Annotated in this window: 52 protein-coding genes, 1 pseudogene and 1 other annotated feature (1 of these 54 running past the window's edge); of the genes and pseudogenes, 27 read left to right on the plus strand and 26 right to left on the minus strand. The window is 39.7% G+C overall.

Translation table 11 applies throughout. The annotated features are described in order from the left end of the window. Positions 1 to 163: 163 nt before the first annotated feature. From rsxD to nadS, 8 genes are all read left to right on the plus strand, one after another. Positions 164 to 1249, plus strand: a complete 1086-nt coding sequence (rsxD, locus tag PR683_RS04450; RefSeq protein WP_004910990.1) for an electron transport complex subunit RsxD — start codon at positions 164 to 166, stop codon at positions 1247 to 1249. Between the two features lie 10 nt (positions 1250 to 1259). After that, entirely contained in the window at positions 1260 to 1889 is a 630-nt protein-coding gene (rsxG, locus tag PR683_RS04455) for an electron transport complex subunit RsxG (RefSeq protein ID WP_109912261.1), read from the plus strand. Continuing rightward, a complete protein-coding gene (locus tag PR683_RS04460; protein WP_004910994.1) occupies positions 1889 to 2605 on the plus strand; it encodes an electron transport complex subunit E in 717 nt (238 codons plus the stop codon). Before rsxG ends, PR683_RS04460 begins: the two co-directional genes overlap by 1 nt. Positions 2606 to 2624: 19 nt before the next feature. Further along, positions 2625 to 3266 (plus strand): endonuclease III, encoded by a 642-nt coding sequence (nth, locus tag PR683_RS04465; protein WP_102138606.1) that lies wholly within the window; start codon positions 2625 to 2627, stop codon positions 3264 to 3266. A gap of 138 nt (positions 3267 to 3404) precedes the next feature. After that, positions 3405 to 5348 carry an exoribonuclease II gene (locus PR683_RS04470; RefSeq protein ID WP_123381923.1) on the plus strand — a complete coding sequence of 648 codons (1944 nt, stop codon included), beginning with the start codon at positions 3405 to 3407 and terminating at the stop codon, positions 5346 to 5348. A 201-nt stretch (positions 5349 to 5549) separates the two neighbouring features. Continuing rightward, positions 5550 to 5768 (plus strand): osmotically-inducible lipoprotein OsmB, encoded by a 219-nt coding sequence (osmB, locus tag PR683_RS04475; RefSeq protein ID WP_004911006.1) that lies wholly within the window; start codon positions 5550 to 5552, stop codon positions 5766 to 5768. A gap of 151 nt (positions 5769 to 5919) precedes the next feature. After that, positions 5920 to 6252 carry a type II toxin-antitoxin system RelE/ParE family toxin gene (locus PR683_RS04480; RefSeq protein ID WP_109912263.1) on the plus strand — a complete coding sequence of 111 codons (333 nt, stop codon included), beginning with the start codon at positions 5920 to 5922 and terminating at the stop codon, positions 6250 to 6252. Between the two features lies 1 nt (position 6253). Continuing rightward, the gene (nadS, locus tag PR683_RS04485) at positions 6254 to 6538 is read left to right on the plus strand and encodes a NadS family protein (protein ID WP_004911011.1); all 285 of its coding nucleotides are present in this window, start codon (positions 6254 to 6256) and stop codon (positions 6536 to 6538) included. A 72-nt stretch (positions 6539 to 6610) separates the two neighbouring features. Here nadS and yciH read toward each other — a convergent pair whose 3' ends face one another. The 5 genes from yciH to PR683_RS04510 form a co-directional block, all read right to left on the minus strand. Further along, the gene (yciH, locus tag PR683_RS04490; protein ID WP_109912264.1) at positions 6611 to 6937 is read right to left on the minus strand and encodes a stress response translation initiation inhibitor YciH; all 327 of its coding nucleotides are present in this window, start codon (positions 6935 to 6937) and stop codon (positions 6611 to 6613) included. After that, the gene (gene pyrF / locus PR683_RS04495; RefSeq protein WP_109912265.1) at positions 6934 to 7659 is read right to left on the minus strand and encodes an orotidine-5'-phosphate decarboxylase; all 726 of its coding nucleotides are present in this window, start codon (positions 7657 to 7659) and stop codon (positions 6934 to 6936) included. The genes yciH and pyrF overlap by 4 nt, the downstream gene beginning before the upstream one ends. A gap of 44 nt (positions 7660 to 7703) precedes the next feature. After that, positions 7704 to 8876, minus strand: a complete 1173-nt coding sequence (lapB, locus tag PR683_RS04500; RefSeq protein ID WP_109912266.1) for a lipopolysaccharide assembly protein LapB — start codon at positions 8874 to 8876, stop codon at positions 7704 to 7706. A gap of 6 nt (positions 8877 to 8882) precedes the next feature. Then, the gene (locus tag PR683_RS04505) at positions 8883 to 9200 is read right to left on the minus strand and encodes a LapA family protein (protein ID WP_004911022.1); all 318 of its coding nucleotides are present in this window, start codon (positions 9198 to 9200) and stop codon (positions 8883 to 8885) included. Positions 9201 to 9345: 145 nt separating this feature from the next. Next, complete coding sequence (locus tag PR683_RS04510) at positions 9346 to 10068, minus strand: phosphatase PAP2 family protein (protein WP_272571849.1); 723 nt, start codon at positions 10066 to 10068, stop codon at positions 9346 to 9348. Between the two features lie 213 nt (positions 10069 to 10281). Here PR683_RS04510 and ribA point away from each other — a divergent pair, with 213 nt between their 5' ends. Both ribA and hemB read left to right on the plus strand, forming a co-directional pair. Next, the gene (ribA, locus tag PR683_RS04515; RefSeq protein WP_004911029.1) at positions 10282 to 10878 is read left to right on the plus strand and encodes a GTP cyclohydrolase II; all 597 of its coding nucleotides are present in this window, start codon (positions 10282 to 10284) and stop codon (positions 10876 to 10878) included. Positions 10879 to 11068: 190 nt separating this feature from the next. Next, complete coding sequence (gene hemB / locus PR683_RS04520; protein ID WP_110731948.1) at positions 11069 to 12046, plus strand: porphobilinogen synthase; 978 nt, start codon at positions 11069 to 11071, stop codon at positions 12044 to 12046. Between the two features lie 110 nt (positions 12047 to 12156). On the opposite strand, the gene PR683_RS04525 is transcribed toward hemB, so the two are convergent. The 3 genes from PR683_RS04525 to cysB form a co-directional block, all read right to left on the minus strand. Further along, entirely contained in the window at positions 12157 to 12600 is a 444-nt protein-coding gene (locus PR683_RS04525) for a hypothetical protein (protein WP_004911037.1), read from the minus strand. 297 nt (positions 12601 to 12897) lie between these two features. Beyond that, positions 12898 to 15570: an aconitate hydratase AcnA gene (acnA, locus tag PR683_RS04530; protein WP_196719489.1), complete on the minus strand. Its 2673-nt coding sequence runs from the start codon at positions 15568 to 15570 to the stop codon at positions 12898 to 12900. Between the two features lie 269 nt (positions 15571 to 15839). After that, a complete protein-coding gene (gene cysB / locus PR683_RS04535) occupies positions 15840 to 16814 on the minus strand; it encodes an HTH-type transcriptional regulator CysB (protein ID WP_004911040.1) in 975 nt (324 codons plus the stop codon). Positions 16815 to 17127: 313 nt separating this feature from the next. On the opposite strand from cysB, the gene PR683_RS04540 reads away from it, so the two are divergent. Beyond that, a complete protein-coding gene (locus PR683_RS04540; RefSeq protein WP_004911041.1) occupies positions 17128 to 19161 on the plus strand; it encodes a M13 family metallopeptidase in 2034 nt (677 codons plus the stop codon). 607 nt (positions 19162 to 19768) lie between these two features. On the opposite strand, the gene sodC is transcribed toward PR683_RS04540, so the two are convergent. Then, positions 19769 to 20293, minus strand: coding sequence for a superoxide dismutase family protein (sodC, locus tag PR683_RS04545; protein ID WP_042851597.1), 525 nt, complete (start codon positions 20291 to 20293; stop codon positions 19769 to 19771). 318 nt (positions 20294 to 20611) lie between these two features. Continuing rightward, a complete protein-coding gene (topA, locus tag PR683_RS04550; RefSeq protein WP_004911045.1) occupies positions 20612 to 23218 on the minus strand; it encodes a type I DNA topoisomerase in 2607 nt (868 codons plus the stop codon). Positions 23219 to 23508: 290 nt separating this feature from the next. Here topA and PR683_RS04555 point away from each other — a divergent pair, with 290 nt between their 5' ends. Next, complete coding sequence (locus tag PR683_RS04555) at positions 23509 to 23766, plus strand: DUF2498 family protein (protein ID WP_094960535.1); 258 nt, start codon at positions 23509 to 23511, stop codon at positions 23764 to 23766. A gap of 96 nt (positions 23767 to 23862) precedes the next feature. Here PR683_RS04555 and sohB read toward each other — a convergent pair whose 3' ends face one another. Beyond that, on the minus strand, positions 23863 to 24909 hold the full coding sequence (sohB, locus tag PR683_RS04560; RefSeq protein WP_272571551.1) for a protease SohB: 1047 nt from the start codon (positions 24907 to 24909) through the stop codon (positions 23863 to 23865). 178 nt (positions 24910 to 25087) lie between these two features. Between sohB and PR683_RS04565 the strand changes: the two genes are divergently transcribed. From PR683_RS04565 to PR683_RS04575, 3 genes are all read left to right on the plus strand, one after another. Continuing rightward, positions 25088 to 25852 (plus strand): YciK family oxidoreductase, encoded by a 765-nt coding sequence (locus PR683_RS04565; RefSeq protein ID WP_109912273.1) that lies wholly within the window; start codon positions 25088 to 25090, stop codon positions 25850 to 25852. Positions 25853 to 25857: 5 nt separating this feature from the next. Continuing rightward, positions 25858 to 26448 (plus strand): cob(I)yrinic acid a,c-diamide adenosyltransferase, encoded by a 591-nt coding sequence (gene cobO, locus PR683_RS04570; protein ID WP_004911054.1) that lies wholly within the window; start codon positions 25858 to 25860, stop codon positions 26446 to 26448. Between the two features lie 81 nt (positions 26449 to 26529). Continuing rightward, on the plus strand, positions 26530 to 26709 hold the full coding sequence (locus PR683_RS04575) for a hypothetical protein (protein WP_196718365.1): 180 nt from the start codon (positions 26530 to 26532) through the stop codon (positions 26707 to 26709). A gap of 217 nt (positions 26710 to 26926) precedes the next feature. On the opposite strand, the gene aphA is transcribed toward PR683_RS04575, so the two are convergent. The 4 genes from aphA to rnm all read right to left on the minus strand — a co-directional run bounded on the left by aphA (position 26927) and on the right by rnm (position 30727). Continuing rightward, a complete protein-coding gene (gene aphA, locus PR683_RS04580; RefSeq protein ID WP_004911059.1) occupies positions 26927 to 27640 on the minus strand; it encodes an acid phosphatase AphA in 714 nt (237 codons plus the stop codon). A 299-nt stretch (positions 27641 to 27939) separates the two neighbouring features. Beyond that, positions 27940 to 28857, minus strand: a complete 918-nt coding sequence (rluB, locus tag PR683_RS04585) for a 23S rRNA pseudouridine(2605) synthase RluB (RefSeq protein WP_004911066.1) — start codon at positions 28855 to 28857, stop codon at positions 27940 to 27942. A 202-nt stretch (positions 28858 to 29059) separates the two neighbouring features. Beyond that, positions 29060 to 29680: an L-threonylcarbamoyladenylate synthase gene (locus PR683_RS04590; RefSeq protein WP_004911068.1), complete on the minus strand. Its 621-nt coding sequence runs from the start codon at positions 29678 to 29680 to the stop codon at positions 29060 to 29062. A 150-nt stretch (positions 29681 to 29830) separates the two neighbouring features. Beyond that, positions 29831 to 30727, minus strand: coding sequence for an RNase RNM (gene rnm / locus PR683_RS04595; RefSeq protein WP_004911072.1), 897 nt, complete (start codon positions 30725 to 30727; stop codon positions 29831 to 29833). Positions 30728 to 30866: 139 nt separating this feature from the next. Further along, positions 30867 to 30968: a sequence feature (Trp leader region), on the plus strand. A 26-nt stretch (positions 30969 to 30994) separates the two neighbouring features. Here rnm and PR683_RS04600 point away from each other — a divergent pair. The 7 genes and pseudogenes from PR683_RS04600 (at position 30995) to PR683_RS04635 (ending at position 42489) form a co-directional block, all read left to right on the plus strand. Beyond that, complete coding sequence (locus tag PR683_RS04600) at positions 30995 to 32569, plus strand: anthranilate synthase component 1 (protein WP_196718364.1); 1575 nt, start codon at positions 30995 to 30997, stop codon at positions 32567 to 32569. Next, a pseudogene (gene trpD, locus PR683_RS20385) lies at positions 32569 to 34203 on the plus strand (bifunctional anthranilate synthase glutamate amidotransferase component TrpG/anthranilate phosphoribosyltransferase TrpD). The gene PR683_RS04600 and the pseudogene trpD overlap by 1 nt, the downstream one beginning before the upstream one ends. Before the next feature lies 1 nt (position 34204). Further along, positions 34205 to 35581: a bifunctional indole-3-glycerol-phosphate synthase TrpC/phosphoribosylanthranilate isomerase TrpF gene (gene trpCF, locus PR683_RS04615; RefSeq protein ID WP_272571552.1), complete on the plus strand. Its 1377-nt coding sequence runs from the start codon at positions 34205 to 34207 to the stop codon at positions 35579 to 35581. Between the two features lie 63 nt (positions 35582 to 35644). Continuing rightward, on the plus strand, positions 35645 to 36835 hold the full coding sequence (gene trpB / locus PR683_RS04620; protein WP_109912279.1) for a tryptophan synthase subunit beta: 1191 nt from the start codon (positions 35645 to 35647) through the stop codon (positions 36833 to 36835). Further along, positions 36835 to 37641, plus strand: coding sequence for a tryptophan synthase subunit alpha (trpA, locus tag PR683_RS04625; protein ID WP_004911094.1), 807 nt, complete (start codon positions 36835 to 36837; stop codon positions 37639 to 37641). Before trpB ends, trpA begins: the two co-directional genes overlap by 1 nt. 489 nt (positions 37642 to 38130) lie before the next feature. Further along, positions 38131 to 40284 (plus strand): two-partner secretion domain-containing protein, encoded by a 2154-nt coding sequence (locus PR683_RS04630; RefSeq protein WP_272571553.1) that lies wholly within the window; start codon positions 38131 to 38133, stop codon positions 40282 to 40284. Positions 40285 to 40812: 528 nt separating this feature from the next. Continuing rightward, positions 40813 to 42489, plus strand: a complete 1677-nt coding sequence (locus tag PR683_RS04635) for a ShlB/FhaC/HecB family hemolysin secretion/activation protein (protein ID WP_164528811.1) — start codon at positions 40813 to 40815, stop codon at positions 42487 to 42489. Between the two features lie 343 nt (positions 42490 to 42832). On the opposite strand, the gene ompW is transcribed toward PR683_RS04635, so the two are convergent. Continuing rightward, positions 42833 to 43468, minus strand: a complete 636-nt coding sequence (gene ompW / locus PR683_RS04640; protein ID WP_004911104.1) for an outer membrane protein OmpW — start codon at positions 43466 to 43468, stop codon at positions 42833 to 42835. 404 nt (positions 43469 to 43872) lie between these two features. Between ompW and PR683_RS04645 the strand changes: the two genes are divergently transcribed. Next, entirely contained in the window at positions 43873 to 44625 is a 753-nt protein-coding gene (locus PR683_RS04645; protein WP_004911108.1) for a YciC family protein, read from the plus strand. 104 nt (positions 44626 to 44729) lie between these two features. Here PR683_RS04645 and PR683_RS04650 read toward each other — a convergent pair whose 3' ends face one another. Continuing rightward, positions 44730 to 46532, minus strand: a complete 1803-nt coding sequence (locus PR683_RS04650) for a SulP family inorganic anion transporter (protein ID WP_004911111.1) — start codon at positions 46530 to 46532, stop codon at positions 44730 to 44732. A gap of 225 nt (positions 46533 to 46757) precedes the next feature. Here PR683_RS04650 and PR683_RS04655 point away from each other — a divergent pair, with 225 nt between their 5' ends. Continuing rightward, positions 46758 to 47315 (plus strand): septation protein A, encoded by a 558-nt coding sequence (locus PR683_RS04655; RefSeq protein ID WP_109913220.1) that lies wholly within the window; start codon positions 46758 to 46760, stop codon positions 47313 to 47315. 59 nt (positions 47316 to 47374) lie between these two features. Here PR683_RS04655 and PR683_RS04660 read toward each other — a convergent pair whose 3' ends face one another. Continuing rightward, positions 47375 to 47572 (minus strand): YqaE/Pmp3 family membrane protein, encoded by a 198-nt coding sequence (locus PR683_RS04660; protein ID WP_004911118.1) that lies wholly within the window; start codon positions 47570 to 47572, stop codon positions 47375 to 47377. Between the two features lie 289 nt (positions 47573 to 47861). Here PR683_RS04660 and yciA point away from each other — a divergent pair, with 289 nt between their 5' ends. Continuing rightward, positions 47862 to 48290, plus strand: coding sequence for an acyl-CoA thioester hydrolase YciA (gene yciA, locus PR683_RS04665; RefSeq protein ID WP_004911119.1), 429 nt, complete (start codon positions 47862 to 47864; stop codon positions 48288 to 48290). A gap of 86 nt (positions 48291 to 48376) precedes the next feature. On the opposite strand, the gene PR683_RS04670 is transcribed toward yciA, so the two are convergent. Next, positions 48377 to 49096 (minus strand): TonB family protein, encoded by a 720-nt coding sequence (locus PR683_RS04670; protein WP_198634851.1) that lies wholly within the window; start codon positions 49094 to 49096, stop codon positions 48377 to 48379. A 126-nt stretch (positions 49097 to 49222) separates the two neighbouring features. Beyond that, entirely contained in the window at positions 49223 to 49396 is a 174-nt protein-coding gene (locus PR683_RS04675; protein WP_004254127.1) for a YciY family protein, read from the minus strand. Between the two features lie 289 nt (positions 49397 to 49685). Here PR683_RS04675 and cls point away from each other — a divergent pair, with 289 nt between their 5' ends. Both cls and PR683_RS04685 read left to right on the plus strand, forming a co-directional pair. Further along, positions 49686 to 51146: a cardiolipin synthase gene (gene cls, locus PR683_RS04680; RefSeq protein WP_272581695.1), complete on the plus strand. Its 1461-nt coding sequence runs from the start codon at positions 49686 to 49688 to the stop codon at positions 51144 to 51146. Positions 51147 to 51168: 22 nt separating this feature from the next. Continuing rightward, positions 51169 to 51501 carry an HI1450 family dsDNA-mimic protein gene (locus PR683_RS04685; RefSeq protein WP_004911124.1) on the plus strand — a complete coding sequence of 111 codons (333 nt, stop codon included), beginning with the start codon at positions 51169 to 51171 and terminating at the stop codon, positions 51499 to 51501. 79 nt (positions 51502 to 51580) lie between these two features. Here the strand turns inward: PR683_RS04685 and oppF are convergent, their stop codons facing one another. The 6 genes from oppF to PR683_RS04715 all read right to left on the minus strand — a co-directional run. Continuing rightward, complete coding sequence (gene oppF, locus PR683_RS04690; RefSeq protein WP_110731958.1) at positions 51581 to 52582, minus strand: murein tripeptide/oligopeptide ABC transporter ATP binding protein OppF; 1002 nt, start codon at positions 52580 to 52582, stop codon at positions 51581 to 51583. Beyond that, positions 52579 to 53568 (minus strand): ABC transporter ATP-binding protein, encoded by a 990-nt coding sequence (locus PR683_RS04695; RefSeq protein ID WP_004911130.1) that lies wholly within the window; start codon positions 53566 to 53568, stop codon positions 52579 to 52581. Before PR683_RS04695 ends, oppF begins: the two co-directional genes overlap by 4 nt. Positions 53569 to 53578: 10 nt before the next feature. After that, positions 53579 to 54487 (minus strand): oligopeptide ABC transporter permease OppC, encoded by a 909-nt coding sequence (gene oppC, locus PR683_RS04700; protein ID WP_004911132.1) that lies wholly within the window; start codon positions 54485 to 54487, stop codon positions 53579 to 53581. 14 nt (positions 54488 to 54501) lie between these two features. Then, positions 54502 to 55422: an oligopeptide ABC transporter permease OppB gene (gene oppB / locus PR683_RS04705; protein ID WP_004254116.1), complete on the minus strand. Its 921-nt coding sequence runs from the start codon at positions 55420 to 55422 to the stop codon at positions 54502 to 54504. A gap of 71 nt (positions 55423 to 55493) precedes the next feature. Beyond that, positions 55494 to 57134: an oligopeptide ABC transporter substrate-binding protein OppA gene (gene oppA, locus PR683_RS04710; protein ID WP_210782523.1), complete on the minus strand. Its 1641-nt coding sequence runs from the start codon at positions 57132 to 57134 to the stop codon at positions 55494 to 55496. A gap of 92 nt (positions 57135 to 57226) precedes the next feature. Further along, positions 57227 to 57671, minus strand: the end of a protein-coding gene (locus PR683_RS04715) for an ABC transporter substrate-binding protein (protein WP_051128890.1). Its footprint extends 1169 nt past the window's final position; the window shows 445 of its 1614 coding nt (coding positions 1170-1614); its start codon lies off the right edge, out of view; the stop codon is at positions 57227 to 57229.

Raw genomic sequence — 57671 nt, forward strand, 5'->3', positions numbered from 1 at the left:
CAGAACAACTCGCACAAGAAGAGCTTACTCCCGCTGCCGAACAACCCATTGAAGAGGAAACCGACCCTCGAAAAATTGCCGTTGCCGCTGCAATCGCGCGAGTAAAAGCGAAGCAAGCACAAAAACAACATGAACAAACGACTACAGAGTAAGTGATAACGAGATGAAATTTAGGCCAATTGATGCGAAAAATCGCCGTTTAAAAATTGCTAGCGCGCCATTTACTCATAATAAACAAAGCACCAGCTTAGTCATGCTTTGGGTACTTTTAGCTGCAATACCCGGTATTGCGGCTCAAGTTTATTTTTTTGGCGTTGGCACCTTATATCAAATTATTTTAGCGATGCTAACAGCCGTTATCACAGAAGCGGTTTCTATTCGTTTACGCAAACAACCTGTAGTTCCTGTACTAAAAGATAATTCAGCCATTGTAACTGCTTTATTATTAGCCATCAGCCTACCACCGCTCTCACCTTGGTGGTTAATCGTATTAGGGACATTTTTTGCTATTACGATTGCTAAACAATGTTATGGTGGATTGGGACAAAACCCTTTTAACCCCGCGATGGTGGGTTATGTTGTTTTATTGATATCATTCCCTGTTCATATGACAAACTGGCTACCCCCGCATGAATTACAGAATATGTCGGTTTCAGCCCTTGATAGCCTATCAATTATTCTCAGTGGCCATACACCAACAGGTATTACTCTCGAGCAACTACGAACGGGAATTGATGGTATGAGCCAAGCAACCCCGCTTGATAGCTTTAAAACGGGCCTACTGACTCATTCTATTTCTGAAGTATTACAACAACCTATTTTGCAAGGTTCCTTAGCCGGTATTGGTTGGCAATGGGTAAATATTGGCTATTTAGTTGGCGGTTTGTTCTTATTACAGCGCCGTATTATTAGCTGGCATATCCCAGTGTCGTTCTTAGGTACGTTGGCAATCTTAGCTATTGTTAGCCACTTAATTGATGATAGCCAGCATGCATCACCATGGGTTCATCTATTGTCTGGCGCCACTATGCTAGGGGCATTTTTTATTGCCACTGACCCTGTTACCGCATCGACAACACCTAAGGGACGAATTATTTTTGGTGTGATCATTGGTTTCCTTGTTTGGGTGATCCGTGTTTACGGTGGTTACCCTGACGCTGTCGCATTTGCCGTGTTACTCGCCAATATTACCGTTCCATTAATTGATTACTATACGCAACCTCGTGCGTACGGCCATGGGCATAAGTAAGGATAACCGTATGTTAAACACGATGAAACGCCATGGTGTAACGTTAGCAATCTTTGCGGCAGGCACGACCGCGCTTAGTGCTGCAGTGTACACGTTAACTAAAGAGACTATTGCTGAACAAGCCGCTATTGTTCAGAAAAAATTACTCGACCAAGTTATACCAAGTGATTTATATGACAATGACCTCGCAAAAGAGTGTTATTTAGTCACTAATGAGGCCATACTTGGTAACAAACAACCTAGGCGTTTGTATCTAGCCCGTAAAAATGGCGAACCCGTTGCTGCGGCATTAGAAACAACGGCATTAGACGGCTACTCTGGCGCGATACATTTATTAGTTGGAACCGATTTTAACGGCACAGTATTGGGAACTCGTGTAACAGAACATCATGAAACACCAGGGCTTGGTGACAAGATTGAGACACGAATATCTGATTGGATTACTTATTTTAGCGGTAAGAAAATAGCCTCTGACAATGACCCTAAATGGGCGGTTAAAAAAGACGGTGGTGAATTTGATCAGTTTACTGGAGCAACAATTACGCCCAGAGCAGTCGTCAATGCGACTAAACGTACTGCTGTATTTATGCAACAAATTCCACAACAATTATCGAATTATCCACGCTGTGGGGACGAATAATGAGCGATACATCTAAAGACTTATTAATGCAAGGTTTGTGGAAAAACAACTCTGCATTGGTTCAACTATTAGGACTTTGTCCGCTTCTTGCTGTTTCATCAACAGCAACAAACGCATTAGGGCTAGGCTTAGCGACAACATTAGTCTTAGTTTGTACTAATGTTGCAGTTTCTGCTTTACGTCGTTGGGTACCATCAGAAATTCGCATCCCTATCTACGTGATGATTATTGCCTCTGTTGTTAGTGCCGTACAAATGCTAATCAACGCATATGCTTTTGGTTTATATGAATCTCTCGGGATCTTTATTCCGTTAATCGTCACCAACTGTATTGTTATTGGGCGAGCAGAAGCCTATGCATCTCGTAATCCTGTTGGGTTATCTGCTCTAGATGGGTTTGCCATGGGCTTAGGCGCAACGGCGACCTTGCTTGTTCTAGGGTCAATTCGTGAAATTTTAGGGAATGGTACCTTGTTTGATGGTGCTGACTTGTTACTTGGTTCTTGGGCCACCTCCCTTCGTATTGAAGTATTACATCTTGATTCTCCATTTTTACTCGCTATGCTACCGCCTGGTGCCTTCATTGGGCTAGCGTTACTATTAGCAGCGAAGTACTTAATTGATGAAAAAATGAAAAAAAGAGCCGCACGACAATCCAGTATTCAACCCGAGCGTGAATATGAAAAACAGCAAGGTTGCGGTAGCCATATTTCTTAACAACGATATTTTGTGAGCAATGAATAAATCAAAACGCATTGAAATTCTAACTCGTCTACGGGATAACAACCCACACCCGACAACGGAGCTAGAATTTAATTCTCCTTTTGAGCTATTAATCGCCGTTTTATTGTCAGCTCAAGCGACTGATGTGAGTGTTAATAAAGCGACAGCGAAGCTATACCCTGTTGCTAATACACCTGAAACTATTATGGCGCTAGGTGTGGATGGGATAAAAGAATACATTAAAACCATTGGCTTATTTAATACTAAAGCTGAAAGTGTCTATAAAACCTGTCAAATTTTAATCGAAAAACACAACAGTCAGGTTCCTGAAAACCGAGAGGCTTTGGAAGCCTTACCGGGTGTTGGCCGTAAAACTGCAAATGTGGTTCTTAATACCGCATTTGGCTGGCCGACTATCGCTGTTGACACACATATTTTTCGTGTCTGCAATCGTACTAACTTTGCTCCGGGTAAGAATGTTGTTGAAGTGGAAGAAAAACTCCTTAAAGTTGTACCCGCAGAGTTTAAAGTAGATTGCCACCATTGGTTTATTTTGCATGGACGTTATACTTGTATTGCCCGCAAACCCCGCTGTGGCTCATGTATTATTGAAGATTTATGTGAATTTAAAGAAAAAATATACCCAGAAGATTAGTCAAAATGCTATTTTTATACATTACCAATAAACGGTATTTTTAATGATGAATCTAGTCAGTAACGCATTTTTTCCTTGCTCTAAGACTTTGTCTTACGTAACAATAGAGCCAAACCCAATATCAATAAAACGGTAAGTATGTTCCAAGACAACCCACTGCTCGCACAACTTAAACAAAAACTACATGCCCAGACTCCACGCGTTGAAGGGCTGGTAAAAAGCACAGAAAAAGGCTTTGGCTTTCTCGAAGTTGATGGCCAAAAAAGTTATTTCATTCCACCGCCTCAAATGAAAAAAGTCATGCATGGCGATCGCGTTATTGCTGCAGTTCGTACAGATAAAGACCGCGAATTTGCAGAACCAGAAGAGCTGGTAGAACCTTTTTTAGATAGGTTTGTTGGGAAAATACAAAAAAAAGACAATGATAACCGCTTATTTGTCATTCCCGATCACCCATTACTGAAAGATATGATTTCTTGCCGTCCTGTTAATGGCATCAATCACGAATTCAAACAAGATGATTGGGTTGTTGCACAAATGCGTCGCCACCCATTAAAGGGTGATAAAACTTTCTACGCTGAAATAACTGAATTTATCACCGATGGTGATGACCATTTTGCCCCTTGGTGGGTAACGTTACGCCGTCACCAATTAGACCGTGATGAACCTAAAATGGTTGATAGTGAACGTGACGATCAAGGAATTGAACGTGTTGATTTAACTCACTTGCATTTTACGACGATAGACAATGCTAGTACTGAAGACATTGATGACGCGCTCTATGTTGAAAGAACCGATAATGGCGATTTAAAGCTGTATATCGCTATCGCTGACCCGACAAGTTATATACCAGAAGGCAGCGAACTAGATAAACTGGCATTAGCCCGCGGCTATACCAACTATTTGCCTGGTTTCAATATTCCAATGTTACCGCGCAGATTATCTGACGACCTATGCTCTTTACGCCCAAATGAACGCCGCCCTACTTTAGTCTGTATTGCGCTAATTAAAGAAGATGGACGCATTGACGATCACATTGAGTTTTTCAGTGCTTGGGTTGAATCGAAATCTAAATTAGTTTATGACGAAGTCTCTGATTGGCTTGAGAATACAGGCAGTTGGCAGCCAGCAAATGATACCGATAAACAGCAAATTTTACTCCTTAAAGAAATGTCAGATAGACGTTTACAATGGCGTGAAAATAATGCCCTCGTCTTCAAAGACCGCCCCGATTACCGCTTTGTATTAGATGATAAAGGCAATGTGGTTGACATCGTGACTGAACGTCGCCGTAGCTCTAATCGCATTGTTGAAGAAGCTATGATCGCGTCTAACCTCTGCGCTGCTGCGGTACTAAAAGAAAAATTAGGGTTTGGGGTGTTTAATGTGCATATGGGGTTTGAACCTCTGCAAATTGACCAAGTCGTGCAAACACTAAAAGATAACGGTATTGAAACAACGGCTGAATCGTTGTTATCACTAGAAGGTTTCCGTCAACTACGCCGTCAATTAGATGCACAGCCGACTCAATTCCTTGATAGCCGAATTCGTCGTTACCAAACTTTTGCGGAAGTCAAAGCTGAGCCCGGTCCACATTTTGGTTTAGGGTTTGATGCTTATGCGACTTGGACTTCACCAATTCGTAAGTATACCGATATCGTCAATCATCGTTTAATAAAGTCTATTATTGCCGGTAAACCTTCTACGGATAAACCCTCCGAAGAATTATCAATCAAATTAGCTGAACGTCGTCGTGCAAATCGTATGGCTGAACGTGATGTTGGTGACTGGCTCTATTCGCGTTACTTAAAGCCTTTTGAGGGTACAGATACTAAATTCCCAGCTGAAATTATCGATATTACACGTGGTGGAGTGCGAGTTCGCTTAGTCGACAATGGTGCCGTTGCATTTGTCCCTGCCCCCTTTATTCATAGCGTTCGTGATGAGATTCAATGTAGCCAAGAAACAGGCAATGTGCTTGTTAAAGGTGAAATAGCTTACCAACTTAACGATATTATTAATGTCACCATTAATGAAGTTCGTATGGAAACACGTAATATCGTTGCTAGACCAGCCGAATAACAACTTTTCTGCTATTCTTAAAAGACCATAGTTTGATATCTATGGTCTTTTATTTTTCTATAAATTGTTTTTTAACATCATATTCGCATTAAACGTTAAACAGCGAGCACTTTTCCAGATCTTTTCCTGATTATTCTTATTCGTATAATAACCTATCATGATATTTTGTTAACTGTTAAATCTGTACTAAGGATCACTAAAATGAACACAGTAAGCAAACGTATTTTATCATTCATGGTGATAGCCACAGTCGCTATCAGTGTCAGTGCCTGTTCAAATATGTCTAAACGCGATAAAAACACAGCGATTGGTGCTGGTGTAGGTGCTGTTGGTGGTGCCGTACTGACAGGCGGAAGCTCCGTAGGAACCGTTGGCGGTGCTGCAATTGGTGGAATTATCGGTCACCAAGTCGGTAAATAAATCTCATTACATCCTTTATTTTCTCTCCTTAATCTACAATAGCGTTCATCATGAACGCTATTTTATTTTTCATATCCGATAATCTATTAAACTATTGACGGAAAAAAGTGTACAAAGTACACTTGCAATTAATGCAAAGGGAGGGAACCCTGTGAGTCACGCAATTGAATTTATTGAAACGAGCTTTTTTACTAAACAAATCCAATCGATAGCAACACAAGAAGAACTTAGGACACTACAAAATGAACTTATCGCATGGCCAGATAAAGGCGATATTATCCAAGGAACAGGTGGTCTTCGCAAAATTAGGATGGCAACAGGTAATAAAGGAAAAAGTGCAAGTGTACGGGTTATTTATTTCCTAGCTACAGCAGAAATCATTTATTTTATAATGGCTTACCCAAAGAATGTCAAAGATACGCTAAATGACTTAGAAAAAGCAGAATTAAAGAAACTAACGAAATTACTAAAAAATGAGGTATAAAATGAGTATATTCAACGAATTAAAAGCCTCTTTAGAAGAAGCTGTTGACATTAAACACGGTCACCAAAAAGCTGCTAATGTCACTCGTTACGAAATTACTGACGTCAAAGCAATTCGAGAACAACTTAATGTTTCACAAAGCGAATTAGCTCATGCGCTAGGGACGAGTATCGACACCATTAAAAGTTGGGAGCTTAAACGACGTAACCCAACAGGGCTAGCGGCTAAAATACTCATCGCCATTAAGCGTAATCCTGCTTTATTTGCCGAGTTAGCAGCAATTTAACCACTTTTTCATTATAAAATGAGTGGCTCTCTAGGTCGCCACTCATGAAAAACAGCAAAATTGTCGAGTCAATCAGCCACCAGCTAACTTGACTTGAAAACCTTTCGCCTCAAGGTACTGTTTGATAACATCACGTTTGTCGCCTTGAATTTCAACGTTACCGTCTTTGACAGCCCCGCCACAGCCACATTTCTTTTTAAGGTCAGCCGCTAGTTTTGCTAATTCGCTATCTTCAAGGTCAAGACCTGTAACAACACAAACACCTTTCCCTTTGCGTCCTGATGTCTCACGGCGAATTCGCACAATACCATCGCCTTTAGGCCTTTCAACTTTGGGTTTTTCGTCAGCAATACGTCCTGTCTCAGTGCTGTAAACAAGACGACTATTTGTATCACTCATAGCAAACCTTCAATAGATTGATTGATTTGTTGTAATGTGACTGTTGGGTTTTCACTACGTGTAATCGGACGCCCAATCACCATATAATCGACACCTGCTTTCACTGCATCTTGTGGTGTCATAATGCGACGTTGGTCCCCGACATCACTACCTGTAGGGCGAATACCTGGGGTAACTAATTTGAAATCAGCACCACATAACTGTTTTAAACGTTGAGCTTCATGTGCAGAGCAAACAACACCGTCCAACCCACATTGCTTCGTTAATAAGGCCAAACGCTCTGCATGAACTGCCGGTGAAACGTTAATTCCAACACCTGAGAGGTCAGATTCATCCATACTCGTTAATACTGTTACTGCAGTAAGTAATGGCGCTTCTTTACCATAAGGCTCAAGAGATTGGCGCGCCGCTTCCATCATACGAGCCCCACCACCAGCATGGACATTAACCATCCATACCCCCATCTCAGCTGCAGCCGCAACCGCACGAGCAACAGTATTTGGAATATCATGAAATTTCAAATCTAAGAAAATATCAAAACCACGTTCATGGAGTGACTTAACAAATTGAGGACCATTAAAAGTAAACATTTCTTTGCCAACTTTTAAGCGACAATCACGTGGGTCAATACGATCCACAAAAGCCAAAGCTTCATTAGCATCTTCATAATCAAGTGCCACAATAATTGGTGAATGTGTGTGGTTCTCAGTTGAGGAAATCATTTCTTAGCCTTTAAAGAGTCGTTATTATTTAAAAAGTGACGCTGTCACTGACCATCTAGCCCGCGAATAGGTTTAATTGTGTCCCAAGAACGACAAGATGGACAATGCCAATATAATGCACGCGATGTAAACCCGCATTTATGACAGCGGTAATCGGGTTTTGTACGAATTTGTTCTCCTACCATTTTACGCAGCAAAATCAAACTTTCTTTTGCCCTTCCATCTTCAGCTTCTTCAAGATGGTAATCCATTAAACGATAGAATAAACGCATCGTAGGATGGCGTTGAATTTGGTCGTTAATGTAATTCGCAGCCGCTTCATGATTTTGTTTTTCAACAATAATATCGGCTAAGTAAAGTTCTGCGATAGCCCCTGAATTACCTGCAACACACTGACGAAGGTAATCTTCCCACTCATCTGCTTGGCCAGTATGTTGGTAGCAATCAAACAGCAAAGGTAATGTTTCAGCGACGAGTTCTCTATCTTGTTCATAGACTTGTTTTAAGACATGAACCGCTTTGTCGTAATTACCTTGCTCGATAAACAACCGACCTTTCATAATCGAAACTCGAGCGCAGTGGTTATCGGCTTGCTCTGCCTTATTTAACAATGTCAGTGCATCTTCAAGATCATCGCTAGCGAGTTGTTGGGTCGCTAATTCACAATAAAAATGCGCAATTTGCTCACGTAACTCGGGGTGCCCTAATTTAACCAGTTTTCCTGCTATTTCAATGGCTTTTGTCCAGTCACTGGTAAGCTGATAAATATTTAAGAGGGATTGTAAGGCACTTTGTTTGAAATCGACTTCGTCTGTCAATTGCTGAAACATATTTTCTGCACGGTCATAAACCCCTGCAGCCATGTAATCTCGGCCAAGCTGTTGGGTTGCTAATAAGCGTTGTTCAAATGACAAAGCGGCGCTTTCTACCAGCGACTGGTGAATACGAATGGCACGTTCAACTTCACCACGAGAACGGAATAAATTTCCCAGCGTGAGATGAGCCTCAAAAGCGGAACTGTCTTCATTTTTCAGCATATCGAGGAATAAATCGACAGCTTTGTCTTGTTGATTAGATAATAGGAAGTTAACGCCTGTAACATAATCACGTGACAAGCGATTCGCATGTTGTTGCTTATCTTGTTGAGCACTTCTGCGCCCCATGTACCAACCGTAAGCAGCAGCAACCGGTAGCAGCAGAAACAGCAACTCGAACATACAGGATTATTCCTTGTTCTGAGTCGTCACTAATGAGGTTGAGTCGGAAATATTACTTTCTCCAGCACCTAATTGTGATTCTAAACGTCGAATTTTACGACGTGCGTTTTTCAGGCTAACGATGACTCGTAAATAAAACACGGCACAGACTAGCCAACCTAGCACAAAACCGACACCAAAAAGTGATGCAAGAAGGGTCGATAATGAAAAATCCCCTTTTGCAATCAGGTAGTTAAATGTAATAACCTGATCATTGCTTGAACCTAGCGTAATCGAAACAATAAAAAAAGCGACCGCTAGTAATAAAATCAGAAAATATTTCACATTTATTCCCGTTATCAGTTCTATTCATCCAATAATATCTACCTGTTAAGGTAGCATTTCCAGCGCATTCAGACAAAGCAATTTATTTTATACAATGAGATATTTAAGTTAGATCTCCCCTAATAATGGCCAACTTGATGAAAGATTAATCGGCTTTACTAAATAGTCCCCATGCCCGTAAAATATAATAACCAAATATGGTAAAACAAGCACTGATGATCACTGAAGTTATTATATCTATAGGCCAATGCATTCCCAACAACATCCGACTAAACGCAATACCCTCTGCCCAAATAGCAAGCCCTATCGATAAAGCATATAAACGCTGTTGCCAAAAAAGCACAATTAAAAACAATGCCCAGCCTGCTGCAAATAACATATGACCCGAAGGAAAAGAATACCCCGTTTCTGCTTGCCAATGTTTACGCTGCCATTTAGCTATATTTTCATCTTGTTTAACCGTATTTTTAATTAATTTCGCTCGTTCACTGCGTTTTAACTCATAAAACTCTGATGACGGAATTTGATATTGAGTTGCCAACCATTCCACATAAGGACGCGGTTCTTTAAATGTGCTTTTTAATGCGCTCTTCAAACCTTGTTGCAGTAATACCACGCTGACCAGAACAAGCAAAATTTTCAATCGCTGTTTCTTTTCTGAACGGAAAACGAATATAACGACTCCAAGAAATAAAAAAGACGTTAAAATACTATAAGGCGCTCCCGCAGTGTCTGTCAGCCAAAGAAGCCATTTCATTGAGTTAAACTGGGTTTCTGGTGACCAATGCCACCCTGTAACTATCATCACCATGGGAGGCATGATTAATAACAATGCAAAAGCACAAACAACCAAAACCGTTTTTTTCATTCAATGTATTCCAAATAAAGTTCTATTAAATATACAAATATTCCATTCACCTATTATTAACTCTGTTATAGTAATACAGCGTTGGTCGTGTGCAAAGAATACCAACCTCTATATGCTAAACGTCATATAGCGTCGATGTATTATAGTTAAGCTACTTTATATCGATAAACGTTATTAATTAAGCAAGAGTTACTTTAACTAATGAAAGAAAATATGCAGCTAAAACGCGTTGCCGAAGCAAAACTCCCAACACCTTTCGGTGAGTTTTTAATGGTGGGTTTTGAAGAAATCGCAACCGGTCGTGATCATGTAGCGTTAATTTTTGGCGATATCTCAGGAGATACACCGGTACTTAGCCGGATCCACTCCGAATGTTTAACAGGAGATGCGTTATTTAGTCTACGTTGCGATTGTGGTTTTCAATTAGAAGCCGCGCTCTCTCAGATTAGTAAAGAAGGCCGAGGGGTATTACTTTATCATCGTCAAGAAGGCCGAAACATAGGCTTGCTAAATAAAATCCGTGCTTATGCATTGCAAGATCAAGGCCTTGATACGGTTGAAGCTAACATCAAACTCGGATTCAAAGCCGATGAACGTGATTTTACCTTATGCTCTGATATGTATAAATTATTGGGAATTAATGAAGTCCGTTTATTGACAAATAACCCGAAAAAAATAGACATCATGCGTGAAGCTGGAATTAACGTGGTAGAGCGTGTTCCACTGATTGTCGGTCGTAACCCAAGTAACGAACATTACCTTGACGTTAAAGCAGAAAAAATGGGACACATGCTATTTAAGCATCAGTGATCTCACCAAAGGAAGAGTGTTCTGCTCTTCCCTTTCTTCTCCTCATTCTGATTATCATCATTCAAAGTGTGCCATTTACCCGCTGCTATATTCACTTTCTTTCTATAAGGTTTATACTGTTAGCCATCTGATTACCCTGACGAATAAACTGAGCTCTTGAGGTTTATTCCGCATACTACCAGGAGATACTGTGAACAACCTGCATTCCATTCAACGCATGAGAAGATTGCGTAAGACCGAAAAACTCCGCACTTTATTCCAAGAAACCCACCTTTCCGTTAATGACCTTTGCTTGCCAATTTTTGTTGAAGAAGAACTCGACGACTATATGCCAATCAATAGCATGCCGGGTGTTATGCGTATTCCTGAGAAACGCCTTGCCTATGAAATTGAGCGTATCGCAAATGCAGGAATAAAATCAGTGATGACCTTTGGGGTTTCCCATCATCTTGATGATAATGGTAGTGATGCATGGCAAGAGAATGGTTTAGTGGCACGCATGTCACGTATCTGCAAAGAAACCGTTCCTGAAATGATAGTGATGTCTGACACCTGTTTCTGTGAATACACCTCTCATGGTCACTGTGGCGTTATGCACGGTCATGTCGTTGACAACGATGCAACTATCCATAACCTAGGTTTACAAGCGGTTGCCGCCGCACGTGCAGGCGCTGATTTCATTGCCCCTTCTGCCGCAATGGATGGCCAGGTTGCTGCAATCCGTCATGCTCTTGATGAAGCTGGCTTTACAGATACTGCAATTATGTCTTACTCCACAAAATTTGCATCCGCACTGTATGGCCCATTCCGAGATGCGGCAGGTTCATGCCTTAAAGGCGATAGAAAAACCTATCAGATGAACCCAATGAACCGCCGTGAAGCGCTCCATGAGTCACTAATTGATGAGCGCGAAGGTGCTGACGCGCTAATGATAAAGCCTGCCGGAGCGTATTTGGATATTATTCGTGATTTACGCGAACACACTCAATTACCCATCGGGGCTTATCAAGTCAGTGGAGAATACGCACAAATTAAATTTGCCGCTCAAGCGGGTGCAATTGATGAAACGCGTGTGGCTCTTGAAACACTAGGGTCAATTAAACGCGCAGGCGCTGATCTTATTTTCACTTATTTCGCTTTACAGTTAGCTGAAGCCAACGCGTTATAATCTCATTCAGTTAAAAAAAACCGCATTACTGTACATAAACACAGTAGCGCGGTTTTTTGTCATTTCTGTTGAATAATAGTACTTAAAACGCCTAATTTATAGCCAGTTGGCTATTTTGCTCTTTGCAATTCAAGTTGTTGGGTTAATGTTTGCACATAATGCTGTGCTTGCTCTGGCGTTGCTAAACCGGCAATTAATAAATCTTGTTTACCCGCAGATGTTGTTGCAACCACTCCCCAGTAATCGACTTCAACCGTAATACTCTCAGGGTTTTGATCGGGCATAGGCAAAATATCAAAGTAGTCTTGTAATGGTGCAATGGTAATAGTGGTGTAATCTGCATTTAAGCCGAGTGGAAATTCTTTGTCTGCATATAAACGCAAATCATGGACTTCCGTTTCAGGTGTTCTCATCACAATAGAATATAAGTTAGGTATGTGCTCCAAAATGTCACGAACCTCTTCGTTCGCACCATCAAAATGGGATGTGGTTAATAAGATATCTGCTGCCCACAATGCCCCTTTATAGAAATCGGTTTCATTGATATCTGCCATACTCATTTCCTTTATAGTGTTTTCGATAAGCTCAGTTACATGGTGACCCGTGCTAAAGCTATTACATTCAATTAATTTGCACAAAGAAACTTATTTATGGCGAACTTCACCCTATTTTCATTTAGCCTAGTAGCGACTATTTTCTCCTTTAATCTACCGTCTATTTAACACCATAACGTAGATTGCTATCAAAAATATTGAGAAAAAACAAAATTGATAAATAAGATTAAATATTAAAAAATAAAAACGCCCGTAGGATAACAATCTTACAGGCGTTTCAGTAACACAATTGAATGATTAATGCAGCATCTGTCTTATAACATAATGTAAAATACCACCATGACGGTAATAATCCATCTCCGTTGCAGTATCAATACGACAGCGGGTTATAACTTCCTTTATATCACCATTGCCATACGTGATTTTCACTGTGATATCTTGTCCAGGAGTAATTGACTGTAACCCCGTGACATCAATGCGTTCATCACCTTTTAAATTGAGTGTCTTACGGGATACCCCATCTTTAAACTCTAAAGGTATAACCCCCATACCAATCAAATTGGAACGGTGGATACGCTCATATGACTCAGTAATGACGACTCTCACACCTAATAAATTTGTACCTTTCGCAGCCCAATCTCGGCTAGAACCTGAACCATATTCTTTACCCGCAATGATAGCCAATGGGCGATTTTCTTGTTGATACAGCATCGCTGCATCATAAATCGCCATTTGTTTGCCTGTCGGTATATGTAAGGTATAACCGCCCTCCACACCTGGTACCATTTCATTACGAATACGAATATTTGCAAATGTCCCTCGCATCATCACTTCATGGTTACCACGACGCGAACCATAAGAGTTGAAATCTGCGACAGCAACACCGTGTTCTTGCAGATAGCGTCCTGCTGGACTCTCTTTTTTGATATTCCCCGCGGGAGAAATATGGTCAGTGGTGACCGAGTCACCGAGGATCGCTAAAATATTTGCGCCATGAATATCTTTAACAGGTACTGGCTGAGATTGCATTCCTTCAAAGAAAGGTGGATGGCGGATATAGGTCGAGTCTGCTTGCCAGTGATAAGTTGAAGAGCTTTCAACTTTTAATGCTCTCCAAGCATCATCACCTTCAAAGACCGCGTTATATTCCTTACGGAACATATCTGTTTTAACTTGCTGTACAGCTTGCGCAATTTCAGCACTTGATGGCCAAATATCTTTCAAATAAACATCATTACCCGATTTATCAACCCCGATAGGGTCAGTTTTCAAGTTGATATTCATATTACCCGCCAGTGCATAGGCAACAACAAGCGGCGGAGAGGCTAACCAGTTAGTTTTCACCAGTGGGTGAATTCGCCCTTCAAAGTTACGGTTTCCTGACAGTACGGCACCAACAGTAAGATCCGTTTGTTTAATCGCTTCTTCTATTGGTTCTGGTAATGGCCCTGAGTTACCAATACAGGTTGTGCATCCATACCCGACAAGGTTAAACCCAAGCTTATCTAAATACGGTGTTAAACCTGCAACGGCAAGATAATCAGTAACCACTTTAGAACCCGGTGCTAATGATGATTTAACCCACGGTTGGCGAACTAACCCTTTTTCAACGGCTTTTTTCGCTAATAGCCCCGCCGCCATTAATACACTTGGGTTCGACGTGTTTGTACAAGAGGTAATTGCTGCAATAACGACCGCGCCATCGGTTAATTCAAAGGTTTTATTTTGATATTTAACCGAAGGATAGCTCGATTGGATTTTCTTATTGACTTCTAATTCGACTGCGCCACGAAATGCTTTTGGTACTTGGCTAAGTTCGACTCTGTCTTGTGGACGTTTAGGCCCGGCTAAACTGGATTCGACTGTCGACATGTCTAACTCAAGTGTACTGGTAAAAATCGGTTCATCGCCCGCATAACGCCATAAACCCTGCTCTTTACTATAAGCTTCCACCAGCGCAATTTCATCATCACTGCGCCCAGTTAAACGCATATAAGACAGTGTTACTTCATCAACCGGGAAAAAGCCACACGTTGCACCATATTCAGGGGACATATTCGCAATAGTTGCGCGGTCTGCTAATGGTAAATCGGCCAAGCCGTCACCATAGAATTCAACAAACTTACCCACGACACCATGTTGACGTAGCATTTGTGTCACTGTCAACACAAGGTCAGTTGCTGTGATCCCTTCGGATAATTTACCCGTTAATTTAAAACCAACAACGTCAGGGATTAGCATCGAGACAGGTTGGCCTAACATAGCGGCTTCAGCTTCAATACCACCGACACCCCAACCTAATACACCTAACCCATTGATCATCGTCGTATGGGAGTCCGTGCCCACTAAAGTATCTGGATAAGCATATAATTTACCGTCAATTTCTTCATACCATACCGCCTTACCAAGGTATTCTAAATTAACTTGGTGACAAATACCTGTACCAGGTGGTACCACTTGAAAACGATTAAATGCTTTTTGCCCCCAACGTAGAAATAAATAACGCTCATGGTTACGCGCCATTTCAATTTCAACGTTATCGCCAAAGGCGGATTGGGTGGCAAACTCATCCACCATTACCGAGTGGTCAATGACCAAATCTACGGGGGATAACGGATTCACTTGATCAACATTGCCACCTAATGATTTAACCGCTTCACGCATCGCGGCCAGGTCAACAACAGCAGGAACTCCGGTAAAATCTTGCATAAGCACACGCGCGGGACGATACGCAATTTCCCTATCTGCATGTGCATTTTTTTGCCAGTCAATAATGGCTTGTAAATCTTGTTCAACAACTGAGTTACCATCAATATGACGTAATAGGTTTTCAAGTAAGACTTTTAATGATTTAGGTAACTTCGTCCCATCACCGAGCTTTTTTTCAGCTAGCGCTAAACTGAAGTAATTATACTGCTTGTTTCCAACATTGAGTGTCGATGCACTCGTTGTTTTTAGACTCAACGACATAACTCCTCCTTGGTTTTTATGGCTATGGCAATATGTGTATTTACCGCCATTATTTTTTGTTAACCAATTGTAATCATAGTTGCTCTAGAAATTCGATTTATAGATTTTGTGCCAAATATTGAATGTTTCTCTATTAATAATAGGAAATTTAAGATAAGAAGGGAAATAAGTCAGAAAATAGCTTGGTACACCAACAAAGTATTGACAATAAAAACCCTAGAAATACAGTCACTAGGGTTATTATTGGGTAGTACAGAAATATAAAGAAATTAGATGATAGGCAATTTCATATCTTTAAAAAATTCTTCAATCTCTTCATTATTACGAATAGCAACCGCTTTATCGACCACATCACGAGTTAGATGCGGTGCGAAGCGCCACATAAAATCGTACATATAGCTACGTAAGAAACTGGTGCGTTTAAAACCAATCTTCGTTGTGCTATAGCTGAACTTATCACGCATATCAATTACAACTAAATCACTATCACTCACCGGGTCAACTGCCATACTCGCAATGATACCAATCCCTAGCCCTAACCTGACGTAGGTTTTGATCACGTCGGCATCCGTTGCGGTAAAAATAATTTTGGGCTCAAGACCAATTTTCTGAAATGCCACATCTAATTCTGAACGTCCAGTAAACCCATGGGTATACGTTACAATTTGATATTCCGCGATATCTTCAATAGTGACATTTTTTTTCGTCGCTAGCGGATGGTCTTTTTGCACAACGACACAGCGGTTCCAATGGTAGCATGGCAACATAATCAAATCGTTATACAGGTGCAGTGCTTCTGTTGCTATCGCAAAATCGCTATTTCCTTTGCAAACTTCTTCAGCTATTTGCGTTGGAGACCCTTGCTGCATGTGCAATGAAACATGAGGGTAACGCTCAATAAAGCCTTTGATTGTTGGAGGTAAAGCATAACGAGCTTGTGTATGTGTCGTCGCAATACTCAAACTCCCCCGATCGGGATAAGTGTGCTCCCCAGCAACCGAACGGATCGCTTCTATTTTTGATAGTACTTCTCGGGAGATCCGCACGACCTCTTCCCCTGCTGGGGTGACATGCGTTAAATGTTTACCACTACGTGCAAAAATTTGGATCCCAAGCTCATCTTCAAGCATCCGCACTTGTTTGCTGATACCGGGCTGTGACGTAAAAAGCCCCTCAGCGGTTGAGGAGACATTCAAGTCATGGTTAACCACTTCAACAATATAACGTAATTGCTGCAATTTCATATTTCAGTCTACCTCATACATGAATAATGTGCTTTTGCATCTATAGCTAAAGAATATTAAATATAACTAAAAGTTATAATTAAATAATTTGATATAACCAATATAACATCATTCACAGAAGAATAAACAGTATGATGATAAAATTTCATCTAAATGCCACTACACTGATGAAAGGCCGTAAGATAGTGCAAAGACGGATTAACTTTATTTCATTATGTGGTTCAATAAGTAAAATGAATTTTGCAGGATCCTCACTGTAAAATTTAACGTATTAAAGTGGATATCATAATTCTCAACGAAGAGAGGTGGTTACATGCGTTTAAATGTTTTGGCTTTAATTATTGGTATGTCGACGATTTCTTTTGCCCCTGCGCTCTTGGCGAAAGAAGTGGCTTATGGACAACAAAAAATTGTTTTGTCTGATACGATTGAACCCGGAAATGATTTTTACCGTTATGTTAATGAAGATTGGATAAATAAAGCGCAAATCCCCACCGGTATGCCACGTATTAACTCTTTCGTGGAATTATACTTAAACACAGAAAAACACATTCAATCGATTATTGATCAATTACAACAGATCCCTGAAAACAAGCTCACGCATAACCAACGAAATATTCGAAATTTATATCTCAGCTACCTGAATGAAGCGGCTATCGAGCAAGCTGGTATTAGCCCAATAAAATCAGATTTAGATGCCATTGCAAAAGCTAAAAATCATCATGATATTAGCCAGCTAATGACACAGCCTGACTATAAATCGCTGATTTCTTATTGGGTAGATTTAGATGCCAAAGCACCTGATACCTATGTGCTTTATATCGGTCAAGGCGGTTTAGGGCTACCGAACCGTACTTATTACCTCGATGACACCCCACAAATGCAAGATATTCGAAAAAGTTATATCGCTTATATCGCTACCATGCTAGAACTGGCGGGTGAAAAAGATGTACAACCTAAAGCGCAGAAAATTTTTGATTTGGAAAAAGCAATTGCAACAGTGCATTGGAGCCCAGAAGCACGCCGTGACACTATCAAAAATTACCATGCAATGTCTCTAGCTGAAATGAAAAATTATACTCAAGGTTTTGATTGGACTAGTTTTATTACCAATCGTAAACTAACAGATAAACAACTTGAGAAAATCATCGTTGAAACAGATAGCGCGGTGGAACAAACCGCAAAAATTTTTGCTGATACCCCTGTTTCGACACTAAAAGATTACCTAACCTTCCAATATATTAGTGAACACGCACGTTATTTAAACCAAGCTATCGCGGATGCCCAGTTTGATTTTTATTCGAAAAAACTCAATGGAATTGAAAAACAACGCACTCGCCAAGAACGTGCATTGCAGACTGTTAATTCGCTCCAAGGTGAGCCATTAGGGCAAATTTATGTCGAACAATACTTCGACCCGCAAGCTAAAGAAAAAATTAAAGACTTGGTTAGCTATGTGAGGGGCACATTTAATTCACGCCTAAAAGTCAATGACTGGATGGATGAGCCAACTCGCCAAGAAGCCCTTAAAAAATTAGAGCAATTCACTGTTAAAGTGGGATATCCAGATCAATGGAATGACTTCAGCACAATTAACCTCAAGCCTGACTCATTATTAGAGAATTATAAACAAGTTTTAGCCTGGTCATATGATGATATGATTGGCAAAATTGGCCAACCTGTCCGTCAATGGGAATGGGGCATGACGCCACAAACAGTCAATGCTTATTTCAACCCTGTTCAAAACGAAATTGTGTTCCCAGCGGCAATTTTACAAGCACCTTTCTTTGATCCTAATGTTGACCCAGCCTATAACTATGGTGCAATTGGCGCTGTAATTGGTCACGAGATGGGCCATGGTTTTGATGACCAAGGCAGTTTATACGATGGTACGGGGCAATTACGTAACTGGTGGAGTGAGAGTGCCAAAACTCACTTTAAAGAGAAAACAGCCAAGCTTGTTGAGCAGTATAACGCATTTGCTGTTGATGGTTTAAATGTGAATGGTGAGCTTACATTAGGTGAAAACATTGGCGATCTCGGTGGATTAAATATCGCCTTGAGTGCTTATAAACAATTTGCCAAAGAAAATTACCCAAATGGTGAGCCCCCAATTATTGACGGAACAACTGGGTTACAACGTTTCTTCATTGCTTGGGCTCGTACTTGGCAAGAACTGTCAAATAAAGAATCTGAGCGTAATAAGATTATGACAGACCCTCATAGCCCTAACCAATTCCGTGCTAATGGCGTAGTACGCAATATTGATGACTGGTATCAAACATTTGGTGTTGATAAAAATAACACACTATATTTGGCACCAGAGCAACGTATTCGTATTTGGTAATTTATCAATGAAAAAAGAAGGCTCGAGATTTAACTTTAGCCTTCTTTTTATGACTAGAAAAATTAAATTGTTTTCAAATCAATCCAATACGCTAAATAGTTCACGTTATGGTTAGGCCTCAAGCGGCGCTAAGCCCTAGGAGCATACATCAGTATACGATTAAAATTAGTAAACCCAGCTAACAACACTGCTGTTTAAATCACTTTCTAATCAATACAATACGCTAAATAGCTCAAGTTGTGGCTAGGCAGCAAGAGACGCTAAGCCCTAGGAGCATACATCAGTATATGATTAAAATTAGTAAACCCAGCTAACAACACTGCTGTTTAAATCACTTTCTAATCAATACAATACGCTAAATAGTTCAGGTTGTGGCTAGGCAGCAAGCGGCGCTAAGCCCTAGGAGCATACATCAGTATATGATTAAAATTAGTAAACCCAGCTAACAACACTGCTGTTTAAATCACTTTCTAATCAATCCAATACGCTAAATAGTTCAAGTTGTGGCTAGGCAGCAAGAGACGCTAAGCCCTAGGAGCATACATAAGTATGTGACTAGGGTTAGCGAGCGCAGCTAACAACGCCACAGCTTGAAATATGACGCGTATTATTTGATGACGCCGCAGGCCATTCTAGCCCCACCACCGCCTAACGCTTCTGGATTATCAGAATAGTTATCACCACCCACATGCACCATCAATGCACGGTCTTGAACATCTTTGAGTGATTTTAAACGTGGTGCTAGTACCGCGTAATCAGCATTACCTTGGCTATCGGCAACTAGACCGGGTAAATCACCTAAATGCCCTGTGTTATCATAAGGGCCTTTGTGGACACCTGTTTTAGCGGGGTCTAAATGACCGCCTGCTTTTAATGCAGGTACCGATTTGCCATCTTTCTCTGCGGGTTCGCAACTTGGGTTCTCATGAATATGAAACCCATGAATGCCTGCTTGTAGGCCCGTTAATTTTGGTGTAAATAGTAATCCATATTCTGTTTCTGAGATAACAACTTCACCAATTGCTTTACCATCACCTGTTGGGGTCGCTTCTTTTAATACAACAGTAGATTGAGCAGCGTATGCTGTCCCCGCTGTCAATAATGCAGCCAGTAAACACATTTTTAACTTCATTTTGCCTCCGGTGGATAACTTTTATCTATCATTCCATCGACTTACCTAAAGACCTTAACAAGGTAAGAACTATTACTATCTATTGATAATTACAATGACTCTATCTTAAGTTAACACAAATTAGTTATCACTTTGGTGCTACATTTGAGTTTAGTTAAAAATTGGCGGTTATATCACAGTGAGCGATAAGAAATAAAGGAAATGACAGTATAACAATGGGTTATTCACCGATAGGCATTGATATGAAATTGACAAGTTAATAAAAAAGCCAATCAAATTAAATGATTGGCTTTTTTGTTTGAATGCAAAAGGGAATTATTATTTCTCTTTCACTTCCCATTTACCATCAACGTAGAATGCACTCCAACCCGTCGCTTTACCATTTTTTTCTGAAGAAACATATTGCTGTTTCGTTTTACGACTAAAACGGACGACAGTTGGGTTACCTTCGCCATCTTCAGCTGGTGCTTCAGCCAAATAAGCCAGTTTTTCAGGTAAACGGTCTTTAAAGCGCTGTAATTCTGCAACTAATGGTGCACGCGTTTCTCGTGATTTTGGGAATGTGTTTGCCGCAAGGAAAACCCCAGCAGCACCATCACGTAACACAAAATACGCATCGGATTTTTCACATGGAAGTTCCGGTAATGGAACCGGGTCTTCTTTCGGTGGTGCGACTTCGCCACTTCGTAAGATTTTACGCGTATTTTTACACTCTTCGTTAGTACAACCCATGTACTTACCAAAACGCCCCATTTTCAGGTGCATTTCTGATCCACACTTGTCACATTCAATGACTGGGCCGTCATAACCCTTAATACGAAATTCGCCTTCTTCGATTTCATAACCTTCACATGCAGGGTTATTACCACATACATGTAATTTACGGCCATTATCAATCAAATAGCTGTCCATCGCGGTGCCACACTTTGGACAGCGACGTTTTGCTCTTAACGCATTAGTTTCCGCATCATCCCCTTCAAGCACATTCAAGACTTCGTCTTCAGGGATAAGGTTTATTGTTTTCTTACAACGTTCTTTTGGTGGTAGCGCGTAACCAGAACAACCTAAAAATACCCCGGTTGATGCAGTACGGATACCCATATGACGTTCACAATCAGGGCAAATGATTGAGGTGATCACCATTGGGTTAGTACGCATTCCCCCTTCCTCTGGTTCTTTTTCAGCAACATCTAGCTGCTTACTAAAGTCAGAGAAGAATTCATCTAATACGGCTTTCCACTCAGCATCATGGTTTGCAACATGGTCCAGTTGGTCTTCCATACGCGCAGTAAAATCGTAGTTCATCAGGTCGTTAAAGTTTTCCTCTAAACGATCCGTTACAATCTCACCCATTTTCTCTGCATAAAAACGACGATTTTCAACTTTGACATAACCTCTGTCTTGGATCGTCGAAATAATCGCTGCATACGTCGAAGGACGACCAATACCACGTTTTTCGAGCTCTTTAACTAAAGATGCTTCACTAAAGCGAGCTGGTGGCTTAGTAAAGTGCTGGCTAGGTAATAGCTCAATTAAAGATAACTCCGCACCAACTTGTATTGGTGGCAATGTTTTATCTTCATCATTTTTACGCAGTGCAGGCATGACTTTCGTCCAACCATCGAAACGTAAAGTACGCCCTTTGGCTTTTAGTTCAAAATCACCTGCTTTGACTGTCAAGGTTGTTGAATCATATTTTGCTGGCGTCATTTGACAGGCCACAAACTGATTCCAAATTAATTGATACAACCTTTTCGCATCGTTCTCCATGTCTTTTAGTGACTCAGGTAAAACATCGACACTAGAAGGACGAATGGCTTCGTGCGCCTCTTGCGAATTATCTTTACTGCTATAAACATTCGCATCTTTTGGCAGATATTTAGCGCCAAAATTATCATTAATATAGCCACGAACCATATCCAATGCATCTTGGCTCAAGTTTGTTGAGTCAGTACGCATATAAGTGATATACCCTGCTTCATAAAGACGCTGAGCCATCATCATGGTTTTTTTCACGCCAAAACCTAAACGAGTACTGGCGGCTTGTTGCAACGTTGACGTGATATACGGTGCGCTCGGCTTACTTGATGTCGGCCTATCTTCACGGTCAACAACCGCAAAACGGGCTTTTTCAAGTAGCTTAACTGCTGCCTCTGTTTGCGCTTTATTGACTGGTTTAAATGCCTTACCACCTTGTGAAGTGACTTCCATACGCAAGTTAGCGATATCTTTATCAGCTAAATCGGCATGCAGTTCCCAATATTCTTCAGGGACGAAAGCTTTAATTTCCCGTTCACGTTCAACAATGAGTTTCACTGCAACTGACTGAACACGGCCAGCCGATAAGCCACGAGCGACTTTTTTCCACAGCAACGGAGAAACCATATAACCCACAACTCGGTCCATAAAACGACGCGCTTGTTGTGCGTTAACTCTATCTATGTTTAATTCCCCAGGGCTATCAAATGCCTGAGTGATCGCATTTTTGGTGATCTCATTAAATACAACACGACTAAAACGAGAATCGTCTCCACCTATCACTTCGCGTAAATGCCACGCAATAGCTTCCCCTTCGCGGTCCAAGTCCGTTGCGAGGTAGATGTGTTCGGCATCCTCCGCCAATGATTTAAGTTCAGAAACCACTTTTTCTTTACCCGGTAGAATTTGATAATTCGCTTTCCAACCATGGTAAGGGTCGATCCCCATGCGCTTAACTAACGCATCACGCGGATCTTTTTTTACTTTCTTTGTTTTGTCGGTAGATGAGCCTGTACTCTTTTGTGAGCCGGTTTGTGAACCAGAGCCGCTTTTCGGCAGATCACGAATGTGGCCAACGCTGCTTTTTACAACGTAGCCACTGCCAAGATACTTATTAATCGTTTTGGCCTTTGCCGGGGACTCCACTATAACAAGAGCTTTACCCATATTTACCTTTACCTAAATATCAACAATGGCGCATTTCTACATTAAAATGCGCAAAATGAGAATCTCTTTTTTATATTGCGACACAATCACAATATATCAATATATTTTTAAACAATTATTTGTGTTGAAACAAAACTTATAAACTCAATCACGTTATTCTAAAAAGCACAAAGTGTCTTCTAGTTGACTGATTTTAACCACATAAAGATGTTTAGTCACAATTGAAAACCACACACTCTACCTGATAAAATGCTAGAAGCAACCAATTATTTTTTCAAGGAAGCCAAGTTATGCAAGATAATTTACCGTTCATCACAAAAAAAGAGTTACTTGAAAAAGCTAATGATATCATAAAGAAACATGATGATTATATTCATGGTATGTTTGTTGACACCGTTGAGCAGCATCGGGGTACATTGGTATTTAAAGGAGAATTCTTCTTAGATGAGAACAATATTCCTACTTTAAAAAGTACAGCTGCTTTTAATATGTACAAACATCTCGCTCATGTACTGTCAGAACAATACCAATTAAGTGATAATAACTAATTAACACGTTTGCTTTTTGTATAAAATTTACCGGCTTTAACGCCGGTAAATTAATAGTAGATTTAAAAACGCTTATTCGCTAGGCGAAATTTAAAATTACAAGAGTGGTTTTTGCCCGCGTTGCCACCAGCGCAATAATAAGTTATCCACGCTCTTTGCCGCGCTTCCCATAAACTTATCCATCATTTTTTTACTTAACACATAACGAATACTAACTATTTCCTTAGTATCAATTGCATTAATAATAAAATCATCACTTACGCCAATTTTATCCACAAGCCCTTTATCAAGAGCCTGTGAGCCATACCAATACTCCCCTGTCGCAACTGCGTCAATATCTAAAGATGGGCGATTTTGATGAACAAATTGTTTAAACAATTCATGTGTTGAATTTAAATCTTCAACAAATTTTTTACGGCCTTGTTCCGTGTTTTCACCTAACATGGTCAATGTACGCTTGTATTCACCTGCGGTATGAAGTTCAACGTCAACATCATGTTTTTTTAATAACCGATGAATATTCGGAATTTGAGCAACCACACCAATCGAACCAATAATGGCAAATGGTGCAGCAATAATTTTATCTGCAATGCATGCCATCATGTATCCGCCACTCGCCGCAACTTTATCAACCGCAATGGTAAGTGGGATATTTTTTTCTTTGATTCTTAATAATTGAGAAGCTGCTAAACCGTAACCATGAACCATTCCACCAGGGCTTTCAAGTCTTAACAAAACTTCATCTTGTTGATCGGCAACAGCAATAATTGCACTGATCTCTTCACGTAAAGAGGCAACTTCACGGGCATCCATGCTACCTTTAAAGTCTAAGACATATAAACAAGGTTTTTTAACCCCTGTTTGGCCTAATTTCGCCCCTGTTTTCTCACTTTTTGATTTCGCTTTTTGCTGCTTTTTAAATGCTTTCAACCACGCTTTATGTTCTGGTTCATTCATTTTAATTTGTTGCATTTGGCGTTGGCGCTCACGATAACTTTCACCTAAATCTGTGATTTTTAAAGCACCTTTAGCCCCTTGTCGGCGCATACCTACGCCAAACACAAAGACAGCTAGCAAAACCACCGCCACCAAAATAGTGACGACTTTTGCTAAAAATAGCCCATACAATGAGAAATACTCCACAATCTGATCCTTTTGATGTTTATCTTCAATTACAAAAATAATCTCACGATTACGTGCAAACAACCAGAAAAAAACAGAGTTAGCACACAAACTTCGTTAATAACTATGTTAGATTAGCCAATTATCACAATCAGTGCGATGATAACCGTACATGCTAATCACAATAGTAGGAAAGAATATGCTCCAATATCAACCTAGACAAGACCTATTGAAAGGTAAAACGATTCTTGTAACCGGTGCCGGTGATGGCATTGGCCGTGAAGCCGCTCTCACTTATGCGCGCTATGGCGCATCCCTTATCCTTGTTGGTAGAACACAGCATAAATTACAATCCGTTAGTGATGAAATAGCCGCTTTAGGTGGAAGTAAGCCACCTTGCTTTATATTAGACTTATTAACTGCAACAATTGATGACTGCTATACTCTAGCCTCGCAAGTTGCCGCAATAACACCTTATTTAGATGGCGTATTACACAATGCCGGAATACTTGGTGTGGTTGCCCCCATCACTGAGCAACCCAGCGACCTATGGCATGATGTTATGCAAATAAATGTTAATGCCACATTTATGCTAACTCAAGCATTGCTCCCTTTGTTACTCAAAGCACCTAATGCCTCATTAGTTTTCACCAGTTCGAGTGTAGGTAAGCAAGGTCGCGCCGGTTGGGGCGCCTATGCTGTATCAAAATTTGCCACCGAAGGTTTAATGCAAGTGCTAGCCGAAGAATATAAGCAGACTAATCTTCGTGTAAATTGTATTAACCCAGGCGGCACTCGAACCTCAATGCGAGCAAGTGCATTTCCTGATGAAAATCCGCTTAAATTAAAAACCCCTGCTGATATCATGCCTATTTATATCTATTTGATGGGCGATGATAGCCTGCGTAAAACGGGAAGTAGTTATGATGCTCAACCCGGACGTAAACCTGGTGCTGCGGAGTAAACACGATGTCTCAAAATCGACACGAAGAACGCCAACAACGTTTAAAAGAAAAAGTAGATGCACGTATTGAAGCCGCACAAATTGAACGAGGGATCGTTATTGTCTTTACTGGAAATGGGAAAGGCAAAACCACAGCCGCATTTGGAACTGTCTGCCGTACAGTAGGCCATGGTAAAAAAGCCGCTGTTGTTCAATTTATTAAAGGAGGTTGGGATAATGGCGAACGCGAACTACTAGAACCACAAGGCGTCCCCTTCTATGTTATGTCAACAGGGTTTACGTGGGAGACTCAAAATAAAGAGACCGATACCCTTGCTTGTATGGAAACTTGGCAGTACGCCAAGCAATTGTTAAGTGACCCACAGTACGATTTAGTCATTTTAGATGAGCTCACCTATATGGTGAGTTATCATTACCTCGAATTAGCAGAGGTGGTTCAAGCATTACAAAGCCGTCCTACCAATCAGTCTGTCGTGATCACGGGTAGAGGTTGCCACCGAGATTTGATCGAATTAGCCGATACAGTAACAGAAATGCGCCCAGTGAAACATGCATTTGATATTGGGATTAAAGCTCAAAAAGGGATTGATTGGTAACTAACCACTAAATAAAGTGCAATAATTCGATATTTATACAGTTGTGGTACTGTTAAAGTTAAAGGAGATACTCTAAATAACTTGTATGGTTCAATTGCTGCAAATGTGAATAATAACGCTGCTGCACGTAACGATATTTACATTAAACTCAAAGCGACATTCAATAATAATTATGGGCAAATTACAGCCGCTAATAACCAAAAGCTTGATATTGGCACATTAGAAAACTACGCAGGAAAAGTGACTGCTGGGAAAACCTAACTATTGATTCCAAAAAACGGGTTAATAATCAGTATGGGGCTTTACGTTCGACTAATACCACTAAGATCACCAGCCCTATCGTCACGAGTGGAACGACAGGAAGCATCTCCGGTAATCGTGTGATTATTGATGCTGTTGTGACTAACTAAAATATCCTACGCTTAAAAAAGGCGGTCATTTCTAAATGACCGCCTTTTTATTATGGCTAATTACAGAATTAATATTCTGAATTAATCACCACCTCTTCACCAAAACGCCCTGCTTTTGGTAATGGTTGATAAGACGAATTAGCTGCACGTAAAATACGGACACCACGAATACCTAACTCATGAGCTGCCGCGATATCTGCATCAGCATCACCATAATAGATGGTTAATTTGTGATCGCGCATCCAGCTCACCTTATTATTTTGCCCTGGCTCATCGCCTGCAAAAATGACAGGTTGCATTTTATCTGCAGGTATTGCTAAACCTTCTTGAACGTATTTAGTCACCGTTTCTGTTTTTGTTTTCGTACGGCCTGTGATGAAATAGACAGTATCACCGCGATCTAAGTGCATTTTGACTAAATCAATACCCACTTGTTTTGGCATACTGAATTTGTCCCACTCATTATTCATTTTTTCCCAAAATTGTTGGTTTTTGAGATAGCTAAAGTCGTTAGGAGAGAACTCTAATTTACCACGGTAAAAACCTGGACTCGAAAATAACACCGTATCATCGATATCAAACCCAACAGCCATTGGCGCTTTGCCTTCTAGGCTTTGTTTAATTTGTTCGATGGAAACCCAATGAATAGGCTGTTGTTGAGCTAGTTCAACAACGGTAACCCCAGGGCTTACGGTTTCTGGCATTGGAATTTTTGCTTGAGACGTTGCTGTAAAACTTAATGCCAATGCAATCGCACTCAAAGTCAGTGTTATTTTTTTCATGTTTTGTCCTTATTCAGGTTTATCCACTTAAACCATTCTTTATTTATCTGGATAAACTGGGTAAGTAATAGGTTTATCTGTAAATTTGTCTTTATTATCAGTAGTAACCCAATATTTTGTGAGGAATATCCCACAAGAAGGGTCATACTAAGACTTTTAATTACATTAAAATGAGACGGATATCTCATAAATATCATCTCTTACTGATAGCTTTCATAATAATGTGAACTAGAACATTAGATCAAAAAAAGCTGAGGGTGGAGCCTCAGCTTTTTTAATATTCGAGAATTGCAATTAATCTAGATGCGAGTACGACGTTTCGCCGTTGGTCTTGAAGATTGACGTTTTGATGCAGGACGTGATGCAACTTGCGTATGGCGTTTTACTGCACGGCGAATTTGGTTCGCTTTAATACGACGTTGGTCACGCTCAACGGCAACTTTGCTTTCAGTTTCTACCGGCAATTCCACCAGCTCGCGGAGATAATTGGTTTGTTCTAAACCCAGTTCCGTCCATCCTCCACGTGGTAAACCTTTCGGTAAATCAATATCACCATAACGCACACGGATTAAACGGCTCACTTGAACACCAACCGATTCCCAAAGGCGACGGACCTCGCGGTTACGCCCTTCAGTTAAAGTGACGTTAAACCATTGATTCATCCCTTCTCCGCCACGGTAAGAAACCGTTTTAAAAGAAGCAGGACCATCTTCCAACTGTACGCCTTGTGTTAATTGACGAATTTTTGCTTCATTGATTTCACCAAACACACGTACAGCATATTCACGCTCAACTTCACGGCTCGGGTGCATTAAACGATTAGCTAGCTCACCATCAGTCGTAAATAACAATAAACCACTGGTGTTAACATCTAAGCGGCCAACAGCAATCCACCGTGCTCCCGTTAAGCGAGGTAAACGGTTAAAGACAGTTGGGCGCCCTTCTGGATCATGGCGTGTACATAATTCACCTTCTGGCTTGTAATAAGCCATTACACGGCAAATTTCTTTTTCAGGTTCTTTGATAGCTAATAAACGACCATCTAAACGAATTTTTGTTGCTGGTGTGACTTCAACACGGTCTCCAAGTGTCGCAATTTTGCCATCAACACTAATACGACCCGCTTGCAGGAATGTTTCGATTTCTCGACGAGAACCATGTCCTGAACGAGCAAGGATTTTCTGTAATTTTTCAGTTTTTTGCGGTTTTACGCTCATGTAACCCTCTGCTGTCGCCTTCACAGGCGTCAAATATCTTTTTGGCGCGTCATCTTGTGACCGTACCAAAAAGTAATGAATTTGAAAACCCGCGCATTATACACAGGTTTGTCCTGAACCCCTATAACTTATCTGAATATCGCACTTTCAATACGATTTTATTTAATTCCGTGCTAAATCTTAGGCTTTTAGGTATTTGTATTTATTCAAAAGGCGTTGGGTCCCCTGTTCCGACGCGTGCCACAACAGGTGTATCATCAGTAAAGTCAATCACAGTTGTTGGTTTTTGCCCGATATAACCACCGTGTATAACTAAATCGACTTGTTTATCAAGTAAATCGCGAATTTCTTCAGGATCTGATTGCGTGAAATCATCGCCAGGCATAATCAAACTGGTTGACATCAAAGGTTCACCAACAGCTTCGAGTAAATCTCGAGCAATCGGGTTTGATGGCACTCGTAAGCCAATGGTTTTACGTTTTTCATTCATTAAACGCCGTGGAACTTCTTTCGTTGCCCGTAAAATAAAGGTGTAATTACCTGGCGTATTATTTTTAATTAAACGGAAAACGGTGTTATCAACATGTGCGTAATTCGATAGCTCAGAGAGATCTCGACACATTAAAGTGAAATTATGGTTAGCATCAAGCTGACGGATACGACAAATACGTTGCAAAGCATCTTTTTCTTCTAAACGGCATCCAATGGCGTATCCTGAATCCGTAGGGTAAACAATGACACCGCCTTTATTTAGAATTTCAACACTCTGGCTAATCAGCCTTGCTTGAGGATTATCCGGATGGACATAAAAAAACTGGCTCATACATACCTCTAATTTTTGGGTATCGACAGCATCACCCGGCAAAAACACCTATAAATGCTACTATCTCTTAATTCCATGAGATGACCTACTCAGAAATAAATCATCACTTATAATAATTATTTTACACCGCATTATTAATACATCAATTAATTAGCTGCTTTTTACCGCATTCCAAAGCGTCCAGACTGCATTATCATCATTAGGTAACCATAAATTTCGGCCAAGCTCTATCCAAGAACATGGCCGATGAAAATCTGAACCCACCGATGTGTATAAATTTGCATTATTGGCTAATTCCGCTAAATACTGCTTTTCATGTGGCGGCTGCTGGCAATGAGAAACTTCCATGGCATCACCTCCACACTGTTTAAAATACGCAACCAACCGTTTTAACCATTTATTGGATAATTGATATTTCGCAGGATGAGCTAATACTGCAATACCACCGGCCGCATGAATTGCGTCGATAGAGTCTTGAATTGAGCACCACTTCGCAGGAACGTAACCTATTTTTCCTTTTGATAAATAACGCTTAAATACGTTATTAATGGTTTTTTCTTTACCTATTTTCACAATATACTGTGCAAAATGAGCCCGCGTTACCTGCCCACCACCAGAAATATGTTGCGCATTTTCCCATGCGTCATCAATCCCTGCTTTTTGTAATCGCCTGCCCATCTCAATACCACGCTCGAAGCGACGTTCAGATTGTGCTTTCAACAATTGAGCCATAGCGGGGTGTGAAGTCGAAAAATTTAACCCCACAATATGTATTTCAATGTTTTCCCACAGTGTCGAAATTTCAACACCATTGACTAACTCAATTGGCCTTTCATTTTCAGTAAGATAGCGACGAGCCTCAAATACACCTTCACAGGTATCATGATCTGTGATCGCTAAAATATTAACCCCTTTTTCAATCGCACGTTCGATTAACTCTGCTGGAGTAAGGTCACCATCCGAAGCATTCGTATGGCTATGTAAGTCGTAGCGAGTCACTAATGGCGGCGAAGCAGTCGACAGATTGATATCTTCTCTAATTTCCATGTACAACTATATTTCCTAATAAAGTAACAAAGTTCTTGACATAAACAATACGATCCAGTTAACTAGTACGCAAGATGGCTAAGGCTAAAAATCATCAGTTTATCCAGTGAGGCATACAATGAATTTATTTAACTTATCAAATCGTTGGTGGCGTGACTTCCCAAATTGGGCGGAAGCCGCACACGCATAGTTATTGTATGTCTCAGTGCCAAACCCGCCCTTCATCGGCGGGTTTTTTTATGTCAAAAATTAGCGTAAGGCAACATAATGAACGAACAAAACACCACATTAGCACATTTTAAGTATCTGGATAGCCCAATTAATTATCAGCCTGACCCTACATTATTATTTAATCATCTGTGCCATCAAGTTCCATCGACAATGTTGTTGGAGTCTGCTGAAATTAATAATAAGGCCAACTTACAAAGCTTACTGGTTGTCAACAGCGCGCTACGTATTCGTGCTTTTGGCCAACAAGTTGAAATAGAAGCATTGACGCCAAATGGTCAAGCCTTATTACCAAAGCTGTTAGCACAATTAACCCATTTAATCACACATCATAGCATGCAAGAAAATAGGTTAACGGTAACGTTTAGCCAACCTGCAAAGGATTTAGACGAAGATAGTCGCCTGAAGGCAGCATCTTGTTTAGACGTTTTACGTGCTCTGCCCGTTCTCGCGCAAGCCTATTCAACAAAACCTGAAAACCTGTTTGTTGGTGGTTTGTTTGCATACGATTTAGTCGCCAGTTTTGAAGATTTACCCAAGGTGAATACCGTTAATCACTGCCCTGACTATTGTTTTTTTGTTGCTGAGCATTATTTAGTGATCGACCACCAAAATCAGGCTGCTCGACTCAAAAGTTGCCTATTTACGCAAAATGAGCAAGATGTCGAAACGGTTACACAACGCCACGCACAAATTATCGCTTCGTGCCGTCCGTTCTTACCCGCACTTCCTTTAGCAACAGCACCTGATTTTGCGGTCTCGATAAACAAAAATGACCAACAATACGGGGAAATTGTCACCTCATTAAAAGAAGCCATATACCGTGGTGATATTTTTCAGGTTGTGCCTTCTCGTAAATTTACGATGCCATGCTCACATCCCTTAATTGCATATCAAAAACTCAAAGCACAAAACCCAAGCCCTTATATGTTCTACATGCAAGATGAAGCATTCACACTCTTTGGGGCTTCACCTGAAAGCGCACTCAAATATGCAACAGCAAATCGCAAAGTGGAAATTTATCCTATCGCAGGAACCCGCCCTCGTGGGCGTAACGCGCAGGGTGAATTAGACCTCGACTTAGACAGCCGAATTGAACTTTCCATGCGCTCAGATGAAAAAGAACTCGCTGAACACATCATGTTAGTTGACTTAGCTCGCAACGATTTAGCCCGTATTTGTGAAGCCGGTAGCCGTTACGTCGCCAACCTAACTAAGGTTGACCGTTACTCTTTCGTGATGCACTTAGTTTCTCATGTTGTGGGAACATTGCGCCAAGATTTAGATGTTTTTCATGCATACCAAGCTTGCATGAATATGGGGACTTTAACGGGTGCACCAAAGGTAAAAGCCATGCAACTGATTGCTCAATATGAGCAAGAACGCCGAGGGTCATACGGAGGAGCTGTAGGATATTTTCAAGGAAATGGTGATTTTGATACCTGTATCGTTATTCGCTCTGCGTACGTAGAAAATGGTATTGCCACTGTGCAAGCGGGAGGTGGTGTCGTTCTAGATTCCATACCTCAAGCTGAAGCCGATGAAACCCGTAATAAGGCACGTGCAGTGATCCGTGCAATTGCCCAAGCACATCAAGTTAAGGAGTTATTCTAATGGCGAACATTTTACTGCTCGATAACGTTGACTCCTTTACTTATAACCTAGTAGACCAACTGCGCGCAGGTGGCCATAACGTGGTTATTTATCGCAATACAGTCAATGTAGAACATATTTTATCTGTATTAAATCAAATGATTTCACCGATACTAGTCTTATCACCCGGCCCTGGTAAACCGAGTGAAGCAGGTTCAATGCCAGAAGTATTAATGCGAGTAAAAGGCAAAATTCCTGTTATTGGTATTTGCTTAGGTCACCAAGCCATCGTTGAAGCTTATGGCGGAACGGTTTCAGCTGCTGGTGAAATTTTGCATGGTAAATCTTCGATTGCCACACATGATGGTTTAGCTATGTTTAATCATCTTGAAAACCCAATATCAGTGGCGCGTTACCACTCTCTTGTTGGTAGTCAAATTCCGGAAAGCTTAACCATTTGTGCCCATTCAAATGGCATGGTCATGGCTGTACGTAATGATAGCGATAGAGTTTGTGGATTCCAATTTCATCCCGAATCCATTTTAACAACGCAAGGTAAACAGTTGCTAGAAAACACTGTGGCATGGGCTCTTTCTACTCCCAATGCAACCGAACCTACTCATTCGCACTAACGGAATACTAAAGAGCCAATTATGCAAAATATTTATGATAAGTTATTTAAAGCGCAACCACTGACTCAACAAGAAAGCCAGTACTTGTTTAATGCCATTATTCAAGGCGAATTAACAGAACCTCAATTAGCTGCTGTGTTAATCAGTATGAAAATGCGAGGTGAACAACCGCAAGAAATTGCTGGAGCCGCGTTAGCTTGTTTAGAGAATGCACAGCCATTTCCCCGCCCTGACTACCCATTCAGCGACATCGTTGGCACTGGGGGAGATGGCGCAAATAGTATCAATATTTCCACAGCAAGCGCATTCGTTGCTGCTGAATGTGGGATTAAAGTGGCGAAACACGGTAATCGAAGTGTTTCGAGCCGTTCAGGTTCTTCGGATTTACTTGCCGCCTTTGGTATCGCCTTAGACCTCAGTGCGCAAAGTGCTCGTGACGCATTAGATGAGCTTGGTGTTTGTTTTTTATTCGCACCACAATACCACAGTGGGTTCCGTCATGCTGCCCCTGTGCGTACTCAACTAAAAACTCGAACGTTATTTAATGTATTGGGGCCATTAATTAATCCAGCTCGCCCACCGATTGCCCTTATCGGTGTGTACCAAGGATCATTGGTAAAACCTGTGTCTGAAACACTACAGATGCTTGGTTTTACCCGTGCAGCTGTGGTACACAGTGGAGGGATGGATGAAGTTTCATTACATGCAGTCACTCAAGTCGCTGAATTAAAAGATGGCAAAGTACAACATTATCAATTAACTGCTGATGATTTTGGGCTAGCACCATATCAATTACGCGACTTAGAAGGCGGTACACCTGATGAAAACCGCGTATTGCTTAGTGATTTACTTCAAGGCCATGGCCAAGCGGCTCACGAAGCGGCTGTAGCGGCCAATGTTGCCATGCTGATGCGTATTAATGGCCATGAAGATTTAAAACAAAACAGCGAACACGCACTTGCAATTATTCGTAGCGGTAAAGCATTTGACCGCGTTACAGCTCTCGCGGCAAGGAACCAATAAAATGAAAGCGACAGTCTTACAAAAAATTGTTGATGATAAAGTTGACTATTTAATTGAACGCAAAGCCAAGCAGCCGTTAGAAAGCTTTATTGCTGAAGTTCAGCCTAGCCAGCGTAGTTTCTATAACGCACTAAGCGCTAAACGCCCTGTTTTTATTTTAGAGTGCAAAAAAGCGTCTCCTTCAAAGGGTTTGATCCGTGCTGATTTCGCCCCTGCGATGATAGCCAAGACATATGCACCTTATGCGAGTGCGATTTCCGTTCTCACCGATGAAAAATATTTTCAAGGCAATATGGATTACTTAACGATTGTCAGTAATACCGTAAAGCAACCCGTATTATGCAAAGATTTTATCATTGACCCATACCAAATCTATCTTGCACGTTACTACCAAGCAGATGCCATTTTACTGATGTTATCTGTCTTAAATGATGATGAATATATCGCATTGGCTGAAGTTGCTCATCAACTGAGTATGGGGATATTAACGGAAGTCAGTAATGAAGAAGAATTAGAGCGAGCAATTCGGTTAAAAGCCAAAGTGGTTGGCATCAATAACCGGGATTTACGCGACCTTTCTATTGATTTAAATCGGACTCGTGAGCTCGCGCCTCGCTTAGCAAAAGAAACGATAGTGATCAGTGAGTCAGGTATTCATCAACACCAACATATTCAGTCACTGAGACAGTTTGCAAATGGTTTTTTAATTGGTAGTGCACTAATGGAGCAAGCTGACTTAGATAAAGCCATTCGAAGCCTGTTAGTTGGGGAACATAAAGTCTGTGGTTTAACCCGCGAACAAGATGCAAAAGCCGCATTTAAAGCAGGAGCACACTACGGTGGATTAATTTTTGCTGAAACCTCCCCGAGAAAAGTGACGTTGTCACAGGCGCAAACTATCATCCATGCTGTGCCGTTAAAATATGTCGGTGTTTTCCGTAATCAGTCCGCCGATTTTGTTGCCCATATTGCCAAACAGCTTGCGTTATCTGCGGTGCAACTACATGGTGAAGAAGACTCTGCTTATATCAATACGTTAAAAACATTTTTACCAAACTACTGTGAAGTTTGGAAAGCGCTTGATATGTCAAGAACAACTTTAAATGACTATGACACACAAGACATTGATGTGTTACTACTGGATAACGGACAAGGTGGCACTGGTAAAACCTTCAATTGGTCAGAAATCCCTTCATCTGCAACACAAAAAATAATGATTGCGGGGGGACTTACACCAGATAACTGCCTAGATGCTGCAAAGTTACTGTGCAACGGATTAGACTTTAATTCAGGGGTTGAAATTGAACCTGGTATAAAAAGTGAACAAAAAATAAATTTGGTGTTGTCAGCGTTGTTAGCCGAATCAACGGCTCACTAATACACAACGAAAAGATAAAACTCCAACACCAATTAATGTAACTGTTAAAATGGACAATAAATAATGAGTAAATTAGATCCGTATTTTGGCGAGTTTGGTGGGCAATATGTCCCAGAAATTCTGATCCCTGCATTAAATCAATTAGAAGACGCGTTTATCGACGCACAGAATGATGCTGAGTTTATTCGTGAATTTCACGACTTACTAAAAAATTATGCAGGTCGCCCTACTGCACTAACATTATGTAAAAACTTAACTGCCGGTACAAAAACAAAACTCTATTTAAAACGCGAAGATTTACTGCACGGCGGCGCACATAAAACCAATCAAGTATTAGGCCAAGCGCTACTGGCTAAGCGAATGGGAAAAAACGAAATTATTGCAGAAACCGGTGCTGGGCAACATGGAGTTGCAACCGCACTGGCTTGTGCATTATTGAATATGAAATGCCGTATCTACATGGGCGCTAAAGATGTTGAACGCCAGTCTCCCAATGTATTTCGTATGAAATTAATGGGTGCTGAAGTTATATCTGTTCATAGCGGTTCGGCAACCTTGAAAGATGCGTGTAATGAAGCATTAAGGGACTGGTCTGGCAGCTATGATAAAGCTCATTATTTATTAGGAACTGCGGCGGGTCCACACCCTTACCCAACAATTGTACGTGAATTCCAACGTATGATTGGTGATGAAGCAAAACAACAAATTCTTGAAAAAGAAGGCCGTTTACCCGATGCTGTCGTTGCCTGTATTGGTGGTGGTTCAAATGCAATCGGTTTATTTGCCTCTTTTATTCCAGAAGAACATGTGAAACTAATTGGTGTTGAACCTGCTGGATTAGGTATTGAATCAGGCCAACATGGTGCGCCATTAAAACATGGTCGTGTTGGGATTTATTTCGGTATGAAATCACCGATGATGCAAACTAGTGAAGGTCAAATTGAAGAGTCATATTCCATCTCTGCAGGATTAGATTTTCCTTCTGTTGGACCTCAACATGCTCATTTAAATAGTATTGGTCGCGCAGAATATGTTTCGATTACCGATGATGAAGCCCTGAATGCTTTTAAATTATTATCACGTAAAGAAGGAATAATTCCAGCATTAGAATCTTCTCATGCCCTCGCATATGCATTAAAAATGGCAGAGCAAGAACCCAATAAAGAACAATTATTAATCGTCAATTTGTCTGGCCGTGGTGATAAAGATATTTTTACAGTGCATGATATTTTAGCCAGCAGAGGAGAAATTTAATGGAACGTTATACCCAACTTTTTAAACGTTTAACTCACGATAACCAAGGGGCATTTGTTCCATTTGTCACTTTAGGTGACCCTGATGCTGAATTATCATTAAACATTGTTGATGCTTTGATTGCAGGTGGCGCTGATGCATTAGAGATTGGTATTCCATTTTCTGATCCATTGGCGGATGGCCCAACCATCCAAAATGCAAATTTACGCGCATTTCAAAGTGAAATCACCCCGACTATTTGTTTCGAGTTACTAAGTCGTATTAGAGAAAAACACCCTACTATTCCGATTGGCTTATTAGTGTATGCAAATTTAGTTTTTACCAATGGTATTGAAAATTTTTATATTCGCTGCGAAAAAGCAGGTGTTGATTCCGTATTAGTTGCAGATGTCCCGATGTCCGAATCACAACCATTTCGTGAAGCTGCATTGGCACACAACATTGCTCCTATTTTTATTTGCCCACCCAATGCCAATGATGAATTACTGCAACAAATTGGGAAATATAGCCAAGGTTATACTTATTTGTTATCACGTGCAGGCGTAACAGGCACAGAAAAACGCGCTGAAACGCCATTAGCTCATTTATTGAGCCAATTAAATCAGTATAACGCGGCTCCTGCCCTACAAGGTTTTGGGATATCTGAACCTGAACAAGTCAAAGAAGCGATTAAAAATGGTGCAGCAGGTGCAATTTCTGGTTCAGCCGTGGTTAAAATCATCGAAAACAACTTAAATCGCCCTGATGTTATGCTTACATCATTAACTGAGTTTGTTGCAAAAATGAAAGCAGCAACACAGAAATAGGCTAAACAATAAATAGTAATCAAGTCATACTTAAGTTTATTGGCTTGATTACTTAAATCATATAATTAAATTTTGTCTGGGCGATTTTCAATCCTTTTAACGTTATTTTTAGAAATATTATTTAAATATATTCAGTATTTTTCAGTTTTAAAACTCTCAAATAGTCCAAAAAAACCAATCATAATATTTATTAATATAAACCACCAATATTAAAATCAACAGATACGTGTTATTACACTAGTACTTTCTCTTAATATATCCATATCAGAGTAAGTGTTACTATTTGATTAAATTAGCATTTTACGCACTAGATATATAAAACACTATTTATAGTATAATATGGGAGTATTACTCTCCCCATATTTTTATGACTCAACTTAAATACAATTAAATTTTAATGAAAATTAATATAACGCATAATCCCTATGCTTTAATGGAATTTTAATTAGCTATTTTTAATTTTATCTATAGTCTATTTTAGGGATATTTATGAAACATTCTACCAATCATTCTATCACTCATCCTATGATGAGAGTTAAGCCACTCTTTTTAAGTGTGTCTGTTATTTTAGGATCGATATCTATTGCTCACGGAGCAGTTGTTAATACCAATGGTGCTGGCGTAATAAATCAAAGTAATGGTCCTACTATCGTTCACATTAAAGGCGCAAGTGACAAAGGTGTTTCACACAACATTTATAGCCAATTTGATGTTGACCAAAAAGGGGTTATTTTAAATAACAGTACAGCCAACACGAATACCACTTTAGGGGGCCAAATTAATGGCAACTTAAATTTAAATAATGGTAATGGCCCTGCAAAAGTTATTTTGAATGAAGTTAATTCAAATAAAGCAAGTACTTTAGGCGGTATGATTGAAGTCGCTGGTGATAAAGCGCAAGTTATTGTTGCTAACGCATCAGGCATCACATGTAATAACTGTGGATTTATTAATACCGATCGGGTGACTTTAACAACAGGTAAGCCAATTGTTGCTGGTGGTGAAGTTCTTGGCTATAACGTTGAAAAAGGTCAGATTATTATTAATAGCCGCTTACAGTCAGATTCCCCTACTGATATTATCGCTCGCTCTGCAGTGATCCGTGGAGACATTCGCGCCAAAGAAATTAATGTTGTAGCAGGCAATAACTTTGTTGATGCAAAAGGTAATTACATTACTAAGGTACAAGGAGTTGGGTCTGCCACGCGAATTGGTGTTGATGTCGCGGCTATGGGAGGGATGTATGCCGATAAAATTACGCTAGTTTCCACGGAAAGTGGAACCGGTGTTTCTAATAACGGAAACTTAATTGCCGGAACTGGTGGAGTTAACATTGATTCAACGGGATTAGTGTATAACCAAGCAGGAAAAATGAATGCCAATGGTAATATCAATATAAAATCCAATGGGTTATATAATACAGCGACTATTGTAGCGAATGGTGATGTTGATATTAATGCACAAAACTCAGTTCTGAGTAATGTGAATGGACAGATTAAGTCTAATGGTGGCAATCTCAAACTGGCTTCAGCTACGAGTGTTGATAACCGAAGTGGTATTATTCATGCTCAGCAAGACATGAACATCGCGACTGCAAATATTGTTAACACTAACGGTTCAATTAAAACTAATCGTGGAAATATTGCAATTCGTGCGACAGGTAAGATTGATAATAACTATACCCTACGTAATAACGTCATTAATGTAGACGAACGAGGAATTCGAGCAGGTGGTGATTTATCAATTGATACGACAACACTTGCAAATAATAACTCTACGTTATCAGGCCGTGATATCACAATAAATGCCCGTAATATTGTCGCGAATGATAATAGCTCGCAGATTCTAGCTAAAAGAAAAATCGATATCGATTCTGTTACGTTACAAAACAATAATTCACTGATTAAATCCACCAATGGACAGACCAATATCACCCTATCAAGTAACCTAGTAAATAACGGTTATGCTGCAATCGATAGTGGAAAGGCATTGAATATCAAAGCTAACATCATTTACAACCAAGGTTCACTCGCTTCGGGCGCAGGTAAATCAAAATTTGATCTTTATTCTCTTAATAATCAGTATGGATTTATCAAAGCCAATAACTTAGACATCAAAACCACCCATTTAGGTAATGGGAGAGGCTTAATCACTGCAGATTCAAATGTGGTTGTTAATGCAACAAGTGTTGATAATAGCTACGCTAATGGGTTTAATAGTTACGCGAGTAAATTTGGTGTTGCTGGCCAAACGGGTGGGATCTACGCGAAAGATGGTTCAGCGACTATCAAAGCAAATAGCTTAAATAACTATTCTGGTGTTATTGCTGCTAATCAAACACAAAAAGCGCCAAACGTAGGTGACATTGATATTACATTAAGAAATGACCTTGATAACCGTTATGGTAAAATCCAAGGTACAAATAATGTCACATTAGATGTAAATAAGTTAAATAATACTTACTCTGGTACTGTTGACGCTGGTAAAGATTTAACTATCGATACCTTTACTCGTGTAGATAATAATAATGGTCGCTTAAGCTCAATGGGAACGACTAAAATTACAAGTCCTGTAATTTACAATAGCCCTTATGGGCAAATTCTAGGTTCCATGATTATCTTAAATACACCTAATTATTACTAGTTAGGTAAAATAAGGAGGCAAATAGCCTCCTTATTTACTCCAAAGCAGAGTGTCAACAATATAATAAATAGAATTATTTTAGCACCATTAATGTTCCTTAAGCTACTTTAATTATTGCTCATATTAACAGTAAATAGAAGCGTTCTAAATCCAAGTAAAAACACCTATTCAATTTAATATAGAGCATTCTTTACTCATTGATTTTATTGGAGATAAATAAGCCACCATAGAATGAATTATATTGGTTGTATTTTCAGTAACAAACCCCAAAAGTATTTATACTAACTCAATCAGTTTAATTGATTTTTATTTCACATATATTTAAAGCATAATTAAAAATACTCAAAGGAAAAAATAACTTAATAATAGGTTTATTATAGGGATATAAATGAAAACCTTTTCAAAATAAAGCCCTGATGGCAAGTTAATAAGATAGTTCTGATAAAACATTGTTCATTAGCAATTTTCTTTATTATATTTCCTAACATAAAAATAACTTTAATATTTTTAAAAATTAATGTGGTGCACATGAATTTTCGATTTATTTTTTTATTGTCAACGCTATTACCTTTAGCTGTATCAGCTAATACCGCACAAATTATTGACCAACAAATCAATAATCAAGCTAGCCAAGATCGCTCTCGCCAACAACAGACTCAACTTGAAGCTAAAGATGCCTTAGGTAAAACCAGAGAACCCTCAAATAATATTTTAATTTTTGATGATGAGAAAGATTGTTTTGAAATGAAACAAGTAGTCTTACTTTCAGAACCTAAACTCCCCTCAATGAGACCTTTAGAAGCTTATGCAAGCCAAGTTGTCGGAGTATGTATCGGTATCAATGGAGTTGAAACCTTAGCAAAAGGCTTACAAGATAAAATAATTAAATCAGGTTACGTCACAACACGCGTTAATATTCCAGAACAAAACATCAGTGAAGGGACTTTAATGCTCCAAATTATTCCAGGTAAAGTTGCGAATGTTAAACTTGCCGAAGGCAGCGATACTTATATTACTTTAGGGGCAATTATGCCCGCTAAAGAAGGAGATATTCTAAATATTCGTGACATTGAACAAGGCCTAGAAAACCTTGAACGGATCCCTGGTGCGAAGGTGAATATTGAACTCGCACCAGGTAAAGAATTTTCCACCTCGGATATTTCCATACAACGAGAAAAGTCATCTCACTTTAATCTAGGAGGATATTACAATAACTCTGGAAGTCGCCAAACGGGTAAAGACCAAGTTGGAGTAACTCTGTATGCTAATAACCTAACGAGCTTAAACGATACCTTATATGTCTCCGCCGGAAAAAATGCAAAAAACCAAGCACGAAACAGCACCAGTAATGCTTCTATTTATTATGCTGTTCCCTATAATTATTGGCTTTTCTCATTGTACGCAAGTAAAAGTGACTATAAACAAACTATTAATGACTCTGTACTTAGCTATAAATATTATGGTGACAGTAAATATTATAACGCTACGGCCAGTAATGTTTTTTTGCGCGGCCAAACGTTTAAAGATACAGCGTCAATCCAATTGATTAAAAGAAAATCAAAATATAAGTTGGAGGATGTCAGCCTACTTTCCCAACAACGAGACCTTACCAGTCTTAAACTGGGTATTAGCCATCGTCAAAATATCAACAATTCTACCATTGATGCATCATTATACCATCAACGTAACGTACCTTGGTTTGGTGCCGAACAAAGTTGGGATATGAAATATGGTGATGTCAGCACAATGAGCCGTGTTTATACTGCCGATATTTCGGGAATGTTCCCCTTCTCATTTGACAATTTTATTATGAGTTATAACCCACAACTGTTTGTACAATATTCACGCGATCGCTTAACTATTCAAGATCAATTTTCGTTAGGTAACCGTTGGACTGTTCGTGGTTTCGATGAAGAGTTTTCACTGATCGGTGACAAAGGTTTTTACTTGCGAAATGAGTTTAACTTTTATATTCCTGGCTTCTCCTTTTATCCATACTACGCACTTGACTATGGCCGAATACTTGGAGGTGTTTATCCGCTAGGTCTCTATTCTGATGACCAACTATTAGGAACGGCTATTGGTATGAGAGGTAATGTTAATATATTCAGCTATGACTTATTTTTAGGTGCACCACTTTATAAACCTGATGAATATGAAACCAGTAGCGTCAATGCGGGGTTAAATGTGCAATGGTTTTGGTAAATTCATATCTTAAAATTTGATTACAGCTTAAAGCCGAATATCGCCCTTATATTCGGCTTTTTATTTTCATATAGATAATACCGATATTCTGTTATTTAATCTTATTTATCTTAATAAAATAAGATAAACAATAAATGTATTTATTTTATTATCACGCTATAACACCAATTAATCTATTAAACCAACGTCACCCTTTGCGTTACTGTTTTGTTATTTTGTTGTTAGTTATATGTTTATAGTTAATAGAAATTGAAAAATCCGAGAATACGAATATTCTCGGATTTCCACTTCACTCTAATCCATCAGAATTCAGGTATTACCTGTATTGCTTCCTATCAAATTCTTAGAAACGGTAACCCGCACCAAACATAAATACAAATGGGTCTAAACGAGTATCGATTTTGTGTGTGTCATTACCCGCTTTAAATTTCACATCCGTTTCAATATTCATCCACCAAACAGAGGCGTTTAACATCCAGTTATCAGTTAGCATGTAATCCATACCAGCTTGCGCTGCAAAGCCCCATGAGCTTGATAAGTCTAGATCAGATAAACCGTTAGTTTTCCCTGTTGAGTTAAATTTCTCATCAAAGAAGAAGGTATAGTTAACACCTGCACCTAAATAAGGGCGTAATTTATCTTCTTTACTACCAAAGTAATATTGCGCCATTAAAGTTGGTGGTAAATGTTTAACAGTTGCAATTGTACCTAAAGGCCCTACGCCAACTTTGTGTTCAAACGGAGTTGCTGCTAATAATTCCACACCGATATTATCAGTGATCATATACCCAAACGTTAAACCTAATTGAGTATTGTTATTAACATCAAATGAACCTAAACCTAATACATTTTCAGAACCTGCATTTGGGCGTACCGTTGCAGTACCTGTACGGAAAATAAAGTCGCCAGCTTCATGAGCAATAGAAACTGCTGGAGCTAAAGTTGCAGCAGCTAATACAAGCGCAGTGAGTTTTTTCATTATCAATCCCATTCCTGTGTTTTTATTTTAGGAAAATATACCTTATTATTTAAATTGATGTTCAAATCAAGATCACATCTTTTACTAATTTAGAGGTAAACCAATAAATATGGATTTATTATTTCATTTATTATTTTTTAAATTTTGATTTAAATCAATTTTTGAAAGATAACTAACAAAATAAAAATTTGATTTCGAAATATATATATTTATTTCGAAACTTAAACATATATTAAAAATACAACTTATATAGTTTCATTTCTTTGGCTAATTAAATTCAATCATTATGTCCATTATATTTGTCTTAACCTCCCGAATTTTATTATCTTTCTCTACCTCTAGGCGTGATACTCGGTTACAATTGGCATAAATTTTTGATCCCGTTTGTAGATAGGAGCAGTGTCATGTCCATTTCGGCCAACTCACTCATTAGTGATAGTATCAATTTCTTTAAAAATCAATTGAGTGGCCTCTTCACCATCGTGCTTTTAGCCACCGTAGTGAGCCTCGTTATCTATGCGGTGATGATCCCAAGTGAACAGATGATAGGTGTTCTGGCACAAGCACAAAGCCAGATGATTGAATCTGGTAATTCGGGGTTACAAGACTGGATTTTAGGTCTATCTGAAGAAGATAAAAGTAGTATTTTGCGTGTTTCTTTCGGGTTGATCCTCTCCGTCACTTTTGGAAGTTTGTTCCTTATTTGTGGTACATTGTCCTATATCTCTGGTATGTCTCGCGGTGAAGATATGACAGGGCTACAGGCAATAACATCATCACTGAACAAAGCACCTTCTATGTTCCTTCTATTGGTCGTCTGTTCTCTGCTTATCCAGTTAGGTATCACAATTATGGTTCTACCTGGTATTGTCTTAGCCATTGGTTTTTCCTTAGCACCAGCGATTTTAATAACAGAACGTACCAACCCTTTCAGTGCGATGGGAAAAAGCTGGAAAATGGCTTATGCGAATTGGCGTGTTGCCTTACCGATGATTTTAATTTGGATGGCGGCTCAAATGCTTATTAGTGTTCTATTGGGTAACCTTAATATGAATCATATTGTTATTAATGGCATCTCTTTTTTACTCAATAATGTTGTAGCGGCATTCGCTTTAATTTACTTTTATCGTTTATATATGCTAATCACTAAAAATTGATTTATTGATTTTCAGCTGATAACCCAAAGCGGGAAAACAACGCTTTATCCCGCTTTGGCAACAACTTCAAGTATCGAAAGATACCTTTTTATTTACATTATTTTTTAAGCATTATCTGAGCGAATATCCATCGGTGTAATTCGACTTTCACAATCATGTTCCAATATACCGAAATCTTTTTGGCACTCTTGTGCTTTTCTTTCTTCAACGCATTTCATTTGAATTTGTTGCTTACTTTGAATTAAACGGATTGCAAAATAGATATCCGGTACCACTAATAAGTCATCATCTGAACGATTGATTTTATTTTGTTCTAGCCAACGATTAAGCGACGTTCTGCGCCCTGCTAATACTAAAGTTACCCCTTTCGCCTTCAAAGATGTCACAATATCATTTAACGTGGAAAATACGCTCACATCATTGTGTGTGAAGCTGACGGCAGCATCCACAATCACCCAAGCAGGCCTCTTCCGTTGATTATCTAAATGTTTATTTAAACGTTCTTTAAAGTAATTCACATTGAAATAGGTAAGCGGAGAATTGAAACGATAAATCAGGACGCCATCAACTTCTTGAATATCATTTTCTGATGTCATCGAGTGCAACATACCATGTTCATCAACGCCTAGTAGTTGATCTGTAGGTCTAAATATAATTCGGATAAACTGCAACAAACCTAATAGAACAGCTAAGCCTACACCACTAATCAAACCAACCACCAGCACTGCACATAGCGTGAAAATACATAAGAAAAAAGCTTCTCTATTGCGTTTTCGCATTGATAAAATACTGCGAAAACTGAGTAATGAATACGTTGAAATAATCAAAACTATCCCTAAAGCAGGCATTGGGATATATTCCAATAAATTCATAGAAAAAAGTAAAACCGCTAAGATGGTTATTGCGGCAACAAGGGAAACTAATTGCGTTTTCCCCCCCATCATATCATTCACCGCAGTACGGCTACTCGCAGCACTAACAGCAAAACCCTGACCAAAAGCAGAAGCAATATTTGCCATACCTAACGCTTTTAGTTCTTGGTCTGCATCAACGGTATAACCGTTCTTACTCGCAAAACTACGAGCCGTCATCATAAAGCTAACAAAACTGATCACAGACAAGTTTAATGATGGAATGACAAGGTCTCGAAGTAAGCCAGGTGGAAAATCAGGCATTGGGATATACGGAAGCCCTTCACCTAAATCCCCAACCGTACTAATACCATATTGTTCGAGATTAAATAGGATACTTGCTGCTGTGGCCAACACCATTGCAATTAATAGCGATGGCCACTTGCTACGCACTCGCTTAATCAATAGAGTAATGACCAATGTTGCAATGGCAACTAATAATGTCGGAATATGTGTTTCCACTAACGCTAATGGTAATGCTATTAAGCGTTCAATAAACCCTGAAGGTAACGTACTGATACCAAATACTTTACTAATTTGGCTGACGATAATAGTGAGAGCAACCCCATTTAATAAGCCCTGTAATATCGGTCTGGATAAAAAATCGGCAAAGGTCCCTAAGCGAAATTTTGCTGCAATCAAACACCAAACCCCAGTCATAAAACTCATGACAATAATCAGCTGCCAACGAACAGTTTCATCCCCCATGGCAAGAGGTGCGACTGCGGCTGCAATTACAGCACATGTAGCGGCATCAGGACCGATAATCAATTGTTTAGACGTACCAAACAATGCATAAAAAAACATCGGTAAAATACACGAGTATAACCCGACAATTGCATTCACACCCATTAACTCAGCATAGGCAATAGCAACGGGCAAGGCAACAGCAGCGACAGATAGGCCAGCTTTAACATCAGAACCTAAATCTGAACGTTGATAGTTAAATAACGTTTTTAAACCTGGCATCCAGACAAATAGCTTTGCCTTTATCATCGGGGAAAAGTACCTATAAATTAGCAAGTTAAATTATTTTATATACTATATATATCCGAACTAATAAAGTTTATCTAGAAGTAAGTCAAATAATCGTAAAATAGTGCAAATATGATTGGTAACAAAGCATGTTTATTGGTAAAAAGGTGCAAACTTTTAACAATTAAAGCCAAAATCGGTTAAACTACTCCATTATCTTTACGTTGAGGCGCTGTATTCACTGTTATGAAACAACTTATTGATTTTATTCCTTTGATAATCTTTTTTATTGTCTATAAAAGATACGATATTTTCTATGCGAGTGGCGCATTAATGGTGACCACTCCTTTAGCGTTATTAGCAACTTATCTTATTTATAAGAAAGTTGAAAAAGTTGCAAAAATTACCTGTGCAATCGTAATGGGTTTTGCGGCTTTAACTCTTATTTTCCATAGTGATGCATTCATTAAATGGAAAGTCACTATTATCTATGCTGCATTTGCTGGTGCATTACTCTTTAGCCAATGGTTTACTGAAAAACCACTCATTCAGCGCATGTTAGGCAGTAACCAAGAAATAAAACTTGCAGATAGTTATTGGAATAAACTTAATAGTGCATGGGCTATTTTCTTTATTTTCTGTGCACTTCTGAATATTTATGTTGCTTTCTGGATGGCTCAAGATATCTGGGTTAACTTCAAAGTCTTTGGTCTAACAGCAGGAACATTAATATTTACAGTACTGAGTGTGGTCTATATTTTTAAAAATATGGTTAAAGAGCCTGTAGAAAAACACGAAGAATAATTTATAAATAGAGTTAAAAACCTGCTAATTGCATCTCGCTTAGCAGGTTTTTTTATATGTTAATAGCGCTTGTCACCAAATGCTTTTTCAATTTTTTTATCTGTATTGTACTGTGATAGTGCATATACCGACCAAATGGCGGCTGGTAACCAACCAATCAACGTGATCTGCAAAATTAAGCAAATAATCCCAGCAAAGGGGCGCCCTATCGTAAAAAATTGCAACCAAGGTAATAATATTGCCAATAACAATCTCATTTCATACCTCTAAATTAATCAATAATATTCATATTACTGAGTATAGCTAATTCAATCAGTTGACTAAATATAAAAAACACTTCTTGCTTTTTCTTTGCAAAAGTTGAGCTTTTTATCATATTTAGAAGCCGTTTATTAATAATAGATATCATATTTGTCTTATTTTTGCAGCAATTCACTCAAATAGTCATTATCAATCAATAACTACGAGGTTCAGGTTTACTATTACCTATGTAATTTGCTATAAATGCAAAATCAAAAGTAATAACCCTTTTAATAAGAGTCTGATATGCAATTGCCGAACGGTGAGTTGGTTTTACGTACATTAGCCATGCCCGCAGATACTAATGCGAATGGTGATATTTTTGGTGGCTGGCTGATGTCACAAATGGATATAGGTGGGGCTATATTAGCGAAAGAAATTGCGCTAGGACGAGTAGTTACTGTAGCGGTAAATGGGATTAAATTTCAAAAGCCTGTTGCCGTAGGTGATGTTGTTTGTTGCTACGCACGCTGCCTAAAAACAGGGAAAAGCTCAATTACAATTAATATTGAAGTTTGGGTAAAAAAAGTAGCAACCGAGCCCGTTGGCCACCGCTATCGTGCAACTGATGCTGTATTTACCTATGTTGCCGTTAATGACGATAGTACCTCTCGTTCATTACCCAAAGAAAAGCAGCATTTTCAATTAGCCAGTTCTGAGCAACACGCAGACTAAACTTTAATACCTATCTTAAAATATAAATAAAACAAAAAGCACCTCATTAATTAAAGGTGCTTTTTTATTTTGCAAGAAAAGAACACTTATACTTGGCTTACGGTTCCATCCAATTTGAAATAAATTTCGGTCACATAGCCTTTTGCAGGTTGCTTTTCAAAAGTCCAACGGTTCATAGCCCGTTTAACATCGCGCTCGAATAACCCTTTAGGTGAAGCTTCAACAAATTCAATATTTGTCACTCGCCCACCATCATCAATATCATAACGAACCTTCACATACCCTTCTTTACCTAAGCGACGTGCGCGTTCAGGATAGGAAGGAGCTTGTTTATGTAGAGCCCTAGGGCCACCCTTTTTGGTTGATTGACTATTACTTGCCCCAGTATTGTTAGCTGTCTTTATTGGGTTGTTATTCGTTTTCGGTGCAGTAACATCTGATTTTAGGTTATTCATAGCCAATTGCTTTTCAACCGGCTTCACATCTTCTTTAACCTTTTTCTTTTCTTCCTGTTTTGGCTTAGGTTTTTTCTTCACCTCAGGTTTTTTCTTAGGTAATGCAATAACGGGTTCAACCACCGGTTCAGGCTCTGGCTCAATAACGGGTTCAGGTTCTGGCTCTACCGGTGTTTCAACCTGCTCAACAGGTTCAGAAGCAGGTTCAGGGGCAGCAAAAGCAACCATAGCAATCGTCAATGGCTCAGGATCTCTAGCCAAATTAGGTTGATTAAAAATCCATGCCATTGCAAGGCCTGCATGAATAGATAATGAAATGACGATAATTAAAGTCCAACGCATCCAACGCATATGCAATTTCTACCCTACACCTGTCTACCAAAAAGAATATGACTGATAGTTTAAATGCAAATAGCAATCATATTCAATAAGGTTTGTCATACAAAGTGAAAAATGTGAGTGCGCGCTGTAATAACCTTACTCAATCCATTGGGTAAAAAGCAGGGAATGTCGACGATGGTAAATATCAATTTTACGCATTGCATAGATGCGCATGTTTCGCCTTGAATGCCCTTCTAGCCAGCGTCTGCGGCGGCGTAGGGATTGTCTTAACATACGCCAACGCCCTACTTCATGCCTGCTACGTCTCATTTAATTGTGTCCTTTAATCGTCTAAAAATTATTAGAAAAAAATATTATATTCCTTTGAAAAAAAGAACCAAGAGGAACTTTTTATATACGCTTAGAGTACAATATTTAATTTCACAACAATAATATCACCTTACACAATCATTTTTTCCTTACGAATTACTCTATTTCACGAAGCTTTTACTGCAGAATTTTGCTAAATTCTATTAAGTTGATATTTTACTAATAGTTTTTTTAGCTAAACTATCTTTTTTTGAACCTTTTTTCTTATCAGTGAGGCATCTGACCCGTTATGGCAACCGTCTATACACTTATGAGTTGGCTTTTGTTCTTCCTATATTGGCTAATTATTGCAGCAATTACAGTCCGCATCTTAGTCAAAAGAAGGCCGGTCACCTCAGCCATGACATGGCTCCTGATCATTTATATCCTGCCATTAGTCGGTATTATTGCGTATGTCGCCTTCGGTGAACTTCACCTCGGTAAACGTCGAGTTGATAAAGCTCATGATATGTGGCCTTCTGTCGCAACATGGTTAGAAAATCTACGAAATTCAAAACATATCTTTGCCACTGATAACAGCCCCGTCGCTGAGCCATTATTTCAATTAGTTGAAAAACGCCAAGGCATTGCTGGGGTTAAAGGTAATAGGATTCAACTTTTAACCACTTGTGAAGATTCATTAAAAGCGATAGTCAATGATATCAATAATGCTCAGCACTCAATTGAAATGGTCTTCTATATTTGGCAACCGGGTGGTTTAGTTGACGGAGTTACCGAAGCATTACTCAACGCTGCAAAACGAGGTATTAAATGCCGTATTATGGTGGACTCTGCAGGAAGTTGGCACTTTTTCCGTAGTGATTATCCCGAAAAAATGCGTGCTGCAGGCATTGAGTTTATAGAATCACTAAAAGTTAATTTGATGCGTTTCTTCCTGCGTCGAATGGATTTACGTCAACATCGTAAAATAGTCGTTATCGATAACTATATTTCATATACAGGTAGTATGAATATGGTTGACCCTCGTTATTTTAAACAAGATTCAGGGGTTGGTGAATGGGTTGACATTTTAGTGCGTATGGAAGGCCCAGTGAGTACCACGTTAGGTATTGTGTATGCTTTTGACTGGGAGATGGAAACTGGCCAACGCGTACTTCCACCACCGCCTGATAGTAATATTATGCCTTTTGAACAAGCGAATGGGCATACAACACAAATTATCGCCTCCGGCCCTGGCTTCCCTGATGAGTTGATTCAACAATCGCTGATGACCGCCATGTTTTCTGCACGCAAACAACTGATCATGACGACTCCTTATTTTGTGCCTAGCGATGACCTTTTACATGCAATTTGCACGGCAGCAATGCGGGGTGTTGATGTCAGTATTATTATGCCAAGGCAGAATGACTCATTCCTTGTCCGCTGGGCAAGCCGTTCATTTTACAGTGAATTATTAGCTGCCGGTGTTAAGATTTACCAATTCGAAGATGGCTTATTGCACACCAAGAGTGTATTAGTTGATGGCGAGCTCAGCCTAGTTGGCTCAGTCAATCTTGATATGCGCAGTTTATGGCTCAATTTTGAAATCACCGTGGTCATTGACGATAAAAGTTTTGGTAGCGATCTCACGTTAGTTCAGTATGATTATATTGCGCGGTCAACACGTTTAGAAATCGAAGAGTGGGAACAACGCCCTTTCTGGAACCGTGTCGTTGAGCGCATTTGTTACTTCTTTAGTCCATTGTTATAAATTTAGTTTATTAGGAAAGGTCATGACTGAAATACAAAACACACCGTTAATCGATGAAGATGACATCATTGAAATCGCTTATGACCTTTTTCTTGAAGGGGCAATGGATAATTTAGAACCCGCTGACCAGTTAATTTTTGCTTTGCAGTTCGAAGAGTTAGGTGCTGCAGAAATTGTCCCCTTTAGTCATAACTGGCAAGATATTATTAATAATAACATTGAATTAGCGCAGTTTAGTGAAGTGGTTATCGGGTTAGCTCAAACCCCTGATGCCGAGCTAGAAGATATCTTTGCTCGCATATTAATTAGCCGCCACCCTTCTAAACCGTTTCACCATATTCTGTGGAAAAAATAGGAATATCACTATTCAGATTATTCGATAAAAAAACAGAGCACTTGGCTCTGTTTTTAATTTGTTGGGCATCTATAACAAACTAAAGAGGGTCAATTTTCAAACAAGACACCGCATGTTTGAAACTCCCTTCTAATAATGGCCTAGTTTTTGCGCACTCGTCATCGGCTAATGGGCAACGGGTTCTAAATACACAGCCTGAAGGCGGATTAATTGGCGATGGCAATTCACCTTCTAAAAGCTCTATCACCTTATTTTTTTCTTTATCGGGATCAGGAACTGGCACCGCTGACATCAATGCGCGTGTATAAGGGTGTAGTGGGTTATTATATACCTCATCATAGGTACCAAGCTCCACGGCATGCCCCAAATACATCACTAACACGCGGTCAGAAATATGCTTAACAACCGCCAAATCGTGTGCGATAAATATGAGAGATAATTTCATTTCACGTTGTAATTCTTGCAATAAATTAACAACTTGCGCTTGAATTGACACATCTAATGCAGAAACGGGCTCATCGCAAATTACCAATTTAGGTTCCAAAATCAATGCCCTTGCGATACCAATACGCTGACATTGCCCTCCGGAAAATTCATGGGGATAACGGTTAATTAAGTTTGGTAATAAACCAACCCGCATCATCATTTTTTTCACTTTTTCTGTGATTTGTGATGGCGGCATTTTAGGATGATATGTTTTTAATGGTTCGGCAATAATATCACCAATGGTCATTCGCGGATTAAGAGAAGCCAATGGATCTTGGAAAATCATTTGGATATCACTGCGAACACTGCGCCACTCTTTAGCGGTTTTACCTAATAAGTTCTGCCCAAGCCAACTTACAGTACCATCAGTCGCTTTCACTAACCCAATGAGCGCTCGAGCAAAAGTAGATTTTCCACACCCCGACTCCCCAACCACGCCTAATGTTTCACCTTCATATAAACGCAGTGTAACGCCGTCGACAGCTTTGAGGCTTTTGTTTGGCTGCCAAAACCACTGTTTTTTGTCTCTAATCTCAAAATGGACTTTAAGATCATTCACTTCTAACAATACTGGTCTATTTTCATGGGTACTCATACCAACTCCTCCAGCGGTTTAAAGCAGGCACGTAACCGCGTTTGACCAAAAGTGGTTAATGCAGGTTCTTGTTCAACACATTGCTGAACGGCGTATTGGCAACGAGGTGAAAATGGGCACCCTTTAGGTAAACGTAGTAAATTAGGCGGGTTACCTGGAATGGTCGCTAAACTCTCGTCATCCCCATCAAGGCGAGGAACGGCAGCTAACAAGCCAAGTGAATATGGATGAGATGGCTGATAAAAAATATCCTTAGCGGTACCATACTCCATCGTGCGTCCCGCATACATTACGAGAACTTTATCACATACCCCAGCGACGACCCCAAGGTCGTGAGTAATCAAAATAATCGCAGTATCAAACTCGTGTTTTAACTCATTGAGCAAAGTCATAATTTGCGCTTGCACTGTCACATCAAGTGCCGTCGTAGGTTCGTCAGCAATTAACAACTTGGGTTGGCACAATAATGCCATTGCAATCATGACTCGTTGTCTCATTCCTCCTGAAAATTCATGTGGATACATATTCATCCGCTTACGTGCTTCAGGCATTTTAACTGCATCTAACATACGAACTGATTCTTCGAAAGCCTCCCTTTTACTCATGCCTTTATGTAACATGAGAACTTCTGACAGCTGTGTACCAATTTTCAAATAAGGATTCAATGATGTCATTGGGTCTTGGAAGATCATTGAAATTTCTTCCGCTCGCATCCGATTTAATTCTTTTTCTCTTAAATTCAAGATCTCACGGCCGTTAAATATAGCAGAGCCATTAATCTTGCCATTTTTGGCAAGCAAGCCCATCAGAGCAAAAGCTGTTTGTGATTTTCCTGAACCGGATTCACCAACAATTCCTAGCGTTTCCCCCGCACTTAATTCAAAGTTCAATTTATTTACGGCGGTAACGTCACCATCTTGGGTCGCAAATGTCACGCTGAGATCTTTCACGGATAACAGAGGGCTTTTCATTGGGTTATTTGACATATTATTCCCTCTAGCGATCTTTCGGGTCGAGCGCGTCACGCAGCCCGTCACCGATGAAGTTAAAACAAAATAACGTAATGACTAAGAAACCTGCGGGGATCAGTAGCAACCATGGTGTGACCTCCATTGAGTTAGCTCCATCACTTAATAAAGCCCCCCAACTACTTAATGGCTCTTGTGTGCCTAAACCTAAAAAGCTTAAGAATGATTCAAACAAAATCATACTTGGAACTAATAATGAGGCATACACCACGACGACACCTAAAACGTTAGGAACAATATGACGTAAAATAATCTGTCGTGTACTAACGCCACAAACCAATGCCGCCTCAATGAATTCTTTGCGCTTTAATCCGAGTGTTTGCCCGCGAACAATACGCGCCATATCCAACCACGACACCATCCCAATGGCCACAAAGATCAGTAAGATATTGGTACCAAACAAGGTCACTAAGAGGATCACAAAAAACATAAATGGGAAGGAGTTTAAAATTTCTAATATCCTCATCATGATGGAATCCACTTTTCCACCCACATAGCCAGCTAATGAACCATATAAAGTTCCTACCACCACGGCAACTAGCGCAGCTGCAACGCCCACCATTAAGGAAATACGCCCACCAATCGCGACACGCACTAATAGATCTCGGCCTGAAGCATCTGTGCCAAAATAATGTCCAGTTGCCATATCAGGTGGCATTGACATCATTTCCCAGTCGGTATCATCGTACAAAAACGGCGATAACATGGGAGCAAAAATGACAAACAAAGTAATTAAAAATAAGACACATAAGCTGAAAATTGCCGCACGGTTGTGCATAAAACGGCGCCTTGCGTCTTGCCATAAACTGCGCCCTTCAATATCGAGCTGCTCTGAAAAATTCGCCAGAGCTTCACTATTTTTTTGATTCGATAGCATCGTGTTTCTCCGACTTAGTAACGAATTTTAGGGTCAATAACTGCATACAAAACATCGACAATTGCATTAAATGTAATTGTCAGTACCCCAACTAAAATCGTTAAGCTCAATACCAGTGAATAATCACGATTAAGTGCACCATTAACAAAGAGTTGGCCGATCCCTGGTAACCCAAAAATAGTTTCAATTACCATTGACCCGGTAATAATCCCCACAAAGGCGGGCCCCATGTATGAGAGTACGGGAAGCAACGCTGGTTTGAGTGCATGGCGTAAAATGATAGTTCTTAGCGGTAACCCTTTTGCTCGAGCAGTACGAATAAAATTAGAATGCATAATTTCGATCATCGAACCACGTGTAATACGGGAAATACTGGCGATATAAGCTAATGAAAGCGCAACCATGGGGAGCACCATATGTTTTAGGTTTCCTCCATCCCAACCACCGCCAGGAAACCATTTCAAATGAATGGCAAAAATCAGCACCAATAACGGTGCGACAACAAAGCTTGGGATAACAACTCCCGTCATGGCAAACCCCATGACTGTAAAGTCCCATTTGGTATTTTGGTTTAGTGCGGCTATCACCCCTGCGGATACCCCAAACAAAACAGCAACAATAAATGCCGTTGCCCCTAATTTTGCTGAGACCGGAAATGCTTTAGCAACTAAATCATTAACACTGTAATCCTTGTATTTAAATGATGGACCAAAGTCACCTTTGGAAAGCTGAATTAAATAATTAAAATACTGCTTATACATTGGGTCATTTAAATGATATTTAGCTTCAATATTTGCCATCACTTCCGGTGGCAATTTCCGCTCGCCAGTGAACGGACTCCCTGGGGCTAATCGCATCATAAAAAATGAAATGGTAATCAAAACCAAAAGAGTCGGGATGGCTTCTAACAACCGACGAAAAATAAATTTCAACATCGCTCTTTCCTACTTCTATTGCCTAAATAGGCGAATATCTGGCTCCAATAAATGGAGCCAGAGCAACTGTATTAGTGTTTAATAATGTATAAATCTTTTGTATGCAGGTTATCTAATGGGTCTTTGCCACTATAACCACCGACATAAGGTTTCACTAAACGCGTGTTAACATAGTAGTAAAGAGGAACAATACCGGAGTCTTTATCGAGTAATTTTTCGGCTTGTTGATAGAGTTCTGCACGTTCATCATCTGTTTTGACTTGCAATGTTTTTTTCATCACCGCATCAAAATCTGTATTTTTATAATGAACCGTATTATTACTGCTGTAGGAAAGTAACATATTCAGGAAGGAGGAAGGCTCGTTGTAGTCGGCACACCAGCCTGCACGCGCGACATCATAGTTACCTTGATGTCGGCTATCTAAGAAGGTTTTCCACTCTTGGTTCTCTAGTTTCACTTGCGCGCCAATATTTTTCTTCCACATAGAAGAAGCTGCGATGGCAATACGCTTATGTAAGTCTGAAGTATTATACAATAGATTGAATTTTAATGGGTTGGCTTTGTTATATCCCGCTTCTTCTAGCAACTGTTTCGCTTTTTCATTACGCTGCTCTTGGGTCATATTCGCATACCAATCCGGTTTTTCTGTTTTCATACCGCTGGTAAATGGTGGTGTGAAACCATATGCAGGAATATCCCCTTGCGCTTTGACCTTATATGTAATCGTATCTCTATCCATAGATAGCTTTAACGCTTCACGAACACGAGGGTCATTAAACGGCGGTTTTTCATTATTAATTTCATAATAGTAAATACAGAGATACGGGTTTACACGTAACTCATTCGGCATATTTTGTTGTAAGCTTTTAAACTGCTCGATAGGTAAGTTACTGTATGTCATATCAATTTCACCACTTCGATAGCGGTTAACATCAGTGACTTCTGAAGAAATAGGTAAAAATGTAACTTGATCAATAACCGTATTCGCATTATCCCAATAGCTTGGGCTACGTTCTAATACAATGCGCTCGTTTACCGTCCAATCTTTTAATTTATATGCCCCATTCCCCACAAAATTCTGTGGCTGCGTCCATTTAGCGCCATGTTGTTCAATGACTTTTTTATTGACTGGCGACATAGATGAGTGCGCTAATAATTTAGGAATATAAGGGACGGCTTCACTCAGTGTAATAACTAGGGTTTTATCATCAAGGGCTTTAATACCAAGTTCTTCCGGCTTTTTCTTACCCGCAATAACATCGTCAATATTCTGGATGTGAGCATATTGCAAATAACTTGCATAAGGCGATGCGGTATCAGGGTCAGCCAATCGTCGCCAACTATACACAAAATCCTCTGCCGTGACAGGGTCACCATTAGACCACTTAGCGCCATCACGAATTTTAAATGCCCACTCTGTAAAATCTTTATTTTCCCAGCTGGTTGCCGAACCAGGTAAAATTTCACCATCAGGCCCCACTATCGTGATCCCTTCGAAAAGATCTCTCGCTAAAGCGGATTCAGGCACCCCTTCAATTTTATGTGGGTCCAAAGATTGAGGTTCTGAACCATTATTACGAACCATTACCTGTTTTTCTGCCAGTTCAACACCAGCAGGAACCGTTGCAGCAAAACTTGTTGCTATAGAGCCCATTGCTAACCCAGCCATTACGCTAAGTGCAATAATCGATTTATTGATTGATTTACTCATCTTATCGGTTACTCCCATATATATTATTATGATTGTGTGTTGATGCATGTTCACCTACGAGATGAACACTTTTTATAATTATTTAGATATTATTAATTAGGTTCATTTATATATAACCGTTTAATATCCGTATAATCAAGAGGGTCATTACCTTTAAATCCACTAACACTCGGTTTTATCATTCGAGCACTGACACGATAATAAACAGGAACAATAGCCGAATCCTTGTCTAGCAAAGCTTCCGCTTGTTGGTATATCGCATGACGAGATGAAGGATCTGGTGCAATTAACGCTTTCTCAAGTAAGGCATCAAAGTCCGGATTATTATAAAAAGAGGTATTATTACTGTTTTGAGACAGCATCATATTCAAAAAGGCGGTTGGTTCGTTGTAATCTGCACACCATGTCGCCCTAGCAACATCGTAGTTTCCTTCATGACGACTTTGTAATGATGTTTTCCATTCTTGGTTTTGCAACGTAACTTGTGCGCCAATATTTTTCTGCCACATGGATGCCGCAACAATAGCTTGCTGCTTA

Source organism: Providencia sp. PROV269, from assembly GCF_028477785.1.
GTDB lineage: Bacteria > Pseudomonadota > Gammaproteobacteria > Enterobacterales > Enterobacteriaceae > Providencia > Providencia rettgeri.

Coding starts and splice junctions, on each gene's coding strand:
- rsxD (WP_004910990.1), top strand. CDS start 164: ATGAAATTTAGGCCAATTGATGCGAAAAATCGCCGTTTAAAAATTGCT.
- rsxG (WP_109912261.1), top strand. CDS start 1,260: ATGTTAAACACGATGAAACGCCATGGTGTAACGTTAGCAATCTTTGCG.
- PR683_RS04460 (WP_004910994.1), top strand. CDS start 1,889: ATGAGCGATACATCTAAAGACTTATTAATGCAAGGTTTGTGGAAAAAC.
- nth (WP_102138606.1), top strand. CDS start 2,625: ATGAATAAATCAAAACGCATTGAAATTCTAACTCGTCTACGGGATAAC.
- PR683_RS04470 (WP_123381923.1), top strand. CDS start 3,405: ATGTTCCAAGACAACCCACTGCTCGCACAACTTAAACAAAAACTACAT.
- osmB (WP_004911006.1), top strand. CDS start 5,550: ATGAACACAGTAAGCAAACGTATTTTATCATTCATGGTGATAGCCACA.
- nadS (WP_004911011.1), top strand. CDS start 6,254: ATGAGTATATTCAACGAATTAAAAGCCTCTTTAGAAGAAGCTGTTGAC.
- yciH (WP_109912264.1), bottom strand. CDS start 6,937: ATGAGTGATACAAATAGTCGTCTTGTTTACAGCACTGAGACAGGACGT.
- pyrF (WP_109912265.1), bottom strand. CDS start 7,659: ATGATTTCCTCAACTGAGAACCACACACATTCACCAATTATTGTGGCA.
- lapB (WP_109912266.1), bottom strand. CDS start 8,876: ATGTTCGAGTTGCTGTTTCTGCTGCTACCGGTTGCTGCTGCTTACGGT.
- PR683_RS04510 (WP_272571849.1), bottom strand. CDS start 10,068: ATGAAAAAAACGGTTTTGGTTGTTTGTGCTTTTGCATTGTTATTAATC.
- ribA (WP_004911029.1), top strand. CDS start 10,282: ATGCAGCTAAAACGCGTTGCCGAAGCAAAACTCCCAACACCTTTCGGT.
- PR683_RS04525 (WP_004911037.1), bottom strand. CDS start 12,600: ATGGCAGATATCAATGAAACCGATTTCTATAAAGGGGCATTGTGGGCA.
- acnA (WP_196719489.1), bottom strand. CDS start 15,570: ATGTCGTTGAGTCTAAAAACAACGAGTGCATCGACACTCAATGTTGGA.
- cysB (WP_004911040.1), bottom strand. CDS start 16,814: ATGAAATTGCAGCAATTACGTTATATTGTTGAAGTGGTTAACCATGAC.
- PR683_RS04540 (WP_004911041.1), top strand. CDS start 17,128: ATGCGTTTAAATGTTTTGGCTTTAATTATTGGTATGTCGACGATTTCT.
- sodC (WP_042851597.1), bottom strand. CDS start 20,293: ATGAAGTTAAAAATGTGTTTACTGGCTGCATTATTGACAGCGGGGACA.
- topA (WP_004911045.1), bottom strand. CDS start 23,218: ATGGGTAAAGCTCTTGTTATAGTGGAGTCCCCGGCAAAGGCCAAAACG.
- PR683_RS04555 (WP_094960535.1), top strand. CDS start 23,509: ATGCAAGATAATTTACCGTTCATCACAAAAAAAGAGTTACTTGAAAAA.
- PR683_RS04565 (WP_109912273.1), top strand. CDS start 25,088: ATGCTCCAATATCAACCTAGACAAGACCTATTGAAAGGTAAAACGATT.
- cobO (WP_004911054.1), top strand. CDS start 25,858: ATGTCTCAAAATCGACACGAAGAACGCCAACAACGTTTAAAAGAAAAA.
- aphA (WP_004911059.1), bottom strand. CDS start 27,640: ATGAAAAAAATAACACTGACTTTGAGTGCGATTGCATTGGCATTAAGT.
- rluB (WP_004911066.1), bottom strand. CDS start 28,857: ATGAGCGTAAAACCGCAAAAAACTGAAAAATTACAGAAAATCCTTGCT.
- PR683_RS04590 (WP_004911068.1), bottom strand. CDS start 29,680: ATGAGCCAGTTTTTTTATGTCCATCCGGATAATCCTCAAGCAAGGCTG.
- rnm (WP_004911072.1), bottom strand. CDS start 30,727: ATGGAAATTAGAGAAGATATCAATCTGTCGACTGCTTCGCCGCCATTA.
- PR683_RS04600 (WP_196718364.1), top strand. CDS start 30,995: ATGAACGAACAAAACACCACATTAGCACATTTTAAGTATCTGGATAGC.
- trpCF (WP_272571552.1), top strand. CDS start 34,205: ATGAAAGCGACAGTCTTACAAAAAATTGTTGATGATAAAGTTGACTAT.
- trpB (WP_109912279.1), top strand. CDS start 35,645: ATGAGTAAATTAGATCCGTATTTTGGCGAGTTTGGTGGGCAATATGTC.
- trpA (WP_004911094.1), top strand. CDS start 36,835: ATGGAACGTTATACCCAACTTTTTAAACGTTTAACTCACGATAACCAA.
- PR683_RS04630 (WP_272571553.1), top strand. CDS start 38,131: ATGAAACATTCTACCAATCATTCTATCACTCATCCTATGATGAGAGTT.
- PR683_RS04635 (WP_164528811.1), top strand. CDS start 40,813: ATGAATTTTCGATTTATTTTTTTATTGTCAACGCTATTACCTTTAGCT.
- ompW (WP_004911104.1), bottom strand. CDS start 43,468: ATGAAAAAACTCACTGCGCTTGTATTAGCTGCTGCAACTTTAGCTCCA.
- PR683_RS04645 (WP_004911108.1), top strand. CDS start 43,873: ATGTCCATTTCGGCCAACTCACTCATTAGTGATAGTATCAATTTCTTT.
- PR683_RS04650 (WP_004911111.1), bottom strand. CDS start 46,532: ATGATAAAGGCAAAGCTATTTGTCTGGATGCCAGGTTTAAAAACGTTA.
- PR683_RS04655 (WP_109913220.1), top strand. CDS start 46,758: ATGAAACAACTTATTGATTTTATTCCTTTGATAATCTTTTTTATTGTC.
- PR683_RS04660 (WP_004911118.1), bottom strand. CDS start 47,572: ATGAGATTGTTATTGGCAATATTATTACCTTGGTTGCAATTTTTTACG.
- yciA (WP_004911119.1), top strand. CDS start 47,862: ATGCAATTGCCGAACGGTGAGTTGGTTTTACGTACATTAGCCATGCCC.
- PR683_RS04670 (WP_198634851.1), bottom strand. CDS start 49,096: ATGCGTTGGATGCGTTGGACTTTAATTATCGTCATTTCATTATCTATT.
- PR683_RS04675 (WP_004254127.1), bottom strand. CDS start 49,396: ATGAGACGTAGCAGGCATGAAGTAGGGCGTTGGCGTATGTTAAGACAA.
- cls (WP_272581695.1), top strand. CDS start 49,686: ATGGCAACCGTCTATACACTTATGAGTTGGCTTTTGTTCTTCCTATAT.
- PR683_RS04685 (WP_004911124.1), top strand. CDS start 51,169: ATGACTGAAATACAAAACACACCGTTAATCGATGAAGATGACATCATT.
- oppF (WP_110731958.1), bottom strand. CDS start 52,582: ATGAGTACCCATGAAAATAGACCAGTATTGTTAGAAGTGAATGATCTT.
- PR683_RS04695 (WP_004911130.1), bottom strand. CDS start 53,568: ATGTCAAATAACCCAATGAAAAGCCCTCTGTTATCCGTGAAAGATCTC.
- oppC (WP_004911132.1), bottom strand. CDS start 54,487: ATGCTATCGAATCAAAAAAATAGTGAAGCTCTGGCGAATTTTTCAGAG.
- oppB (WP_004254116.1), bottom strand. CDS start 55,422: ATGTTGAAATTTATTTTTCGTCGGTTGTTAGAAGCCATCCCGACTCTT.
- oppA (WP_210782523.1), bottom strand. CDS start 57,134: ATGAGTAAATCAATCAATAAATCGATTATTGCACTTAGCGTAATGGCT.